Origin of the sequence: Marivita sp. (genome assembly GCF_051251565.1) — a bacterium.
Taxonomy (GTDB): domain Bacteria; phylum Pseudomonadota; class Alphaproteobacteria; order Rhodobacterales; family Rhodobacteraceae; genus Marivita.
The window spans coordinates 283,768-341,438 of record NZ_JBPOFB010000003.1 but is presented as its reverse complement, the minus strand read 5'-3'; the positions used below and the strand labels follow the sequence as shown (position 1 = coordinate 341,438).

Sequence of the window (57,671 nt, the reverse complement as noted above, 5' to 3'; positions counted from 1 at the left end):
ATCGCACTAGATCCGTCCAAGCCAACGCCGCTCCCACAATTTGGTTACTTCATGCTGCTCTTTTCCAAAATAAATTACCTGAATTTATAAGTTAACTTGCCTTATCTATCGATAATGTATTCTCTGAAAGTTCGACGTGGATCAGGATGCCGAAGGACAGCGGATTAGAAAACTTGGGGGAACCCTCTCACACTCAAAAATCCAGTCACACTGAGTGATAATTGATGGACACGCGGGTCCGTGGGTTTACGGCACTCTGCGCGTTGAGCGGTTGGATGTTCATCAAGTCGCGTATCGGCTTTACGGATTATGGACTGTGTAATTACGTTACGGTTTGTGATGAAGCTGGTCGGTTTTGTCAGGCGTGTTCCAAAGAGAATGGGGGCACCGAAGCGCCCCCATCGTTTTTACCATCGTCGCTGGGTTTATGCCGCGAAGATGAAGCTGTGCGCAACATCCGTGGCATCGACACCGAGCAACAGGATTTCTCCGTCGAACAATTCGCTGGTGATAAAGGTGCCGACGTCGTCGGTAGTAATAGCAAGAGTATCGTCATCACCGAGCAGATCGTCGTTATAGAAGATGACCAGATCATCAGCGGTCAGATCTTCGAACGCCGAGAAATCAAGGCGATCGCCATATTGACCGGTGTTGGTGTCAAAGTCACTGATCCAAACAGTACCGATGTCGTCACCCAGGAACTGGAACGTTTCCCGTGCATCGCTCATCTGGGTGATCAGGTCTTGTTCGTCCAACGAGTCCTCGCCAAGGTCCACTGAGCTGATGTCCGTTAAGTTGCCACTGACGTACAAATCAGCTGTACCAAGGTTCAACTGACCATCGGGACCGGCAGAGCCCCCATCGGCGTCAGTATGGGTGTCTGCAAAGCCATAATACAGGTTACCTTCGCCGACCTTAACGGTCAGTTCCTGTGTGATCGGAGCTTCGAACCCAACGATAACCGAACCATCCGTCGCCGATACGTCGATTGTCTCAAGGCTTTCTTCTTCTTTACCGAAGAACAAAGTTGCGCCCGACGCGTTGTCGCCAGTGATGGTCACCGTGGTCAACGCATTTGCACTACCTGCGATCGGTCCAGCAAAGCCGCTTCCTTCACCCAAATTGATGGTCAGGGTTTCAAGCTTGTCAGCTTCCAACGAATTCACGTTAGCGGTAAAGCCGTCATCAATCGTGATGGTCGCAGTCACCAGGTCTTCAGCAACCATGTTGATGCCATCTATAGCGGGGTTAAATGGCGAAACGTCGTCCTCACCGCCAAAGTCGGCGTTGATATCGATCTCGACCGTTTCAAAACCCTCAAGAATGATCGCTCCATCCTCGCTATTGTTTGAGTCGACAACAGTACCATTCAATTCAAACTTGGCGAAATCAGCCGAACCTTTGATCGTGAGATCGTTGCTGTTAACCATGTCGATCCCAAAGTCCATGACCAACGTCGTGAAGTCGGTATCGCTCAGGTCAATAATCTCTGCAGAACGATTGATTATCAGTGCATCCGAGTTGATCGATGGATCCAAATCCAACACCAGAGTTTCGAAATTGCTGACATTGGTGAAATCGAAACCGGGGCCATCTGGAACCAAGCTGAAATCGTAGCTAACACCTATAAACGCTTCCAGCGTGTCGTCCCCGTCACCACCATCAAGAATTACGTCGTTGTCGGTGAATGGTTCGTTATTCAGATTGCCGTTGAAAGGCTGTGAGGGGTACGGGTTAAGATCGCTGTTCAATGAGTTGATTGCACTCGCATGAACACGCAAATAGTCATCACCGCTGCCCAGTTTAGCCGACGTGAGCGAGTCGCTGCTATCACTAGCATCTTCCAGATCGATAGAAAGATCACCCGTATATGCAGTTGCATCGAGTGTTTCGAGGTCGCCAACGTCACTAAAGCCGTTATCCTCACCGTCGATTTCGGTGATATTCAAAATACCGCCTTCGTCACCAGTGATGGTGATATCTGTAAGCTTCCCAGCGTTACCGTTCAGGTCGATGTCGATGTAGTTTTCGCCTGTCGCTGTGATATTCAGCTCGTCTACTTGAGCGCTGCTGTCCCTGACAGTGAGCACAAAATCAACATCTTCGAATTCGTCACCAACGCCATCGAGAACGAGCGCCTGAGCAAAGTTGTCACCCTCCGGGTGCGCGGTGGGATCGTACTCAACGTTGAACGTTGTGCCCTCTTTCACATCCCGCATGCCGAATGTCACCAGGTTCTGCACATCACCCACGCGAAGGTCTTCTGTGGAACGGTGGCTCCAAACCTGCTCTACGCCCTCTGCATTTTCCAACGACAGGGCTGCCGTGTCCTGAACCGAACGCAGGAAGATGTTTTCAATGCTGGTCAGGGTGGGCTCGGGTTCGTCTTCACCACCAAACTGACCATCATAGTCAAAACGCATGTCAGCATAAAGGCTGTCAATGCCACCGCCGCCGTCCAGGACGTCCGGATGACCCAATGTCTGGATCGAACGTTCACCGTAGATACCAAGGAAAACGGTTCCTTCGGCAGCGACAAACGGTGCAACAAACGTGTCTGCCGCAGGTCCACCAGAAATGATGTCTTCTGTTGTCGTCAAGAAATACGTGTTGGAGCTGTTTTCGAACACAGCAAGTTCTGCATCCGCCACTTCTGCACGCGCTATTGCAACAGCTTCTTCGGCATCCGCAACAGCCTGAGCCGCCGCATCCTGCAACAACTGTGCAGCTGCGTTGTCGTTTGATCCGTCAGAGGCTGCTGATGCTTCCGCTGCTTCATTTGCAGCAACAAACGCAGCTTCGGCCTGATCAAGTGCCGCCTCTGCTGCATCTTTCGCAACAATTGCCTGAGCAAGGTACGCTTGTGCTTCGTCCAGTTCATCTACGTTGATGTCCGGCGTCAGCCCAGCTTCAAGAACGTCAGCCGCTGTCTTTTCGTCACCAGCAACACCCAAGAGGGTTGCAGCATCGTTCAGGGCAGCTTGTGCATCAGCAATCGCCTCAGCTGCTGCAACCGCGTTGGTCGCATTCGCAACTTCACCGTTTGCCAAACCGGCATAAGCAGACGCGCCAAGCAAGGACGCGGAGGCAAGCGCCAGAGCAGCGTTTGCAGAACCGTCATCAGACGATCCAGGTGCTGCCTGAGCTGCTGCGAGAGCCGCGTCTGCATCCGCCACAGCAGATGTCGCAGCGTCAAAGGCGGCTTGTGCCGCGATCTGTGCTGCTTCTGCCGCATCTGCATAGTCCGCAGCAGACACTACATCTTCTGCATCGTCAGCCGCTTCGACTGCAATCTTAGCCGCTGCAATCGCAGTGTTTGCGTCTGCAACTGCTTCCATCGCTGCGTTCAGCGCATCGACAGCCGCTTGCGAAAGATCAGCCAAGTTGGTTGCAATAGTCAGCTTCTGTTCTGCCAAGGCAAGATGCTGCGTCGCCGCGATCTTGGCCGTGTTCGCATTGTTTACTGCTGCATCAGCCGCCACATCATCTGCGGCACTTGCCGTTGCGGCTGCTGCGGTGGCAAAGTCAGCCGCCGCTTCTTCTGCAACTACTGCCGCCGCAAGCGCGTCGTCAGCATCGCTCTTTGCTGCTGCGGCCGCATCGCGGAAGGCAACAGCGCTGGCAAGGTCTTGTGCCGACGCTTCGGTCCCTGCAGAATTGAACGCCGTCAAAGCAACTTCCAGCGCCGAACGGGCATCTGCGAGGGTTGTCAGTGCGTCTGCTTGTTGTGCGGGCGACTCGCCTGCAACAGCGGCATTTGCGCTTTCAACTTCCGCGGTGGCCTTCGTCACTGCCGCTTGTGCTGCGGCAAGAAGCTCTGCAGCTCGCGCTGCTGCTCCAGCGGCAATATCGCCATCGTCGGGGTTGGGTGTCGCGGCCGCAAAGCCAGCAAAGACACCAGCAGCACTTGCCGCTGCCTGTGCGTCTGCAAGAGCGATATCGGCAGCAGATTTTGCTGCGTTTGCGGCAGTTTTGTAAGCCACAGCCGTATCGAGGTTTTCGACAGCAAGCTCAAGTGTGTCAGCGGCTGCCTGCGTGCCATTGGCCTCTGCAAGCGATGCTGCTGCTTTGTCGCCTGCATTTTCTGCAAGGATTTGTGCTTCAGACTCGTTTGTCGGGACTGTCGGCAGAACCGGGGTGGCCGGTGTCAACGCGATGACAGCTTCGGCGGCAGTTGCCGCATTCGCAGTGGCTTCAGTCTGTATGGCACGCATTGCTTCGAGCGCAAGAGCGGCTGCAGCAACGGCTGCCGAAGCTTCTTCGCCGTCAGCTACGCTGTCAGTGGATTGTGCCGCAGCAGCGAATTCGTTCGCTGCTGTTGCTGCTGCCTGAGCGTCAACAACGGCTTTGTCTGCGGCAGCTTTAGCCACATCTGCTGCGGCTTTGTATGCCTGTGCGCTTGCGAGATTGATGACCGAGCTTTCCAGAATCTCTGCAGTTTGCTGCGCGGTTTCCGCGGCGGCTGCGGAGATGGCTGCGGCTGCGGCGGTTGCAGCTGCAAGCTCACCGGACGCGGCATCAAACAAGTTTTGTGTTGCTGCCTGAGCGGCGATCACAGACGAGAAGTCGCTTGTCACTTGGTTCAGGATCGACTTGGCGCTTGCCTGCAAGGCACTGCTGTCCATGTAGTCGTTCTCGCCGGTCAAGCCAGCTTCTTCAGCTGCGTTGGTCCAGGCCGTTGCAACGTCGATCTTGTTCATGATCGTCGTCTGATCCTGGGTTCCACCCGGAACATTCTGCGCACCAAGCAGGATCTCGATTACGATCTGACCGACGGAAATGTCATTCTCACCAGCGATAGAGCCCTGAAGAACGCCGCTCCAGAAAGTGAGGCCAGCAGCGTCTGGCGTACGGTTGAAGAGGTTAAGATAAAGATCAACGATGAAGTCGTTTGCCAGAGCCGGTTGCGGGTCCAAGAAGAACGGATACTCGGCCAGCGTCTCGCGCTGGGTTGCGAACAGCGTAGCGATGTTTTCGAGCGAAACATTCGGGTTTGCGACTGCTTCTTCCCAGAACGTTGATCCAACGGGATCGGCTGCACGATCATAATATGCGATGTAGATTGCTGTAGCCAATTGTTGATTGGTCAGCAGGCTTGGATTGATAGCCATTATATTCCCTCATTTGTGGCAATGAATGATTGCCAACTACGTCTTATAGATTCGCCCATTCGTGGCGTAATCCACTGTACTATTAACTCCATAATTTAAGCCATACATGGAATATGTTGATGAACATATTTGAGTTAAATCAATATAAATCATTGTATTTAAACAGTAAAAATAAGTTTTTTAGCGTGACTTTTAAATCAAGATTGGGAAGGGTATCTTATTTCAAGTGTGTGAAGGTGGTTGAGTTTTCGCTTAAGTTAAAAATATAACTTTAGAGAACGCTGCTGCTTTTGGAAATCTCAATTAATCTCGAAAATCAAAATGGTTTCCATTTCATCGGAATACTACTTTGGAGAATTGATTAGATACGAAAGAGACTTTAATTCCAAAAGTTGTAAAGACGTGGATTTACATATTCTTGAAACGTAGAGGTCACAACAGCAGCCGCTGGGGAGCTGTTAAATCGCGCGCCCCTCGTTTGACTGTCGGACTTTTGAGTAGGCGCAAGCCGTACAACCAGAACCAGCTATGCGTCGACGGTTACGATGATGGTCCGTGCAGGGCTACACGCCTTAGACGCGGACTGGATGCGCTTGCCACAAAGCAGCGGGCTGCGAAGGTACATTCAACCTGACACTCCAATTTTCAGGGCGCACCGCTTACTGTCGATTGCACAGTGATCGCTTTGTTCGAGCTGAATAGGGACTGTAGCACAAGGTCGGAAGGGGCAATCTGGAGCAATTCAAACGCGCAGAAAACGGCGCCGTTATATCGATTTATGGGGGCGTAACTTTTGTCTAAGCGCGTGTTACCGCAGTTTAGTTCAACCGGGTTGGCAGGGGTTGCGGGCCGTCGTCAATCAGGGCACCAGACGCACCATCGGACAACCGATCCGAAATCTTGACGATCGTCATCTCTGCCGCTTCGATATGAGTGTCCGCTAAATCCAGCAGATACTGTATGTCCGGGGGATTCTCGTGCATCAAATGCTTTTGAGCCAGCTTCATGATCAAGCCGAGGCGTAGAAACCCGATCATGGAGGCTGAAGCCACGGCCTGGTGCACGGCCTCAATGCGTTTGGACAGGTCCGCATCGGCATCCCGAAGCGCAGACATAGCTCGATAGGCGTCTCTCATCCCTTCGGACAAGAGAGCTTCTGCAGTGCTTTGACCCAGCATTGCACGCAGGTCATCGAAGTCAAAATCATCCTGCACGTCTTCCAGAGACTCTAGGACCGTTTCAACTGGCTTGGGCAATTTTTCGCGGTCAAACGCCTCTAGTGCAGCGGTCAATCCCGCAACTCCCAAAGGTTTCGACAAGATTGCATCGGCCCACATCTCATCGAATTCTTGTTCGGGGATCAGCTCTGGCACAGCTGTCACGCATAGGATAACTGCATTGTCAGAAACCGTCTCTTGCCTGATGTGTCGTGCAGCTTCGAGGCCATTCATACCGGCCATCAGGTAATCAACCACGATCAGATCAAAAGATTTAGTGGATGCACGGTGCACAGCCTCCTGCCCCGACATGGCGACCTCAACACGAAATCCGCCGCGTTCAACCATTTGGCGCATCAGCATCACGTTGACCATATTGTCATCAACGACCAATGCATCCCCCCCCCAAATGACACGGCCAGTGTGCTGGTCCGAGCCCGGCAGGGCTTCGTCAACCGAAACAGCCGTGAGGTCGAGCGAGAAAAAGAAACGGCTTCCCACTCCGGGGCTGCTGTCCAACTCGATGGTCCCTCCCATCATGCGCGTCAACGCATGCGCGACAGTCAATCCCAACCCGGCACCAACCGACGTGGCAAGCTCTGGTTTGTTCCCTTTTTCGAATGGCCCAAAGACACGCCTTTTGTCTTCAGCCGAGATACCGGCACCGTTGTCGATAACCTCCACGGTGAGGCGCACGTCGTGATCCCCTGGTGTCTCGTCAAACCCAAGCGCCACCGTGACACGTCCCCTTTGGCTCGCATTAACGCCATTCACGACCAATTTTTCCAGTATCCGAGAAAAAGTACGGGCGCTCCCCCGATAGAGCTTTGGACTGTCTTCCCCGGTGATATCGAGGTCGAGCGCATTGTGCTGCTGCGCGGCACGGTCTTCGAGTTCCAATAACACGCGGCTCGCAATCCGAGACGGGCAGAAGACGTCATCTGACCCGGAAATGTCAGTATCGTCGGCCCGGACAATGTCCAGCATGTCTTCGACCCGCGCCAACAGATTTTGTGCCGATGAATGGGCGATGGAATAAATCTCAACGGAGTCCGGACCTTCGCAGTCCTTTTCCAACAGGTCCAACGCACCAAGCAGCCCGTGCAAAGGCGTGCGCATTTCATGGCTGACACTGGCAAAAAAACGATCTTTGGCGGCCGCATGAGCTTCTGCGGCATCGCGAGCCCGGCGCAACTCCATTTCGGCCAGCGCTTCTAAGGTCATGTCTTGGAAAAAGAAGGCGAACGAGAGGCCGGACCTGTTGTTTGACAGAGCCACGATCGAAATCATAACCGGGGTCAATGAGCCATCCGGCGCAAAAACGTGACTGCGGTAGGGTTCTTTGCCAATCTGCGCGCTGAACGGATCGGTCAGATATTGGCGTATCTCAATCTCGGGCAATGTGTCGGTGTCTTTGTCGGGATTGATGAACCGCTCAAGCTTTGACCCCAACAAGTTGACAGCCGCCGCATTGCCCCGACGCAATCGTCCATGTTTGTCCGTTACGACGACCGCGTAGCTGGCAGCATCCCAAATCTGTTCAAGTGTTTCAGCAGATTTCTGGATTGTACGGACATGGCCACGCAAGACGTGCCCAACCCGAAAAGACAACACAGCGGCAACGATCATGAGAACAGCGAGTGACGTCAAGGTTGCCACATAGATGAACAGAATCCGCGCATTGCCTGCCCGTTCCGCCTCAGCCACGCGCGTAAAACGCATATGAGCCAAGATTGAGGCATCCCGGATCACATAACGACTGTCTTGAAGAACGTGATCCAGTTCGATCAGTCGTCCCAGATCAGGGGCATCAATACCGTCTACAAGACTGGTCAACTCTTCCCGCAACGCCAAAAGCGCGCTTAGATCGAGTGGCGTTTCCGCTTCGACAAGCCGAGTTGAAATCAACGTAGAGAATACGCTTACTCGGCTATAAAAAATGTCAAAAGCCAATCGAATGCGCGCCATGTCGACCGGTTTGGCAAGCTGCAATGCCTTAACCCCCTCCTTTGTAGAGACATGCAGGTTGGCGTAATCCGCCTCAAGCTGAGACATCGACCAGGCGCGGTTGTACAAATTTGACTGCTTTTTTTCTTGCCAGCCGGAAAACAAGGTTGCCGAATTTACAATTAGCGCCGCTGCGGTGATCATGACGATTACAATCAACAGACATGCCGCGCGCAAACCAGTTGCAAAACCATCTTGCCCTTTACGGGACCGGTGTTCCCGCTGCCTCAACGGTCAGCCACAACGTGAATTACCATGAGCTTCGAGACGGGCAGCGTAAGTACCTCTCCAGTTCGGTATTGATGGTCTGAATCGTATGGACACACCAACCAAAGCGGACCTTTATCCCTGACGCCGAAACGTTTTTCGTTCTGCCGCACGGCAACGGTCGGCGCGTCGTTTTGAATAATCCGGCTTGGAGACGTGATCGCGTGTCCATCCAAAGCAGGTTTGCGAACTACAGCGGCTGAGACACCAGACGCTTCCAATACGGTCAAAAGGCTTGGGCCTGAAAGTGTTTCAAACTCCACGGTCCGAGGGGATATATCCGTGATACTTGCCGAAAAACGGGGACCCAGAATGTCCGCCAATGCACCTTGGCAAGGCATCATGTAGAAAGTTGCACACCACAATATCAATGTGAATTTGTTAAAAGAGCCGAGTGTTATCACAGTCACCCCTGATCACTTTTTAGATAATGCCAGCCAAAGTAAGCCACGCCGATTAATGTATGAAATCAAACGATAATGAATCAACCCGTCTATCTATGTGCTTTGTGATATCTAAGGTGTCATCAAGCAGATCTTTCGATACACTACCCATACGTATGCCCTATTCTTTCGAGCTGACTTGACACCTATCAAAAGATAGGGGCGTATCTTCGGTCAAGCGATCACAGACGATTTCCCCCAAAGTAATGCTTCTGCCGAACATTGAAATCGTAAGGAAATACAGGCGGTTATAAATCATGATAACAAAAAATTCGTCATTCGACAGTGATGACAAAAGGTTCGACGAGACTGCAAAAGTCCGAATCCTTATCGCTGACGACCACAAAATGATCACTGAGGCTGTCGCGCGGCTGCTTGAACGTACTGGTGACTTCGATGTTCACAGTGTCAGCACGATGAGCGAAGCTGTTCGCGCCATGACCGAAGAACAGTCCTACGAACTCCTGCTTCTTGACGTACGAATGCCAGGTGTGAACGGGCTGGAAAGCATACGTCGCGCGATGGATCGCGCTGGCGACACCAAAATCGTGCTGTTTTCTGGAGAAGCTGACCGCCGATTTGTGGCAGGCGCGGTAAAATTGGGTGTTCGCGGATTAATTCCGAAAACAATGCATCTTAAGTCGCTTGTCAGCGCGCTCCAGCTTGTCCTCTCTGGCGAAATCTTTCTTCCATCCGAGTTGAAGATACCAGTCACAGACACAGCAAAACCGCTGTTGACCGAGATCGAAACAACGATCCTGCGCATGGCGGCCGATGGTTTTATCAATAAAGAAATAGCACTCCAAATCGACAACAGCGAAGTCTCGATCAAAATGCATATGCGTGCTGTCTGCAGAAAACTAAACGCTAAAAATCGAACACATGCTGCGATGATCGGACGGGACCTAAATATCATTTAAATGAAATATGACGCGACGATTTTTCAGGTCACTGTTAATTATGGCGACAGAAAGCAGTCTGATTTTCAAAAATAGATCGATTACTGTTTTCGTTCAATTGGATGTCTGTACAGCTGGGTCATTCAGCCCTTTTTAATTTTCTTGGTTTAGGTGATGCGGGATTGGTCACACCAGCCCCGCATCACGATGGCTTATTCCCGGCGCTACGTCACATCAGCATCAGCTTGTCTTTGACCGCGTTCCATCCGCCCGGCTCATTGATGATTTTTGCGGTTTCGTATTGTCCCAGAAAACGGGTCAAACCACGTCTGCGAAACAATTCAAACAAAACAGAGCTGGCTGGGCCATTTGGCTTGCCGGTTCCACCCGAAGACGACCTGCCACCAAGGCCGGAAAGCGACATCTCGACTCTGGCCCGCCAATGCAACTCCATCGCACAACGGCAGATCACCGTTTCGTACTTCAACCGAATCCCCGCTCGGCCCAACGCAGACGCAAGTGACGTGCTTATACCAACCGCCCCGATAGGAATCGCAGCACCTGCAAGATCAGTTGCTCGGATAGCAAGTTTTGCTGACTTTGCCACCATGCAGGTATTGACCCAGGCTTGAATGGTTGTGCTGCGGGGATAGCGCATCGCAATCTCTCGAAGCATTTTCATGTGCGCAATCGTAGAAGCTGACGCATTTCCATGTTGTAAAATACCAACCGCATCCACCTGCGTGACCTGTGATCCCACTGACCCAGTGAACGCAAGAGCGGACCCCGCCATACCTTTGCGCGCACGGCCTCGCAGATACTTGATCGTCACAGGTGACCTACCTGAGAACCCATTTTCAAGGAAACGGCCATTTGCCGGAGCTGCCGCTTCGATTTCATCTCCTTGCGCGCCATGAAGCTCTCTCAAAAGTTGCAGGTAGCTGACAAGCGCACCCGCGTTTGTCGCGTCAGCCGCTGCGGCGGCAAGCGTCCATGCGGCTTTCTCGGCGACCTCTTTTCCAGCTTCGCTGATCGAATACTTGTCTGAACCTGTTGGCATGAGTGATCCTTGCTTCACGTGATAGATTGAAAAATCAAATGCGGAGACCCGCAGCACTCGGAAGAAAACACACAGTTTGCTGTATCTTGGGCTGCTACTCGGTGACCTCTGCAATCGACGTGAACAACCGCTCCGGGATAGGAACATCAGAGAAGAAACCCGGTGCAAACGGGTTGAAGCGCACGGCCGCATCAAATTGCAGATTTACTGCTCCGGGCCCGGCCGCAAACGATGCCTCGGCAAGTCCCAAAGACGGGTTCAGTGACACAGATCCGTCCTGAACAAGCCGGAACCAAGACCACGGACCGACGTACTTTTCATTGAAGACTGCCCGCGAACGGGCGAAAAACCGCAGCGTCAGATCATTGTCCTGAAGGCCGACCACTGGCCAGGTTTGGCGATCCCAGAAAACTGGTCCATGTCGGAATTGGTGCAAGGTTGTCCCGGACGCAATCGTCAACTGACTTAGCGTATTAGACATGAAACCGGTTCGGACTGAGAACTCCAAAAACGGCTTGTCCTCGGTAAACATCGCTTCGGTGATCTGGCCGATCCGACGCAACGCGGATTTCGCGTCTTGCGTAAGATCGGCATTTCCTGTCAGCAGGAACGTTGATTGCGGCAGGAACACGCCATCATCAGTTTTGAAGCGCGACAGATACGTCGTTTCAAAAGTTGCCAGTTTCCCTTCAGGCGCGAACAAGTCTGCAAATTCAGTCAGCGGGAAATCTACATCGCTGAACGCATCAAACGGAAACGTCAGCGTAAGTGAGGCCCCGTGCGGCGACATGATTTGGCGCTGCCATTGGCCGTCGATGAACTCATAGACGAACTGCATCGCGCTATCGTCAAGTGTGTCTGCAATACTTCGGCCAAAATTACGGATGATCTCCAGTTCGGAGCGGATCACGAACGCGTTGAGAACGGCCAACGGATTAGCGCTTTCGGCGTTTTGGAAGCGTTCAAAAAGGAATTGCCCGGCCCCATTGGCCGCAGTGGCCGCCTCATCCAGCCATAGGGTCACATCACGAGCATAGGTCAGGAAAAGATCGAACTGGCTTTTCTGATCCCCGTCGCTGCGCAAGGCGTCAAGATAGGGTCGGAATGCGCTACGGATATTGAAAGCGGTTGCGGCTTCGACACTGGCTGACGCGGGCGCAAGATTGGGGGGGGCATCAGTGGCTTCGGAAGTGGGTGTTTCGCTTTTGGGGACCTGCAAAAAGACCTTGAGGTCAGTATTGTCAGAAAGCGCATTCGCAAGTCGGTCCATCGGGTTCTCGGACGGATTCGTCAAAGCCTGCATGAGAACCTGTGCGTCCCCCCAGCTTTCCGCGTCCCGCAACTTGAGCGCAGACATAAATGCGTTCCAACTGGCGATATAGTCTGCCGTATAGCTTTGAGCGACACGACGAAGGATTGCGTTTTCCGTGGCATTATCCAGCGCGCCAATCACCTGTTCATAGCTGTTCAACATCTCCGAAAGCTCTGGCATGTTGCCGTCTTCAAAAAGTGCATCAAACCCAGCGCGTGTGTAGCCACGGGGCACCAGATAGATTTGCGGATCGTCAATCGGAACAAACACTTCGAAAAAGCGCGGTCCGATCAACTGCCGTAGATCGATCCGTTCGGCATAGGCACTGCGCCGCATCAGCGAGGCATACAACAAGTCGGCGGTATCAAGCCCTGCTAGCGTCTTGGCGACCACTGTCCGAAGGCTCTCGTTGCGCTGCTCAGGAGGTCGGTTGATCTCAAAGAGGTCTTCCAGTGTTGCACGCAACTGATCCTGAAAAACGCCCGATACTTCGCCCTGCTCGGCAAGGCCGCTGGCATAGTAGGAAAGAAGCTCGTCTTTGTAGCGCACTTGATCGGTATGAAGCTGCGCTTCTACAGACGCCAACCGGATAAGTTGAACCCCGTCAGCAAGAGCGTTGAACGCAAAAGTTTCCTTCTCGACAAAATCGACCAACGTAGCTTGCAGCCCTTGCGTGAGCTCTTCTTTATAAAGCTCCTCGTAAAGATCCTGCATCGACCATTTCGGCAAAAACGGGCGATAATGCTGTACGTTCAATGCGTCGTAGTCATCCAGACTGGAACGGATGGGTTGCAACATTAACACCCGCTCCACCAGGAAGTCACCGTCCGTCGTGATGCTGCCGACATTCGAATAAAACGCGTCAAAAGCTTGATTAAGCCGCGCGTTAACAACCTCGTAAGCTCTGTAGTTTTCCCAGACAGCCAGGCTGAAACCCCCGACGATCCCAACAAGCGCAAGTGACCAAAGCGTACCGCTCACCCTCGATTGGACTGCATAGCGTCTGTTCGGCTCCGCAAGGAAACTCTCTTTGTGATAGGCGGTTGCCAAAAGGCCCGCGTTCTCAGTGGTTACGCTATCGGGGCTCGCATCTAGCTTGATCACCATCGGAGCTGCACTGAAAAACCGTTGCCCGGCAACCTGACTGAGCGGATCCACTGCGGACATTCCTGCACGCGCGCCAACAAACACAATGCTCTGAAGATTGAGCGGTGTGCGCCTTGGAGGTAGTGGTTGTGCAAGGCCCGTCATGCGGTCGATCAACTGTGTTTTCAAGAGAGTCAGCTGCAATGGTGCATTCAGCAGCGATGCACAGAAATCCGGCGCAAGCTGTTTTTGCAACGCGCTGAACTGCGCGGCGTTCAGACTTTTGGTCAGCTCTTGGAACAGCCGGTCGACCCGCGCCGCCAGAGTCGGCTCTTCAGGCGACAGGAATCCGCCAAAGATCACACCAGAGCCAAGGTGATCCGTCAGAATGGCAGCACGGGCAAGATCTGGAAGATGCTCCAGACCAACAAGTGCAACATGCACAGGGACATCGATGCCAAACTGATAGCTTGCGACATTCAACAGCCGGTTGATATTGGACGCATTGCCGGTTTCGGTGGCAGCCGTCCGCATCAGTCCCGCCAGCTCGTACTCGACGAATGCGCCGTTAATGGCTAGGCTGGGACGGTTCTTCATCAGGTGCCGAAGCACCATGTTCAGCACGTCAAAAGACAGATCAGTGTCAGGCGCAACCTCGATACGGTAGGCAAGCGCGGTGGGTGAGGTCCAGGTGGTAAAGGTCAATCCCTTGTGGACCAGCGGATCACCAAAAGCCACATATCCCAACTCGGCCATTACCGTTGATCGAGTTTCCTTTTCCATTGCAAGGAAAAGATACCATGGCACGCGCATCGGATTGCGGTCGATGATGCGGGCACGGGTGCGGGCCTGGCGAAACTGTTTCGCCGCTGCCTGCCGCAAGGCCCGCAATTCAACCGCTGCGGGCTCATGTACCCAGATACGCTTGCGGAAAATGAAGGTGACAATGCCAACGATCACAACCAGCAACAAAACTGTCCCCAGCCAAATCAGGTAGGGCCAGCTGAACAAGGCACCACTTTGCATACGCAAGGCCAAATAGGCCAATTGCATCACCGTCACACCTGCAAAAATGCCAAGCGCGGCTTTGAGCGCCGTCGCGGACTTCATTGTCGTGGCCGGGAGATGACAGTCCCGCTTTCACTGGTGTAGACGAAATCAACCGCGCTGCCTGTCACGGCCAGCACACGTCGTTCTTGGAAATCGGTGTAAATCGCGTGTTTGGCAGGAAGGCGCACAGCCCAAAACCCAAGACTTATGACTGTAATGGTCACGAAAGCCGCTACAAGCTTTTGCGAGGTCGGGATCTGGCGCATCGGTGGCCGTGTCTCGCGAACGCTCCGACCAGCGGGCTTGACCTCTTGTGACTTAGGCAAGAGATTGAGCGCCGTCTCGATCCGGTTGATTAAGCGGTCGCGTTCATTTTCGGTCCCACGATTGTATTTCCCGCGATAGCCAAGCTTGAGAAAAACATAAAGAATTTCAAGAAACTCTCGCAGCGCTTTGGGCTGCATCAGCGCCCGGTCCGCAATGTTGTAGAAACGATCACCACCATCCCGGAACCCGAAAAGATCAGCAACCAATGTGCGGTTTTCCCAGCCTCTTTCATTACTCCACGGGCTGAGCATCACAAACTCATCAAGCGCGATCGCAAACAGCAGGCACAGATTCTCTGCAACCGACGGCGGGTAGTCAAGATTAACGATACGATACTTCAAATCAATGATCGCCCGCGACAGCTCCATCCGCGTTGTGTTCAACTCGGCACCCGGCGTCAGACGGCTGATCACACCACACATGGCCAGCAAATCGGCTGACGCATTGATAAGTCGGTTGTCCGAACCAGAATAATGACGCAGCGCCCGATCCAGATTCTGCAAATCATTGGCCGAAACCGGCGAAAGGCGGCTCGTATCAGCTTGTTCAAGCTGCCCGTTGCCGCAATTAGGCGGAACACTGGTCTGGGATGTGTCCGTGGGATGCGCTGTCATGTCTAGCCCAGCATGTACAGGGTCGCGTCGACGGTGGAGATCCGATCATCCACATGCAGCGCGAGCGCCTCACGTGTATTGAGGAACTTTTCCCAGTGGACGCTGCTGGTGTTGATGGCAAAGAACGCAGCATCACTGCGCGACCGCAGCTCTGGCGGTGCTGCCGACAGCGGCTTGAGTTCTACGCCTTGCAAACCCCGCGACACCAATTCAGGCATGGCCGAAAGACCGGCCAGTTTGCAGGCAAGCGGGCCCAATTGGGCAAGCTCGGTCGCGCCATTCGGCCCAGACAGGGCCAGAATGGGACGTCGTTCTTCAGCCAGAACACGCGTGGGAATGATCAACCGTAGCAATCGGCGGGTTTCAAACAGCTCGGTGTTCCAGGACAGCGCAAGGACGCTTGCAGGTTTTTCAAGCGTAAGCTTACGGCGCAGGCTTCCCAAAACATCTTCGAACGAGTCCGCCATTTTTTGTGGATCATAAAGAAGGTTTTCCGGCGTGGCAGTACCCAGAATAGCATCCAGTTCCACTGACAAAGTTGCAAGATCGGTGAAAAGCTGGCGCGGTGAAATACGCCCAAGATTCTTAGCGTTCTGCAACACAAGAAGCCAACGATTGAGCACCTGCAATTCAAGCCGCTCTGTCATCAGACTAGCTTCGCTACGAACCCCCGTATCTGTTGCGACACGGCCGGCCGCATTGGCAGCACGCACGCGTGCCAAAGAGATCGTCTCTTCCAGACGTTCAGCCAGAATCCGCGACGCAGGTAGGTCAATCGCATGCGGCATGAAAGAGCGATCAAGGATCACCCTGCCCTCGGCGGTTTTTTCAAGGATGCGCGCTATGGCAATCGTCGCAAATCCAGACAGATCCACACTGCCCAATTTCAGGCTTGCCCCAACATCCGCCAATTCGGTTTCCACCGGTTCGTTGTCGGGATCGTTCAAATCCCGCAACTCGCGGCGGGTCTTGATCATGCGGGCTGTTTCGCCAGCATCCCCAAAATGCGCCGTCCCCATGATCGCAAGGGGAACCGCGATATGAACGATTTCGTCCACCAACCCATCGGGGATGTCGATGACCAGTTCCTTGACCAGCCGAAAAAACAGCCGGTCAGGCAAAACTCCAGCTGCCGTGCGCACCGCGAATTTGCCAATGGCCAAAGCGTCCCCATTCAGTTCCAGCTCGCTCACGCCATAATCGCCAGACCGCAGGTCAAGCTGCGCTACCTCGTTGACGTATCTCTGCAACGAGATATCGAAATGCTGAAAATGCTGCGGAGCAATGAACATGCCCTCGGACCAGACGATGCTGCTATACATCACTCGCCTCCCCCGAAGAGCCCGGACAGTAAGCCAGCAAATAGACCAGGTTTCTTTGCCCTGGTCTCACCTTCCTCGGACGTGTCGACGGGATTGCGGAATTGGATCGAAATCCCCGATGACGTGACCGAAACTGTTACTCCGCTATCAAGTCGCGCTGCGTCTATCGGCACAGCTGCACGAAACTGCTGGGTGCCAAAATCCGCAAATTCCGCGAAGGCCCCAAGATAGAACACGTCAGGTTCAAGGTCGAACGCCACCAGCCGCGTCTCACCCGGATAAAGCGGTGACAAGCTGCGTTTATCCAGGATAACCCCTGCCAGCGCAGGTGCGTTGTCATTGAAGATGTCCCAAAAATCCGCCGCCTCGAATTCAGTCCGCGAACTGAGTTGATAGAGGCGCAAAACGATTGGGTTGGCGGCGTTGTTGTACTGATTGACGTTGGGCCCAACCTGAACGCTCAGCGTCTTGTTGATCGGCATCGGAACCTCGGGTTCCTCGGCACAGGCAGACAGCATTAGGGCTGCTGCGACGAATATGAAATAACGGGAAGCGGTCATAATTTGCGCATCTCCTCTGCGAAAAGCGCCATGAAGGTTCGCCGGAATTCCCCTCCTGCTTTCTTCTTGGCAAATTGCCGAGAATGGATCTGCCAATACCGTTTCTGACGGTTGGCAAGGCGCGGGATATAATCATCATAGTCGTCTTGAAGTGTGGCCGGGTCCAGCTCTTGCAGGAAACGGTCAAGCGCATGCTCCATCGCTTTGGACACTTGCTCGCGGTAATGGCTGGCGCGCAGATGTGCGTCCTGAAACGCCGCTGGCGCCTGATACTGGGCCAAGTCCATGATTTCGACAGGGTCGTTAAAGGAAGTCTTGGCAGCAGCAGGATTGGCTCGCTGTTTGGGTTTCGGCGGCTCGCGCATCACGGGGCCGTCAGCAAAGGGATCGAACATCAGATCGGGGTCCAGATCCATTTCGGCGGCTGAAAACCCCCTGTCAGGGTCTTGTGCGACCTCTTCGATGGCTTCGTCTGGCAACAGCGGCGCGTTTGCCGACATGTCTGTTTCAACGACAAACTTCTGTTTAGGAAAATACTGCACAGGTTCTTCTTCGAGAACCGCTTCTACGATACCGAACAAGAGCTTGTAGCCGGCCAGCCCGACTATATCGCCGTCCTTAAGCGACTGCGGCTCTTTTGGTGGTAAAAGTCTACCATTCATAGTGGCGCCAGACGCGCTCGTATCGTTCACCGAGTAGCTTCCTGTCGCCATTTTTCGAACAACCAGATGCGTCTGCGATATGGTCTTGGACAGATCCGGCAAACAGATATCCGACGCGAAATCGCGGCCAATCGTGAAGGATGTACCATTCAGATAGAACTCGCGTTTCATCACCGTTTCGGTGTGCGGAATCTGAAGAAGCTGAACACTCAGTGTCATTGGGTCTCCAAAACGCAGCGTTGCATATGATCGTTGAAACGGTTCAGAAACAACGGGTTAGCATCCGTGTATTGTTTCGAAAAATGCACACTCATGTCCTGACGCCGAAACGGGATTTTTCGAAACTGGTCTTCGGTCAGGCCGCGTTCTGCCATGAAATGCGCAAAGATCATCTCGTATTCGAGGGCAACGTCGATGTCGCCTACGATCAGCATGTTCAAAAGGGATTCCGCATCGCGCGGGCGCATCACGACGTTGTATCCGTTACGGTGCAAAATCTGCCACTTCGACGTGGCAAATTTTGCACTGTAGCGCGCCGAAAGCGCGTCGCTTGCGTCGTTCGGATCAATGTCCGAGCTGAGCGGCAAATACCATGCAAGGTCCTCTGAAACGACCGGCGCGGACGGTACTGCATAACTCGCGCGCGCGCTTGTGGCGGAACCGACGAAAAAGCCATCGAACTGACCTGTCTGCGTTCCCAACTGAGCCTCTGCCCAGACGGTCATGTGAAGCTCGTAGGGCACATTCATCGCGCCAAGAGCACACCGCACGCGATCCACTGCAACGCCAGTCATCTCGTCGCCTTCGATCATCTGGTAGGGCGGCAACGCCTGAGTGGCGAGCCGTAAAACAGATGTGCTTTGTGCCTGCGCCTTTTGCGGCATTGGCGCAAAGCCAGCAAACACAGCAATAGCAAAGGCCACAAGCACGGAAGGGATGCATCGTTTCATGAGAGTCATTCCATGTTCAGCACAACGTCAGACCCGTCATGGGCAACAGTGATCGAACTCATCGGCGTATTCTCGATCACGCGGGCGATGCATTCTTCGGCCAGACGCGGAAGGAATTTCTTGTTGATGATCGCCTCAAGCGCTCGGCCACCCGAAAGCGGGTCGGAGTTCACACTGACCACGTAGTCCACAAAGCTTTGGTCCCAGCTGAACGCTGCCCCGTATTGTGCCAAAATCCGTTTCTTGATCCGATTGAGGTGAATCTCGGTCAGTTTGCTGCCGGTTTCCGGTGTAAGAGGGCGATAGGCGATCAGCTCGGTGCGACCGATGAAGGCCGGGCTGAACCAGTCCAACAACAATGGACGCAGATGATCTGCCAATTCCTGAGATGTTGGCTCATGGTCAGAGGCGGCGATATGATCCCGGATCTCTTCACCACCAGCATTTGAGGTCATGATGATAATGGTATTGCGGAAATCTACATCGTTGCCTTCGCTATCGGAAATATGACCCTTGTCGAAAATCTGGAAAAACACGTCTTGGATTTCGCGGTGCGCTTTTTCCATTTCATCAAGCAAAAGCACGCAATAGGGTCTGCGACGCACCGCCTCGGTCAAAACCCCACCTTTGCCATATCCAACATACCCCGCGGCGGCACCCAGCAGCAAGGAAATTTTATGCGCCTCTTTGAACTCAGTCATGTTGATCGTGGTTACGGCATCTTCCCCACCAAAGAACTGATCAGCAATGGCCAGCGCCGTTTCGGTTTTGCCCACGCCCGACGGTCCACACATCATGAAGACACCGATGGGTTTGCGCGTATCCGTCAAGCCTGCGCGTGAAATCTTGAGAGACCGCGCAATAGCGGCGATGGCATCATCCTGCCCGATCACACGCTCCTTAAGCGTGTCTTCCAGCGTCAAAAGACGCTCCGCTTCGCTTGCTCCGAGGCTGGCAATAGGCACGCCGGTCCAATCTGATACGACTTCGGCAATCGTGGCCTGCGTCACCCAGGGATGGACAAGGATGTCTTCGTCTCCTGCACCAATGTCCGACGCCGGGGCATGCTCGCCGCTGTCCTGTATCGACGCGCGCGCCGCCTCTAGCCGATGCTTGACCTTTTCCTTCTGGTCTTCCCACATTGAAATCCGGTCCACGACCGTGGCCTGCAACTCCTCAATCGTCGCATTCAAATCGCTTGGATCAAATGTGGCATCGCCAAACATGCGGGAGTCAGAGTCTGATTTTGCCAACTCGGCCTCGACAAACCGCAGCTCCTCTTCAAGAGACTCGATTTGCACCGGCCGCGCATGCTGCGACAAGGCGACCCGCGCACAGGCCGTATCCATCAGGCTGATCGCTTTGTCCGGAAGGCGTCGTGACGGCATGAACCGGATCGAAAGGTCGACCGCCGCCTTGATCGCCTCTTCGCGCACAAACACATCGTGGTGCTTGCTCAGGCCTTCGGACACGGCGCGCATGATGTTGACCGATGCATCCCGCGAAGGTTCTTCAATGGTGATAGGCTGAAAACGGCGCGACAATGCCGGATCTTTTTCGAAATACTTTTTATACTCGGCGAAAGTCGTCGCCGCCACGGTGCGGAATTCACCTCGGGCCAGAGCAGGCTTCAAAAGGTTCGCAGCATCGTTCTGTCCTTCGGTCCCACCAGCCCCGATCATCGTGTGAGCCTCATCGATAAAGACAATGATCGGCGTCTCCGAGGCCTGAACCTCTTTGATGACGTTCTTGAGCCGTTCTTCAAATTCGCCTTTGACGCTGGCTCCGGCTTGAAGAAGCCCCATGTCGAGGCTGACAAGATCGGCACCCTGAAGCTGTTCGGGCACTTCGCCAGACGCGATCTTTTGGGCCAGACCTTCGACAACTGCGGTCTTGCCGACCCCCGGCGCACCCAGAAGGATCGGGTTGTTCTGACGTTTGCGCAGCAACACATCAATGGCTTTTGCGACCTCGTTGGTGCGGCCCAGAACCGTATCCAGCGCCCCGTCACGCGCCAACTGAGTGAGGTTCACCGTGTATTTTTGTAGCGCAGTTCCATCTGTGCTCCCGCCAGCGGCTCCACGCCCGCCTTCGGCTTGCAATCCGACGATGCTCTGTCCTTGCTCGGCGGCAAACGCCCCCAAAGCATCGGTCGACATCGGTTTGAGGCTGGACAATGCAACAGCCTTTGCGCCCAGCGAGTTGGGCAGTTGCGTCGCCAATAGAAACACTTCCGGTGTAACTTGGCCGAGGTTCATTTCGACCGATGCATGCACCCAGGCTTGTTCGATCAGCTTGCTCAGCGACCCCGAGATTGTCGGCTGCTGATGCCCGCTGCCCGAGCCGATGGGCATCTCCCGTTCCAGTTCGGACTGAAGGTCAGACAGGTTGACGCCTTGACCCTCAAGAAACCCCTGCAATTGGGAACCACCACCAAACACGATGTGATAAAGCCAATGCGCAGTCTCTACAGTGGCGGCCTTGCGTTTGATTGCTTCACCGACAGCGTTCTCAAGATCGGTCTTCAACGACGGTGACAAACGGGCGACAAGTTTTGTGAGATTGGCCAATGGACGATACCTCATGCGGAAATTTCGGTGAGTTTGATACTGGCAAGCGCGTCGGGGCGATGCTCAGGTCTAAGAATGTTGTATGCTCCAAGGCAGTCAGCCCGTTCTCGGCGCGCAGACAGGCATGGAGGCTTCAGACAGCGGCGTTTGATTGTGGCGTAAAAGCTCACAGGAACCGGATCACGCAAGTATTGCGCGGTGACAGAGCACAGCTCAGCCAAGCCGTTAGAATCCCGGATCAACGCATCAAGATCGGCACGGCTAATACAGGAAATCCTGACCGAGATATGTCCCATCGGCGTGCGGCCAAATCGACCTAAGAGCGCTCCCTGCCCCAAAGCACCAGTGCTCCGCTTGCGATGGGTCAACGTGCTCAGGCTGTCGTTGTCAATCGGACGCAGCGTGTCAAAATTCGCTGACACCGTCACCGCTGATCCAGTCCACCACCCAAGCATTTCGCGCAACCCTTCAAGGCTCCGGGTGCGGGACAAGAGCGGCAGCAACAGCTTGAGATACTGGGTGTCATCCGGATTCCGTTTCACGATGCGCAAAAGCCGGGACAATATCGATGCGGCCGCTTTGCCGCGATCATCTTGGGTTGCAACCAATATCGCAGCACGGCGCGCGCGCACTTCAAGCGCAATCAGCCGACGATCAAAGATTGCCAGAAAATCCCGCAACCCCGTGTCGTCATCGTGCAACGCCGTCAGCATCGCAAATTGGATGTGATCGGGAAGAGAGCTGTCAAAACTGGTTAACGGCGCGCCGGCAATCTGCGTCGTGGGAATCCCGCTGTTCTGGGCAAGCGTGCCGTCCGATTGCGTACCATCCGGGAACGGATCGAACGCGCCTTGCTGCAAGGCATGTGTATAGTGTGAAAGGGCCAACCGTTCTGCCTGAACCAATGGCAGGTCAATCAAAACACGGGCAGATTCATCATTTATCCGCATACCTGGCCTCCATGCTGGCGGTCAAATATCTTGAACGCATGGGTGCGACCGCGCTCGCGCAGGCTTAGTTTGAAGAACCGATCATAGCTGATAAGCGACGCAAAATAGAGATGCAGCGCGATCGCAAAGACATGCTTGGCAAAAGGAAGCGCTTCGACATCAAGAACCACTTCGATATGACTGCCCGAAGACAAAAGAACCTTGCGACCGATCTTCACCGGGGCAATGGACTGCGTTACCTTCACGTCCCAAATCGCATTGGCCACGTCGGCATAGCCAGACGGCGCACACAGGTGCAGCGCCTCTTTCAAGGCATCCACCGGGTCTTTGGCATCGAAAACCGTAGTGAAGTTGCTGTTGATCAGCGAAAGGAAATCCCAAAGCCGTTCGGCGCGCATGTCTGGCAAGATGGGTACACTTGGTTCGGCAAGCAGACGAAACGGCGTTTCGGCAACACGGTCATCGTTGAAATACACCTTTGTGCCCGGACGTAGCGCAAAGGCTGATTTCCCGTTCGAGCAATACAGTTCCGCCACGAAATCCAGCGCCTCTGGATCAGGACCAAGACCGGCCTCGACCGAAAAGCTCACTTCCCGACGGGCAGTGTCAAACTCGCCCACAGTCATGCGTTCCTGCCAAACAGGCAATGACCCAGCATCGCGTCGTTTCGGTGACGTGATCCGCGGCAAGAGGACTTCACCATCAGCGGTCAGTTTGCGAACATCCCGGATTTGAAGGCAAGCTACGCGCATGTCTGACGCAGTTGTCGGTTTGACCGGCACTTGCGCGCGCGCATAATCGTACCGCACCGGCAAGGATTGATCCTGGTAAAGGTTCACGACCGGAACAACGTTTGTCACCAGATCGCCTTTTTCGAGAGATGTAAGCTGTTGCGCGCCGTTGCTGGACAGGAACAGGCGTAGTTCAACTGACCCTTTGGGCACTTCTGCGAACCCGCCATCCGTTGTGTGCAACGTGAAAAAGGACGCCTTGTCCGGGTAGGCCAGAAAATCACGCAGCCGGGAAAGCGCCGGGGATTGTGCCGCTTCCCATGGCAGGAAGGTCCGGTTTTCCGCACCCATCGTCAGGCCAAACTGGTCAATCGGCAGCATAGTCGTCAGACGTGCGTCCTGTGCGCCGATTTGGGCCCGTGCGTATCCGATGCCAATAACATCGCCGCTCAGCACATCAATCAGGCGGTGTTTCCGCCCCCCGGACGCTGCAACATAAAGCTCGATCTGATCCAGCCCGATATCCATAAACCCTTGGCTGGCATCCAGCGGGGCAAGTGTGATGCAGATCGCCGCTTCGCAACCACGCAGGTTGTCAGGCACATCGAACCGCAACGGCGCGCGCTGCAACGTCACACCTGTGACATGACATGGCTTTAGTCCAACGTCCCGCGCGGCCGTAAACAGACAGTCAAGGTTCTTGTCGCCCAACGTGACTGGCATGCGCGTTCCAGCGGGCAGGACTGTGGCATCGCCAAACTGTTCAGCATCCGCGTCGAGCTTGACCGCCCCATAACTCGGCGCACCAAGCAAGAACGACGGTGCCAACATCCGAACAAGGTCAAGCGCGGTTTCGGGAAGCGTGTCATCCAACCTTTTGGATAATCGCGCTGCGTGCAGCGCCACGGAATCCGCAAGCCGCTGCACATCTGGATCCGAACAGCGCCCGGCACTTACACCAAGAGCCTTGGCCTTTTGGGGATGTGTTGCTTCGAACGCGTCAAAGGCGCGGCGGATATAGTCCAGCTCGGTCTCGTAATACTGTAGGATCTGATCCATGGCGTTACGGGGTCCCTTCTGGATACTGATCCATCCGCGACAGTTTTTTCACGATCTCAACTTTGTCGGTCTTACCTGCGACGCGCACTGCACCTGCGATGTAGAAGGTCACTGCATTTTCAGTTGGGTCCTCTTGCAAGGAGATTTCCGACATCAACGCCAGCCGCGGCTCGAACTTCTCCAACCTGTCGCGCAACATGCTGCGGACCTGCATGTTGCGCTGCCCTTCGCCCAATGCCCAATCCATCGGCACGCCAAAACATAGGTTGGACAGCCGCACGTGGCGCAACTCTGGCCCAACAACCTGCTCCGGCGCGACAGATTGCAAAAGCGTTTCCACATGCAGACCGACCTGCTCCTCGATGGTCTGGTCTTCGGGCATGTTCAAAAAGGCAGAGGCAAAACTCATTTACGCAGCCTTCCCCAGCTTTCCAGCACCGAAATCTGTGCGCAGCGTGATATCGCCCAGCACATTGTCGATCTGGTATTGCGGGCGCACGATGACTTCGCACCGAAACCGCGCGTGATCCGTGGCCGATTCCGACACGCGCACACGCGCCCCTTGCAGCGGGAACCGGGCCTGTAATTCGTTCGAACTGCTGGACCCGGAAACATATGGGTCAAACCAGTCGTTCAGAATTTGTTCGCATTCTGCCGACGTCTTCACCTGCCCAATCAAGGACCGGATCTGAACCTTGAGGTAATGCACAATGCGACAGGCGATCATCACCGATTGCAGCTGGGTTACGATCTCGGCAGACGCGGAACCTCTGGTCTCCGCGACCGAGCGGTTCCCGACGAAATACAGCAGATTGGTCTTTGGGCTTTCGGCAAGCGGGATGAATCCATTTTCGGAATACATATGCGCAAGATTTCTGGTCATGCGTACCTGCGCGCGTGCGCCTCGGGTACAGCCTTTCGGTATCGGATGCTCTGTCGGGGCCAAAACGGCCCCCTCGCCCGGTGTCGATCCCACAAGCTTTAGAAATCCAAACCAGGCGCATCGGATGAATTCCGCAATCGCCGTACGCAGAAAATCATACGCTGCGGACCCCCAAAGCCCTTTGCTCTCGGACGGCCACTGATGAAACCGAAACCCGATATCAAGGTCTTCGTAACGCCCACGCAGCTGCGTCATGGGCATGACCAGCGACAAGAACCGCGCATTGGGCAATGCGCGCAGCGTTTGCCAGCTTTTGTATTCTTCACCGCTCAGGATGTTTGAGATCCGGCGCGTGTCGGTCAACCAGGCAGCATCGTTGTCCCCAAAGAAATCTTCGGCAACCCCCATGACAATCGGACACATCACGGATTCCGAAAGTTCGCAGATCAATTGCGCTGTGTAGAGGTCGTCAAATTCGGTCTCAAGGCTCATGGAAAGTGGATGATCTATCATCGCAATCCCGAAAGGTTCTCCGCCTAGAGTATCCAGCTCGCGTTGTCCCATGAACATGAAAAGCAGGGATTTGCGCAGCTCACTTGTATAGTGAAGGTCCCGCGACAGGTCTTCCCAGCTTAGATCCAAGATCTTGACTTTCACCGACGCGGCGCCGCGTTTGGCCCAGACAACGCTTGCTAACCCGGCCCAACGGGCTTCCATTTGCTGAAAAGCGGGCGCTTCAAGAATGATCGTCATTTGCTCGGACAAAACATCTTCGATGTCCAAAACTGCTTTGCGCAGGAAGGACGTCAGCGCGCCGATATCCGTAAAACGAGCCAACAGATGTTCAAGACGCGGATCGGAAATAGGGTCTAACCCCGCTGCCTTTGGAGGCAACGGGATTGAACGTGTTGTTATGTCGGCCTTAATTGTCACAGAGGGTCCGTCAACCGCCCGGAATTTTCGTGACCATGCGGACCGACGTCGTCAGCTCTTCGAGCTGCAACCAAGGACGCAGATACGCGACCGCGGAATAAGCCCCCGGTTTGCCCGGCTGTTCGATGACTTCGATCGTGCTTTCAGCAAGCGGCGTTTTCGACCGCTCTGCATTTCCCATCGCACCAGCGTTTGTGTACTGGTCAATCCAAGATTGCAGATCAGACTTGATGTCCGATGCTTCAAGGTTCGAGCCAAGCATGTCACGACCCATAACCTTGAGGTAGTGAGCGATCCGGCTCGATGCCATGATATAGGGCAGTCGCGCCGAAATCGCGGCATTCGACGTGGCGTCCGGGTCGACATAGGTTTTCGGACGTTGCGCAGTCTGGCTGCCAATGAACACTGCATGGCTGGTATTCTTGTAGTGCACCAAGGGCAAGAACCCGAGATCCGACAGCTCTTTTTCGCGTTCGTCGGTCAGGTTCACCTCGGCCGGGCAAGCCTGCTGCACATCGCCAGCATCCGACTTGAAGGTCAGGTTGGGCAGTTGATCAACCTTGCCGCCATTCTCAAGACCACGGATTGCGGTACACCAGCCAAACGCCGTGAACGCCTCGTTCATCTTCAGCGTCATGTCATATGCCGCGTTCGACCAGACCAATTCACCATTGTTCTTGGGCCGCTGATTGCCATCGGCATCAGTGTCCAATTCATGGAAGTCAAAGGTCTTTGCCGAACCGCCATTGGCCCCGTAAGGCAAACGGGCAAGCGTAGCAGGAAGGGTCAAAGTGACATAACGAGACTCGTCACTGTCACGGAACCCATTCCACGCTGCATAGCTTGGAGAATCGAAACCGGCAGCCACGGGGCGGCCTTCGGCAAAGCTCTCAAAGCTCTTGTATTCGAACATCTCTGGCCCAGCAGCAGCCACGAACGGCGCATGACACGCAGCCGCAGTTTCGGCCAGGTAGGTCATCAGCGCGACGTCTTCATCTCCGTAACCGAAGAAATAGTCACCCATCAGCATGCCGTAAGGCTCACCGCCGGCTGTGCCGAATTCGTCCTGGTACAGCGCTTCGAAAAGCGGGCTGCGGTCAACCGCAGGCGCATCTTCGAACTGCTCCAAAAGCTCTTCCTTGTTATAGTCCACAAGCTTGATCTTTTGCTGTGGGCCAAGCTCGGAATTTCGGATGACCTTTTGAACACCACGCCATGAGCCTTCCAACGTCTGGAATTTCTCGTTCTGCATGATTGCCGACATCTGCTTGGACATCAGCCGGTCAATTTCAGCCACTGCCTTGCGGATCGTGACACCAACGTTCTGGTCCCAGACAATCGATCCTTCCATCGCCTGAGCTGTCAGAACCGAAAGAAGCTCTTTGGTTTGATCGACAGGTGTCTGAACCGTGGCCTCAAGCGCCCTGTCCAGAAGGCTGATCTTTTCGTTAGTTTCTGCGGCTGGTACAGCGCCGCCGCTTGCTTCAGTTTCGGCCACGCTTACTCTCCCGCTTTTTCTGAGCTGACACCGAGTTCTTCACCAAGCGCCTTAACCATTTCTGCGTCTTGCAGAATTTCTTTGAGCACCTTTTCCAGATCGCGCGAGCGATCGGCTTTGGCGACAAGTGTCATCAGTTTTTCCCGTGTCTTGGCGAGGTTGCGAAGAGGTTCGACCTTGTCGACAATCGCGTCGGGCTCAAAATCCTTCATGGATTTGAAGTCGAGCTCGACCTGGAATTCCGATCCATCATTCTGGACCTTATTCTCAACGGTGTAGCTCAGTGTTGGGCCAACGCGGGCCATCACATCGTTGAAATTGTCCTTGTCGACCGAATAGAACGTGCGGTCTTCAAGCGCCTCTTTGTCTTCTCGGTCGCCCGAATAGCCGCCGATCATGCCAACCACGAAGGGCAGCTCTTTCTGTTGGACAGAGCCCCCGTCTTCAACATCAAACGTGATGCTGACCCGGTTCTTGCTGACACGCTTTTGCTGTGCGTTTAGTGCCATGCTGAATTCTCCTTGGGTTTATTTCTTCGCTTCGGCATTGCCCGAAACGAGCTCGCCAGTTTTGAGGTCGAACTTGACAGTATCGCCCTTGGTCACGGCACCAGCTTCATCTTCAACGTAGTAAGTGATGGATACGGTCGTGAACGAAATGCTCATGTGGTTGGAACCGGGAGCCACGTCATAGCTGGCAAGACGGCCTTGCTCGACAGTAACGATCTTGACCGGAACCAAGCCTTTGCCATCGTTTTTTTGCTTGGTCTCAAGCAATTCGAATGTCTTGCCCTTGTCGCCCGGCGCAAAAAACAGCGTTGAAAGAACGGCAGAGGCGTTGTCGGCTCCACGCGATACAGACAGGTCAGAAATTGCGGGAACGCCGACTTCCGCATCGCCTGCGGAGCCAACGGCAACGTACACAGAGCGGGAAAAGCCCAGCGAATAACTATCGATCGGGAAGAAGCCTTTTTTTCCAGCGATTTCCTTGATCGTCGCCATTCCGGGAAAGGAATCGATCCCGTCAACGCGCATAAACAGTCCGGCCATATTAAGTACCTTCTTTCATTTCTTGATTGGAGTTGTGGGCAAGTTGGTGTGTCACCATTGGAAATCATCCACTGGCAGTTCTGGTTCGCTCTCGTCCGCCACCGAGGTGTCGGACACCGATCCAAGATCGCTCGCTACGATTTCGGGAACCGGTGTTTGCGCCTGCGGGAGAACCGGGCGGGGTGCGGCGGCGACAGGTGCTGCAACCGGTGCGCTTGGCACCGGCAACGCAGAGGCAAAGTCGGGCAACGTGGGGTGCACGACACCCCCCGCAGCCCCTGCCCCGCGTTTGCCGAACGTGTCCGAGAAACCCTGACTTTCAAGGCCCGTCATCAAAGCCATCTGCGCCATACCGACGCTCCCGTCCGTCAGTATCTCACGGTAAAGCTCACCTGCGCTCAGGTTGCCCCAGCGCACAGCACGATCCAGCAAAAGACAAATCGGGGAATGGGGTTCGGTCGTGCGAAAGTATGTCGCGAGCCGCGCAATCGCCAGGAGCGCATCTTTCCGGTTTGTTACATTGGCGGTTGGATCAAACCCAACTCCCGCCGCGGCACCCCGTGCTGCTTGGGGTGCCGCACGTTGTAGATCACCGTCTTGCTCTGTGATTGTCTCGATCTCTGCCTCGGCCTCTGCTTCGGCGTCATCAACACCGGGCCATGGAAAGCCAAACCCCTCAACAAGCCGTTTAACCGACGCCAACACATCCGTGGCAAGGCGTCGCCCATAGCCAATTAGGGGTGGTGTCTGTCCGTGCTGTCCTGCGTACTGCTTGAGCTTTGTTTCCAACCGTTCGAACTGACGTGTGATCTCTTGAAGAGACTCGATCTTCTGTGTCAACTCTTCGGATTCGGAGTCTAGAGCTGCGCTCGCTTCTGCGCGCAGCGCATCCAGGGTGCCGTTCTTTTCCGCCAGAATATAGGTGCCATATGTCACGTCACCGATCAGCCGCAGCGCATTCATAGGAGCCGCTAACAAACCGCTGCCTTCAACCTCGCCCACCAATTGCACGAATGGCCGCAAGCGAAGTTCCGCGATTTCAGCAGCGCGTGCGTCGTCGGTGTCACCCTTCAGCTTTTCCGGTGGCGGAACCGGCTGAAGATCTGTGATGTTCTCGTCAACCAGATCAGTGAGCAGCGTCAGGGCTTCAGCGCATTTTTGAAGGGGCCGGGCACCATGCAACTGTGCCGCCACAAACCATGTCAGGATTTCAAGGTCTTTGGACGTCTGGGTCAGGCAGGTTTCACATTGCTCGGACAGCGCAGCCCACGCAGCAGCATTGGCCGCACCCAGTTCTCGGTCAAGCAACGATTCCGGCGTTTCCGAAAAACTGCGCCAAGATGCCTGGGCCGCGTTGAACGCGTTGCGTAAACCCCGGTAGATGGGTTTTTCCCCCTTGAGGAAAATACCCCATGGCGCGTCTCCCGAAATGGGCGCTTTCAGCGTTTCCATATCTGGTCCCAAAGGCTCTTGGCCCAGAGCTTGCGCTGGGTCATCGCACAACCTCCGCAACACCGATAAGGGACAACGGCGGATACAGACCCAGTTGCTGGGCTGACGCCATGTTCAAGATCACGGAATACCGGTTAAGCGCCTTGATGGGCAAAGCCTGGGGGTCTTGTGCCTCCAGCAAAATATCCGCCGCTTGCCGGGCGGCCAAACGGCCTACATTGGCATAGCTCGTGCCAATCGCCATAAGCGCGCCGCCCTCTTGAACCATCTGGGTATAGGCCGTGAACACCGGCAAACCCAAAGCTGTCGCAGCGGCAACAAACGCGTCTTGATGTTCTAGGTTGTAAGAACTTGACCCGACATAAATCGCCTGCGCACCTTTGTTCTTGAGCGCCGACATCGCTACGGGAATCTGCTCCAGCGGCACATCCCCTTCGGCATCAGGCTGGTACAAATGTTCTACCAAAGTGAAGCCAAACTCCTCAGAGATACCCCGCAGTTTCTCGGTGTTGAGTGTGGAATTAAGCTCTCCCGGATGGTTCAGAACGCCCAACCGATCTGGCCGGAAGTATTCAAACATCAGCCGCAATTGCACGTCTTCGGGAACACGATTGCGCACACCCGACACATGCTCCCGGCCACTGGAGTCAAAGCTTTCCACAAGATCGGACCCAACAGGATCAGCAACAATCATGAACAGCGCCGGAATATCGCCCAAGGCAGACCCAGTGCCAAACGCATCGAGGGTTCCAAGGATCGCCCGAGACACCGTCGTACCCCATGTCACCACCAGATCTGGTTTCTCGGCAATCAGACTTGCCTGAACGTCTGGCAGCTTGTCCTTGTCGCGCGCCACATCCGTAACAACGACTGAGACTGGCAAATCTCGATCCTCAAAATAGCGGATGAACCCTCGACACGCCTCTTCGCACCCGCGCCAAACAACCATGTGAACACGGCTTGCCTCAACGGTCGCTTCCTGCGCACGTGCTGTGCTGCCAAGCGGCACCATTACGGCGCAAAGAGCCACCACTGCCAATTTGGCAAACATACGCTCACGCATGGCTGGCTCCCCTGTTTTGCTTGAGAGACAGCCCTGCCATAACCAACCCAAGAAAGGTGACTGTCAGACCGATAATCGCCGCAACTTCGCCAAAATCCAGCTTGACCAAGAGCGCCGCTACAACCACCGGCCCGATAACCGATCCAATGCGTTCACTGGTCCGCAACAGGCTAAGCGCGCCCGTTCGCGTGATGTCCGGGCTTTGTTCTGCGGCATCCATAGCCGCAACAATCAGCGGAGCTTTCAAAAAGGCATGAACGATCCCAAGTGCTGCAACCGCCATCAAAACAGCCGCTACTGAGGCGCTTTGGTACAGCCCCAAAAGCACGATCCCCGACAGCACCGTGGCTCCAATCACCATCCAAAGGTTTTTACCCAATCGGTCAGCAAAGCCAGACGCCAAAGGGCTGATCGGAATGATGATCAATGAATAAAGCATCATGATGCGTCCAATCTCGGACTGGGTCGCATCAAGGCTCGCAAGGTAGATTGGGACAAAAAGATACAGAAAGCCGGTCAAGATCACCTTAGCTGGGATCGCACAAAACAGCACGATCAAGACAAACTGCGTGTTGCGCATCAAAACCGCCAGAGGACTGCGGCTCGTGCCAGCAGGCACTTTTTTGACTTCGGGCGCAGGCAGGTCTGTGCTCAGCATCGACCAGCCCAAAAGCCCGGCCAGCAGCGAAAACACAGTGGCGACAAGGAACACAGGTTTGTAGCCCAGCCAGTCCGCCAAGATCGCGCCGACAGCAGTGCCACACATTGTCGCTGTCATTAAAACACCAACAAATATGGCCATTCCCCGCGCCCGGTTTTCCGCCACCACAACAGCGGCGATATAGCTTTGGCAGCTGATGGTGATAACGGCATACCCGATTGCCGTCATGGACCGTCCAATCAGAATGTCATTGGCGTTCGTGGCAAAAAAGCAGATCAGGTACCCGGCGATCGCGGGCAACAAGCCCGCCATGAACAAGGGCTTGTTACCAAACTGGTCCACAAGCCGACCGGCAAACGGCGTGAACACGGCAATCACGAACATGAAGGCTGAAATCGGAAGGCCCATCATGATGTCGCGCGCGAACAAATCGCTTTCGGTGTGAAACTCGGCCACGAAAAGCGGCAAAAAGGACTTTTGCAATTCTTCCGCAAACGAGAACACGAAAAGCGGGATGCGCGCGTCCATGATAGACGCCCCACTGCGCTTGTCCGTGAGGTATAGCCCGCGTTTTTCGCCGAAGGCCGCGGCAGAGGCCCGGCGTGCGCCATCGCCCAAATCTTGCAACGCGGCAGTCAGCGCATCGCGTAGGCGCGCGTTCTTTTGGTTCAGCGTTTGAATGAATTGGGCAATGCGGCGTGATCCACGCGCCACTTGATATTGGCTCAACATCCCTGCTGCACGTCGATTGATAGCCGATTCCGCAAGGCGGAAAGGTTCGGTCAGCTGCGAAGCAGACATGACCACCACGACTTCCAAAGCCACAAGAGACACGGCAATTAGAATAACCAACGTATCAAAAAACACCGAAGTCATTTTGCCGTTGAGATACGACTCGTCGATGGTCGCCTCAACGCGCGCCAACACTTCGCCATTTCGGGACACGTCCACTGATACGACACCCAGACCACCCGTGCGCCCCAAAAGTGTCGCTGTCACCTCACCGATCCCCTCGATCAGGGTCGCGGCGAATGTGCCATCCGTTGGGATGTCTTGCGCGTCGATCCGTGACGCCCCCAACGACCGCTCTGCATTGCCGGAAACAGCAACCATACGCATTGCCTTGATCTCGGGATGTGCAACGATCAGGTCGTTGATGTGATCGTCCAGACCCCGGATTTCGCCAAAAGGAATGCCGATTTCCATCGCATATTCGATGTCTTGCTGCACCGCGATGGCAACAGCCTCGGCCTTGTCTTCAAGAAATGGACGAAGGCCTGAATTGAACTCAGACACGGTAACGATCAGGCTCAACGTTGCGGCCAAAATCATTGCAAAAGACGTGCTTAGAAACAGTCGCCGCGAGAAGCCTTGGATCAATGAAACTGGTTGCAAGGCGCTCATGCGGAAGCGTCCTTCTGATCGGAAGTTTGTGTGCTCAGAAGCTCATCAAATTCGGCTACGGCAGCGGCATAGGTCACGTTCCCAGCAGCAATAGCGGCCCAAAGCGCTTCGGCATCAGGTGACTGATCATTCTGCGGGTCAACACCCCCAAGCGCGTCGGGTGCAAGCGCGGCATAGGCGTGACGGACAGACGCGAACTGAAAGATGATGAACGGAATGATCAGCGCCGAAATGGACGCAAAGATAACCAGATAGGCATTGGTCATTCGGCGAAACGTCACACGGGCCTGTTCGATGAATGACGCGGTTTGTGTGGTCAAAATGACCGCTCCCATCACCGCGTCGCTGCTGTCGTACAACAGACGCCCTGTGTAAAGCCGTTCTCCGACATCAAGCCGGGTGATCCGATCACCGCTACCAAGAACACGGCGTAGCACCTGTTCACGCTCTGATTGCGGCACCTCTTCGGCACCAGATGTCAGGATGGCCACGCCAATTGGTGAGACGATCAAAATCTGTGCAACCGACGGATCACGCGCGCGCTCACGGTCGATCAGATCTTGCAGACCCGACATCTCGTCTATCGAAAAGCCAAGCGAGTCCGCGCGAACTATGGCTGCCTCAATCGCACCAGCGGAAATCTGCAAGCGCGACGAAGTTGCCTCGGCGACGAGCGCACGAAGCTTCAGATGGTTCAACGAACTTTGAAGCAGCAGCATTGCGCCAATGACGCACAATATTGAAAAGATGATTTTCGCGTAGATTTCTTTGAAGACGACCCAGCCAGTAAGGGGCACCGTGTTGCTTTCAGTTTCCATTCGCATTTGCCGCCCGGCGAGACGTATCTCGCTCGATGCTTCGCACTCCAAAGATCACTGTGTTATCCCATCATGTGTCACGGGAGCCGCGCCTGCACACAACAACGCCTTGGAATATATAAGTAATTCTTTAGTTTATCATCCGTGTCTTTAGTGTAATGCAAAAAGTAATTGTGGCGTTTGTGAACGCGGTTCAAGTCAATCCAAACACCCAGAAAGCCATAAATTAACACGGAAAAACGTAATTTGTCAGATCACCAAAATCAAAACGACACACCAAAAATCTTAGCCTCACCCGCAAAGAACCGTTGGACAGCCCAGAACAATAGTGCCGCCATGGGCACATTGATCCCCCATTCGTGCGAGTGGGATTTTTGAAACGAGCACAGTTGCGCTTCCTTTCATCACCGTGTCAGGAGGGCCAACGCAGATGGCCAAACTCCCCAAACCCGCCGCTGGCAGTTTTCCAATCAGCACAGTCGGGGCAGCAGGCACGGAAATAATGCCACCCACATGCGGCACCAAAACGGTCAACATTGGGCAAACATGCATATCAGTTATACGGGACGCAGGGGGACCTGCCATGATCGTAGCTCCTAGGTCAGGACGCCTGGCCAGCCGCCTCGCGCCACGTCCATGCCCCGGTCATAAGCAACTTTAGTCGCCGCAGCATAGGTTTTCTCGGTATCTCCGGCCAATAAGGAAATCGCCCCCAAAAGCCCGCTGGCATATAATCCTGCAGGAGGCAAAACCACAGGTCCATCCACAGGTCCAATGCTGCCTGATCCATTCCAAGCCACTGCTTTGCACAACCAGCCAACAGGATCTTTGTTATCGCGCCCTTCGCCAGCCTGCATCAATAAGATCCGCGTGCTTTCTTGCGGATCACGGACCCAATCCGCAATTTTCCGATGCACTTCCTGATCCTCTGGAGGCATCTCGACCAATATATCTTCTTGTACTGCCAGCGCCCAACACACCCCCTCACGAGGAGGCATGCCGTGGGCAAGAAACAACACAAGATCAACGAAAAATCCCATCTTCACTAGCGTTGCAAGCACCTGCTCGGGCGTCATGTCCGCAGTCACCAACAGCGCAGCATCCTCTGTCAAAGCGAACCGCTCAAACACTGGGGCACTGGTTTCATAGGGAATTTTTCTAAGCATCAGTGGTCATCAATTTATCATGCAGATCCCGCCCTGCATCGTTAAGGTGCCAGTGCCCTTGACGTCACAAATCGGTCCTTGCGCGCTCAACATAGAGCTCGCTTTCAAATCCACAGTAAGGCCTTGAACGGCTGCCGTGGTCTTGGCCTTCACGTTCACATTCATGCCGTCGACCGTCGCCGTCCCGCTCGATTTCAGATCAGCTTTAGAACTGCCCTCAGCTTTGAAGGTCGATGTGGAAATCGTAATCGCCGACGGTGTCATCTCGATCGTTGACCCCCCAACCTTCAAAGTGAGTTTGCTGGACGCTTCCAGTGTGATGGTTTTTGCGGTCACCTTGTCATCGGTTTCAATCTCGGCGGTCCGGGTCTTGGCGGACGCCTCGATCGTGTTGACGACCGTGGTCACAAAATCCTTTTTTACATCAAGAGTGCAGGTCTCGCCAATCGTGGTGGTTTCGAATTTTTTGATGTCTCGCACCACGTCATTGTTAACAATCAGATTGTAATCCCGCGCGGCGCGCACCGCGATCAGCTCATGATCTTTTTTATCATCGAATTCCCATTCATTCGGCTCGCCCTCAAGCTGACTGCGAATGCCCGACCGAGTTGTGTTCTTTTCGATGAATGGCGGTTTATTTTTGGCATTGTAGATTTGTCCAGTGATGATCGGCGCATCTGGATCACCATGCAGGAACGACACCAAAACCTCGTGGCCGACACGCGGTATGAACTGCGCACCATACCCTTTGCCCGCATAGGGTTCGGACACCCGAAGCCACACGGTGTTATTACCTTCCTTATCCCAGAAAAAGCGCACATGCACACGGCCTTCGGCATCGCAGGACGGCATCCCCGCCTTATCCCCATCTCCACCGATCACAATGGCATTGTGTACGCCTGCGATCATCGGCTTCGGCAAACGCGCAGGCACTGCCTTGTGGCTTGTCGGAATGGCATCAAACGAACAGACAAGGGCATTGCCGCGCACCGGACGATACCGCATGCCAACGATTACATAGTCCCCCGCAATCTCATCATGGCCCGAGGACGCGACATTGATGGTCTGCCCAAGATACATGCCCGGATGCTCGCATGACCCCGAAAGGCCAAATTCATCGCGGCGCGCTGCGTCGGATGCAACACTCAGCTCTGTGCCCGTCACTGTGCCAGCCGGCACGGTCATTGGGCGAAACTCAAGGAGTTCGGGCGTTTCCGATAGTTTCACGTCAAGCTGAACTGTGCCTGATGCGACGGCTTTGTCAGCCTTGTCCGGATCATAGGTCAGCAATTCGACCTTACTGGGCCGCGCGCGGTGGCGCAGCGTCAGGATATGCGCTTCCATACGCTCGACATCCGACAACTCAGCATCGGTAAGAAGAATGTCTTTTACGTCACTTGGGAAAGGCTTTTGGGTATCATGTAAAACAAGTTTGTCCGCAGAAGATCCGTCATTGAAGTAAAAAGTCAGGCCCTCTTCAGCGAGGATACGGCGCACGAAATCCAGATCATTCTCATTGTACTGGATCACAAGATCACGTTTCACCGTTGGCTTGCTACCAGACACCGTCAGCTTTTTGAGGTTATTTCGCTCAAGCACAACCTGAAGAATATCAAGCGCTGTCTTCTTTTCGTAGACAGCATTGCTCACACTTAGCCCAAGCACAGCCATCGGCGGGCGAATAACAAGGTCAAGGACCGGTGATCCGTTTTCGGACACAGTGCGTTCAACCGACATGACCAGCCCGGCAAAGGCCCGAGGCTTGGCATCTGCATAAACCTCCTTGGTCAGGGCGATGGTACACGGCTTGCCAAGAAGTGCCGTCATCTTCGACGCCTGATCTAGGATCGTCACCTTGTAGGTTGGGACATCGGACAAGACCTCTTCAAAGTCATAGCTTTGAACATCATAGTCAGTGTTTCCGTCAACGGTCAGCGTGACGAGTATCGAATTCTGATCAGGCATCTGCATCCTCGTTGCACGCCAATTGGCGTGGGTAACCTTGGGACGTTACTGTCTCAAAACACCGCATAGGAGAGAGTAAGTTCCATTTTGCGTCCAAGAAATAGTCCTGAACCGGCGCATAGGTCACTCAATCAGAACGAGCTTCCACAAATCTGCCGATCCTTTGCCCAAAAGCCCATTTCGCTCGGCATGCAGAATCTTCTGACGCGAATGCAGTGGAAGCTGAAAGCGCCGGACTTCCAGTTTCTGATCAGTCTGCATTTTACTCGAAGACCAGGATTCACTCCCAAGCTTCACCTTGCTGGATTTTGCACTCTCGCTGAACTTCATAATTCCGTCCCAATGATCCGAAAGTGCCAGATCACTTTGGCCAAAAACGACAAGGCTTATCTTTGGGAAGATCTTGCAAAGGATGTCAGCGATATCAGTCGCCGTAACGGGGTTCAAAAACTCCTCACCGATGACGATCACCGGATCGGAACCGCCCTCACCGATTTTGAGCGAACGCAGAAACGACGTCATTTCCCCGTGCACCTTGCGCGTGATGGGCAAGTGCTTCAGCTCAAAAATTTCCGACACCGATCCAAATCTCTGAAAAGCACTTTTGAACTTCTTACGCCAAAGTCCAATCTCGGTGATCGGCACTTCCGACCCAAGGCTTTTTGCCAAATACGCCGTTGCCGCAATCGCTGTGTCCACCTTTGCATCAAGAAGGATCACCAATGTCAGGTCAAATTCACGCTCCACCGCCGCACATGGCGCTTTCGTTTGTTGATTCGAACTGTCCCAATCTACATGGTTCAGTTCACGATTTGACAAAACGTTTCTGTCAGGCTCGCCTTTTTCCCACGTCTCCAGCTTTTGATCCATCTGGGTGATTTTCGAGGTCGCACTTATAGGTTGGCGCGTCAGTATCGGTACATTAAGCGCAGCAGAGCTCTGCGTATGGGATACATCAGCCGAAATATTCTGCGGCTCAGCTATCTGGTGGCGCGGATGAACACGACGTTTTACTGCGTTTCGGTTTTTTGCGGAAATTTCGGCACGGTCGGGCCCAGTAAACCGGGGCAACCCAACTACAAAACTGACGTCGATATCGTCAACAAGCTGATTGTTGTCCCAATATTCCCGGTAATTGCAGTGTACCGAATACCGAAATCCCAATCCCGGCAATGCAAAAAACAACCGACCAATGGTCAAATCAGCACGTCGCAACGCCGCGATGACTGTATCGAGAATGTCGTATTTGATGTCGACGGTAACGATCTCCTTACTGAACAAGTCGCGTATCTTGATCTGAGTGGTGTCCTTGGCTTTGAAAACAGTCCATCCTGAAATCACTCGTTTTTCAGTATCGGAACACTCGGCACGATCAATTGGGAAATCAAAAATGACATCCACCATTTGATACGCGGGCAATCTATCCGACACCGCATCCAAAGCTTCTGTTAAACTGTCGGGATTGCAACGCACCGTCAGGTTGTTCTGGAACACTTCAGTGCGGACACGATCACATGTTGAGACAAAATCCTGCCCCACCTTAATCGCCACATCGCCGATGCGGATGTCTTGATGAAGGATCTTCGTCATTCGAGTACGGTCCACGCTTCCTAGATGCCGGAGTCCAGATATTCCGCAAAAATCAGCCCGCAACTGGACTGGATCACAGCTGAACGCTCATCAAACAGTGACGAACAACAGCCCCATAGCATCCGACTCTCACACCTAAAAAACTGACGCTTCTTTCAGTCGCTTCTGGACAGACGTGAACCAGTTTTGCAAATCCGTGATCCCAGACAAGACGCTCCAGAAGTCGACAGTCAACGCATGAGGAACGTCGCCCTCATCCATATCCATCACCTCTTTGATCGACCGGTAGCTCTGCTCCATCGGAACCCAAAGCTCCGATGTACACCGCGGAAGCTCGATGAATTCAAGCTCAACGCCCTTGGCCGCACTTGCCAAACGGGTGCGAATATCCAACCCGTCAAACGCACCACCCTGCTCGTTAAGGATGACGAATATCTTGTTTACTGGCAGGCTGGTTTGCGCACTAAATCGGTTGACCAGATCACCCATGTCATCAATCGAACGTTGCTCGGATTTGCAAACAAGAAAAATATCAATCGGCGGTGCAGCCCGTGATCCAAGAAGTTTTGGCGCCTGTCGAATTTCGCCCCAGTTCAAGACCTGGTCGATAACATTGGCACCCATATCGATGATATGCCCGCCATTCAAAAGCAGCGGCCCAAGGGAATCCCAATACCGGATATTCGCGCTTAGGTCATTCGCGTCTTTGGCCAAAGCCACGGTAGGCCCTGTACCCAACTCCCGGACAGTTCCGGGAAAAAGACGGCCAAGCTTGGACGAACCTGTATCATCGATGAAATCTGCTGCTGCCAGACTTACATTCTCGTCGCGTGCACGCAAAGCAGCGTAGACGGTCTGAGCAGCGGTCGTTTTCCCCTGGCCACCCGCATGGGAGCAAAAAATCCGGGTCCTCATTATGCGATCCTCACGTAAAATATTATATCGGCACTAGGAACCCTGCGAACGACCCAACTGAACGCGCGCAAGGCTTTCTTACGATTTATCAGACCGGAGATGATGAACACTGGATACTTATCGCAAATGAAGTATCCTTAGATATGCACCGCAGCTGCGTCCAACCGCTAACGAAAGATAGCATTTAACCAATAATGCACCGCCCTGTTGGCATCGGGAAAATTCATTTCTGTCATACATTTGCAAAAAATAAGGCAGATATCTGTGAAACCAATCCTTCCCAAAGCCAGTGTCACGATTGAGGCAAAATCCTTGCCCAAGACAATTTCGCTAAATACCCCACTGACATTGCAGCTTGAAGAATACGGGCCTGTCTCGGTTCATATGAAAAAGACATCGCGGTTTCGGATCTTCCGGAACAACAACGCGTCCATCCGTCTTGGCATCTTGGACATCTCAGAAAAACATCCGTTAAAGATCGCTTTGGCGAGACACGTAAAACTTCGCGTGCGCGTGGTCGAACTTGTCCCCAAACATCTCAGTGCGCATGGCAAAGATCATCTGTTCGTTTCGGTCTGGGCCGATCCAGACGATATGGCAGACACTCAACCAGCACCTGTGATTTTCTCAAAAAGCCGGATCAACGATCCCGTTTAGGCACGAGTCCAAAAACCGGAATACAGCCCGACCAAATTTCTTGTCATCATAAATGAAAAGGGGCGCCAAAGCGCCCCCGATCTTTTCTTTCAAAGATGTCTTTAGAAGACAAAGTTGAAGTCAGCGTCCGACAGATTAGCACCTAGAATAAGGATCTCGCCAGAGAACCCTGTTGACGTGATGTAGGTATCACCCTCATCGAATGCGATGGTGAGGTCTTCCAATCCGGACACGGCATCAAAGTTGCTGAAGTCCAGACGGTCGCCATTCCCACCGTTGCTGACGGTGAAGCCACCAATTTCTACACTTATGCCATCTACAGTAATTGCACCGATATCATCTCCAACGAAGGAGAAGATCTCACGTACGTCTACTTGTTCATACTCATCACCGTTGTAGGCAAAAGAACCATCGCCGATGAGGACTTGCAAGCTGGATTCAAGGTGATTGTCATCATAAAGATCGAAATCTACGAAACCTGACATCTGACTCAGATCAAGCGTTGTGAGACCTGTAGTGCTTTCATCGACCTGGTAGTAGAACTCGGTGGCTGTGTCGCCAGACACATTAATTGTTTCAAGGCTTTCTACACTACCACCTTGGGGACCATCGAAAACTTGAAGCTTATCGCCAGCAATATTGACTGTCAGGGTTTCAAGTGCGTCGGCGAACAGGTCACCAAGATAGACAGACTCGCCATCCTCAACGGTGAAAGTCAGGTCCACAAGCTCCTCTGCATCAATGTTGATACCCTCATCGAAACTCCCCATGTCTTCGCCAGACACGGTGAGATCGAGGGTCTCAAAGCCATCCAGAACGATAAGACCATATGTTGCCCCGCTCTCATCACCATCAAAAACACCGCCAGAGAACGTGATCGAATCGAAATCGGCGTCGCCGGTGATCTCCACACCAAACCATGGGCCTTCAATCGAGTCGTTACCGGTCAGATCGACAGTGAAATCCAGTTCGAGGGCGGTGAAGTCGGTTCCGCTCAGATCGAAGTCGGCACCGACGTTTTCGATATAGCCACCAGCCACAACAAGTGTTTCAAAGTTGCTGACATTAGTGAGATCAAAGCTGAGATCATCGTCTTCGAATTCATAATCATCAATGGTCACCACCAATACGTCATCACCGTCGCCACCGTCGAGAATGGTATCGTTTGACGCGATCAAGTTGCCATTGTTTGGGTTCTTGTCACTGTTAGCATTGGTCAGCGTTCTTTCGTCCACGCCGATTACATCATCGCCAGAGCCGCTTACAACGCTTGTCACGCCAGTCGTCTCAGGATTTCCTCCGTTACCACTGATATTAAGTGTCAAATCGCCCGCAAAGCCGCTCGCGTCGACGGTCATGACTTCATCAAAAGTGTTGTCGCCGTCAACGAGAAACAATTCACCCGAACCACTAATCGTGATGTTTTCTACATTGGGCCCACTTCCATTATAAAGAAGTTCGAGGTTGTTCACGCCGGTTGCTGTAATCGAGAGGTCCTTGATGAATTCCTCCCCACCGGCGATATCAAGCAGGGCTGATGCAGTTTTGGTGCCAACACCTTCAAGGACAAGAGCCTGAGTGTGGTCGTCCTCAAACGCACCATCGGCATAACCGACGTAGAACGCCGTGCCTTTATCGACATTCTTCATACCGATGGTGACGCCGTTTTGTACTTCCGATACGTCAAGGTCGGAAGACGACCCATTGTTCCAGAGCTGCTGAACACTGTCCGCGTTGTTCAGGTCGATGGACGCTTCAATGGAACCAGTTGTTTGATTGATGCCACCGTCACGCGCTTCGAGGAACAGATTTTCAACACTTGTCAGGACCGGCGCTTCGCTATCGAGCTCAAGCGCCGCATACAGCGAGTCAATTCCAGAACCTCCGTCGATCACGTCATACTGTTCCAAAGTCTGTACAAAAGAATCAGTGGTTACATTATAGCTGAGCGGTGCGGTGAACACATCCACCCCAGTTGTTCCGTCAAGTTCATCAACGCCGATCGTCAGGGCAAAGTCGTCGCCCGGAACCGCTGCGATCACAGCTGCGGCTGCGGCTTCGACGCCGGCTTCGGCAACGACCAACGCGGCCTCTGCTTCGGCCACTGCCGCAATAGCGGCTGCAAACGCTGCGGCTGCATCGGCATCGTCTTCGGTCTCGTCGGTTTCGGCTGCCGCCAAACGTGCGTCACGTGCGGCTTCAGTTGCTGCAAACGCGGCTGCAACAGCGGCTTCTGCCGCCGATTTCACGACTGCTGCTGCTTCCACAAACTCTGCTGCACCGGCTTGGGTCGTTGCCTTGGCTTCGGCTGCATCCGCCTTGTCCTGGAACAACGCCGCATCCGCCAGCTTTTCGGCTGCTGTATCTGCCAGCATCGATGCTTTGATCAGGGCGATGGTCGACGACACCAAATCCATGCTGTCTGCGGAATCGTCAACAACGTTGATCGCCGCGCGCGCGCTTGCCTGTGCAGCCGCATCGTTCTCATACGATGTCGCTTCGGTCAGGCCAGCCGCTTCAAGCGCGTTTGTCCATGTCACAGCCGCATTGATCTTGTTCTGGATCGTGGTCAGGTCGTTGCCAGCCGCAGTGTTCTGCGCGCCACCGATGATCTGGAGGATGATTTCGCCAACCGTGATGTCGTTGATCCCGTTGATCGAATCCTGAAGAACTTCGCTCCAGAATTCCAGACCATCAGCATCGGGTGCGCGGTTGAACAGATTCTGGTACACGTCCGTGATGAACGCTTCGGCACCGCCGGGTGTCGGCGTGACAAAGAACGGATGGTTCTCTTGGGTTTCATCCTGATCCGCGAAGAATGTTGCAATGTCCGAAAGGTCAAGCGCCGGGTTCGCAAACGCGTCTTCCCAGAATGCGTTGCCAAACGGATCAGCCGCGCGCTCGTAGTAGCCAATGTAGATTGCTGCGATTGCCTGCTGCGGCGTCAGCGTGTTTAGATCAAAAGCCATTTTTCTTCCTTTTTTGGATATAGCGCCCGCATGTGCGAAGCTATTGAAGTCATGATCCGAGTTCAGACAAGCGGACCGTTGGCCGACGTAGATATCGTTTAACGTCAATCAATTCGATCCTGCCCGACTGTTTGCGGTCTATTTGGCCAAAGGACTTTCATCAACAGAAATTGTACAGTGAATTAAATACCTGTTGTAAAAAATCTAAACAATTGTTTTGAAACGATTATTTATTATAATTGGGTGATCATAATTCACGTAATTCACGATCTTTATTGTTTTGTGTTTCGCTTTTGTTTTTATAGCTTATCTTTAGTTTTGCAATGTCCAAAAGAGATGCGCTGAGAAAGCGACTCAACAAACCGAAATACGATTCAAGGAACCAAGAATGCGCGCGTGAAGACCCAATATCTCCAATTGCGATCTTTCAGACATCCGAAGCTTGCTTCGATACCCTGAGATGCGTGCCCTCCGAAAAGCTCTTGTCGTGCCTGCACGCACCAAGAAGCCAGCCAAAGATCGCACCGCGCTAGCGGACAACGACCAATCGCGCGCCAACAGGGGCGCGCCTAAGGCCGCAAAATTATCCTGAGGTTGATAAAGAAACGCCGTCAGGGGGCAGCATGGGTCGCGCCCAGTGCCCCCTACCTTGCGTTCAGAACTGTAGACGCATCTGGGCCGTGATGCCCCAGCTGTCCACGCTTTCACCCGTCCGCGCATCCAATCGCACAGCGGCGTTGAACTGACGGGCATTGCCCACCTGCCCCGGATTGAGAATGCGCACATAGTTGATGCCCGCACTCAGTTCGCCATACGAACCAAGGTTAGACAGATCGAACGGGTTGCGGCTTTCACCATTGACCAGCGTCGCTTGCTGCGAGTCAGAGAAGTCGTTGTAATAAGTCGCCGTGCCGAAATAGCTCAGCAATCCCATATTGTCCGGGCGAATGGTCGTCTTGGCCAAGGTGCCGCTGACAAACCCAAGCTTGGAGGTCTTCTCCTCAAGCTCAAGCGTACCGTCCTCGCCAAGGTCAATATCATCCGTATCGGACTGCGACACCTGGAACCCGGCCAGCGAGATAAAGCTGAAATCGCCAACCTCGTTCAACGGCCAGGAATACCCAACCGATCCCGACAAAGTCTGGCTGTGGTTCTGGTACTTTTCGTCTGTCAGGTTGATGCCAAACGATTCCCTGCCCGCAGCGGCAGTGTTCGTGGATTCAAAATCGGTGACCTCATAGCGCAGCTGAACATCGCCAAACAACCGGCCCCGCGCCGCCGTCAGATACGCGCCCGCGTATTTCTGGCTGATATCCGTGTCCGTGACCGAGTTCAGGGTATCCGTCGCATTGCCGGTGGCATCAATCGCAAAGACGTTGTTCGTGCTCTCGCCCTTGTTGTAACCAACGATCCCGCCAAACGCGAGATCCCAGCCATTATAAACACCGCCAAAGCAGGCAAGGTCGCCACCAAACTGCACACCCGCATAGCTAAGCTCAACCGGTGCGGTCGATGTCAGATCCGAAACGGTATCGGTGAATTCGCCTTCGGCATCCGCGCGTCCTCCCGTCGCCCGCGCCCAAGACCCGACACCGCATTTGTTATCACCCGGATCAACCGCAAGGTCCGCCACATAGGGGCTTGTCGGACGGTTGATGATCGTGCCCACCACGTTCTCCGTCAGACCAACCGTCGCCGCAAGGCTCGCGATACCCGTATTCACACGGCTCTGAAGCAGGATTGAATCGACGCCATTATCCGCGAGGAAATAATCAATCTCGCGGATATCCTCAAACCCTTGCAGATTGCCCAAAGACAGGCCCGCATTCGTCTCGTAGCTCAGGACTTCGACACCCGAAAGACGCCGCGCGTCCCCCTGAACATCGAATTGGAACGTCGGCGTGCCGGAAACCTCACCGTCGACAATGATCCGGTCCGTGGTCGCAGTTTGCGCCTCCAGATCTGCATCAAAATCAAGCTGGTAGTTCAACGTCCCGTTCAGAACCGCATCGCCCCCGATCCGCAGTGTTGTATCTGTCGCACGGGTGGGCCCATCAGCAAGGTTGATCGTGCCACCAGCCAGATCAAGCGTCCCGCCAATCTCGGCCGACGCGCCACGCACATTTATCCTGCCACCGGTGACATCGCCACCAAAGCTACCTGCCAAAAGGTTCAGCGTCCCGGCGCTGTTGTTTAGCCCATTTGCCGCCGAAAGGGCCGATCCGCTCTGGAGCGTCAGCGTCCCGGCGTTGATCATTGCAGCCGGTCCGGTCAGTTGGGCCGCCTCGCCCGTCACTGTAACCACACCCCCCGCGCGGTTGGTCACCAGCCCCGACACAGAGCCATTCAGCGCTACATTGCCGCCACTTTCATTTGTCAGCGCCGCAGCAAGCGTGCTGTCTTCGGCAATTCCAAAGGTGGCCGCGTTCTGGTTCACAACCTCCAGCGCCGTCAGCGTGCCTGTCATGACATCGAAGGTACCAAAGTTGTTGACCGTCTGCGCAACGGTCGTGTCACCCGTGACCACGGCTTCCCCAAGCGCGGTATTCGCCAGACGTCCAATCTGGCCACCCTCGATGATCAAAGCGCCGTTGTTGGTGATCCGTTCGACATCGCTTGTGCCAACCAGCGTCATCTCGGCATCGATCCGGTTGGCCACAAAGCCCGAAACCGTGCCCGCAATGGCCACCTGACCACCCGTCGCATTCTCAAGCGTGACCACATTGATATCTGCACCGGTCGTGGCAAGCTCTGCACCCGCCGCAATATTCAGCGCGCCACCGGCTTGGTTCAGGAAACTTGCATAGGTGAACGTCCCCGCCGTGGCATTGAACGTACCTGCGTTCGTCACGGTGGTGTCCACCGCGCCACCCGCTGTCACATCAACAATGCCTGTCGCCGTGTTGATCAGTCGGTCCAAAGACCCCCCCTGAAAATCAACCTGCGCTGCGTTCGATACGGCCCCCGCATCAACAAGCGCCGCATTCACCACAAGAACCGACGCGCCTTCATTGCTTAGCAATTCGTAATTAAGCACACCCCCACCGACGTTTTCGGGATCGAACGTGGTGTCGAGAAGCGTCAGAATGTTAAACGCCGCCGTACCCCCGGCGGCAATCGTGAAATTGCCCCCATTGACCAGGCGCAGATCACCGCCATTTTCGATCGTGGCAGTTCCGCTAAGGCTGTAGACGCCGCCATTCACCTCGATCGTGTTGCCGCCAGCATCAAGCGCGCCTGTCTGGTTTATGGTCGCATTGGTGACCAGCGTGCCAGACAGAGTCAGATCTCCGGTCAGGTCGATATCCGCGTTGTTCGTGATATCGCCGTCCAGAACAATCGACCCGTCCAGATCATTGCTGCCATTGAACGCGCTGGCTGAATTGATCACGATGTTGCCGGCAGTGACGGTCAGGGTGTTTGTCGTATCGCCCGCCGCGTCGGTTGCAAGGTTGCTGCCCGTGTTGATTTCGAATGCACCGTCAACAGTCAGCGTCTCGGCCCCCGCCGCCGTCGCATTGACAACGCCGTTGTTTGAAAAGTCGCCTCCAACCGCCTGCGCGCCTGTGATCACGGCAGTGGCATTGTTCGTCACATCATTGAGCGTCCCGCCACCCAATTCCAATGTACCATCATTGACCGTGTCGCCAGACACGGTACCGCCGGTGATCCGGAATGTCCCGCTGGTGTTTGCCACCGAAGCAACGGTCCCGCCGTTCACCTCAACCGTGCCGCCATCATTGGCAACCACGCCAACAGCGCCGGTATCAACCGTCAGGCTGCCCGCGGACAGCGACGTTGTGTCTGTCAACGTACCGCCGCTGACAACAACATCCCCGCCAGCAATGGTGGTCGTGCCAGTAACAACGCCATTTGCGCCGACATCACTTGTGCCAGTCGTTGCGGTCAACGAATCCACCGTGCTCAGGATTGACACCGTCCCGGTGCCCTCCATCGTTACCGCGCCATCGACACCGCCTGAAAGGGTCAGGTCCCCTGCCCCGTCCACAGTTGCGTCGGTGCCAATCTGAACCGCAATCTCGGCGGCATCGCCCGCGGTGGTGACCGCAATATCGCGGCCGACATTCAGCTGCCCCGCGCCTTCGATTGTGACCCCATCTGTGTCAAACGTGATGTCGCGCACGTTCACTTCGGTATCCACGGTGACAGCATAAGGCGAGGTATCCGCACTCGGACCGAACACCGCATCATCGCCCGCTACAAATCTCTGGTTGTCCAGGGCACCGCGTTGCCACAGGTTAGAAATTCCGCTTTCAACCCAGATGCCATCTCCCCCCAAAGGCGCGTTCGGGGCCCCATTCCCGGCATCCCAATCGCGGGTCGACTGGGCCGCAAGGGGCGTAGCCAACAAAGAGACAAGGATTGTGGTGCTAAGCGCATGCGAGCGGAGGCGCGTGCAACGGGTTTTTTGAAAACGGTTCACTCGGGCAAACATCTGAATCTTCCTAAAATATGAAAGCTTTGTTGCCATACCTAATCATGGGGCAAGCAGGCTGGTAAACCAAACACTGGAAAAACTGCCTGAATTCCCCCTTTGGTGTGACACACGCGGCACTCAAAAGAGTTCATAATATCTCTTTATTGAATATTTTATGCCAGCACCCACAAGATGCGCGTCCACCAGACGAATCAGTTCTGATTCTGGATACACTGCGTCTCAGCGCTCGGAAGTGGGCAAAACTGGGACTGTTGCGCTAGCTTGTCTATGCTTCACAATTGTAGGTGCGGCGCATTGAGTCATGTGGCTTCGAAACGCTGTCTGATAAACTGGATCTCGCCACGGACGCCTGGATTTCTGTTATAGATGTGGCCGCGTTTGATTGTTCTGATCGGTTCAAGCCCGCTCAGGATTGCTTTGGCCGCTTTGGCATCCCGCCGCGCAGGCACCACGCCATGAACCCGCGCATGTCCAGTGATGGCACACCTATCGCCGGGCTGATCTGGTCGCCTGCGCGCTGGATCATCGACTGGTAGAGAAGCGGCATCTATTCCGCCGCCTTTGTGTCCGGGTCAATGAAACCGCCGGATTGACGTGCCCAGAATCCGGCATATAGCCCGCCTTGTGCCAAAAGCGCGTCATGGCTGCCATGTTCGACAATCTTGCCAGCATCCATGACCAGTATGCGGTCCATATGGGCAATGGTGGACAGACGGTGCGCAATGGCAATCACGGTCTTGCCCTCCATCATCCCGTAAAGCGTGTCTTGGATGGCGGCTTCAACCTCGGAATCAAGTGCGCTTGTTGCTTCGTCCAGCAGAAGGATCGGCGCATTCTTGAGGATCACGCGCGCAAGCGTCACGCGCTGGCGTTGTCCGCCCGACAGCTTGACCCCACGTTCGCCGACCTGCGCGTCATAGCCGGTGCGCCCCTGCGGATCTTGCAGGTTCAGGATAAAGTCATGCGCCTGCGCCTGTTTTGCGGCCTCGATCATATCAGCCTCGGTTGCGGCAGGGCGTCCATAAAGCAGGTTGTCCCGCACCGACCGATGCAGCAGTGAACTGTCCTGCTGGACCATGCCGATGGCCAAACGCAGGCTGTCCTGGGTCACCTTGGTGATGTCCTGACCATCGATCAACATACGACCGCTTTCAGGATCGTAGAACCGCAACAGCAGCTTGACCAAGGTCGATTTGCCTGCGCCAGAGCGCCCGATCAAACCTACTTTCTCGCCCGGAGCGATGGTCAGGTCGATGGCATCAAGTCCACCCGAATCGCGCCCATAATGGTGTGTTAGAGACTGAATTTCGATCTTGCCCGTCCCGACCTTCAGCGGCTTGGCGTGTGGAACATCGACCAAGGCAATCGGCTGAGCGATGGTTTCCATCCCTTCGGCCACCACGCCCAACTGGCGGAAGAACGATGTCAGCGCCCACATGATCCAGCCGGTCATCGCGTTCAGACGGAGCGTTAACGCGGTGGCCGCTGCAACCACACCCACGCTCGCCTGCCCCTGCATCCAAAGCCAGAACGCCCAGCCCACCACGGCCACGATCAAAAGTCCGTTCAGGGTGACAAGAACCACGTCCATGATGGTGAAAAGCCGCATTTCCCGTTGGAAGGTGCGGCGTGTGTTTTCGATGGCGTCCTTGGCGTAGTCGAGTTCGGTGGTGCTATGGGCGAACATCTTGACCGAATGAATGTTGCTGTAGCTGTCCACGACGCGGCCCGTCACCTCGGACCGCGCATCTGACGCCGCCTGCGATGCCGGGCCAACCCGTTTCACCGTCCAAACGACCAGCGCACCATACAGAAACAGCCAACCGATCATCGGGATGGCGAGGCGCGGATCCGCCTGCCCCAAAAGGATCAACGCCCCGACAACATAGGCAAGCGAAAAGGTGATCGCGTCGAACACCTGAAACACCGCTTCGCCCGCAGCGGGCGGCGTCTGCATGATGCGGTTGGCAATCCGTCCAGCAAAGTCGTTTTCGAACCATCCGACGGATTGGCGCAGCACATGCTTGTGCGCGCGCCAGCGTATCAATGTTCCAAAATTCGGCAGGATGGTGTTGTTGAGGAGCAGAACATCCAACGCTTGCAACGCAGGTCGGATGACAAGGATGAACACCGCCAGTGCAATAAGCCAAGTGCCATGCGCCGCCCACACTTCGGTCGGATCACCCGCAAGGATATCGACCACCCAGCCCATCGCATAGATCAGACCGATCTCGATGCTGGCCACCACGACAGACATGATCGCCGCATACGCAAAGACCGTTTTGAACGGCTTTGAATAGTCCAGCATGAAGGGCAGCAACCGCTTGGGCGGCGTGTCCTTTTCATCATATGGGCCGTAAGGGTCCACCAGGTTTTCGAAAAAGCGGAACACCGAACGGTCTCCTTGATGAATAACGATAAAGACATCGCCTAGCGTTTCCGCAGGCGGCCGATTGTGTCAGATAAAGCAATGTTCGGTATTGTCCGTATGACAATCCAAGCTTAGCGCGGGATCTCTAAAGAGGAAACCCGGTCAATCAAGAAGATCAGATCGGGTCAGCGTGAAGCCTGACGCGATCCACCGTGCCTCAATCTCGCGCAGTTTAGCGCCCAGCGCGGCACCGGAACAGACAGGCATCAGGTCGCTTGCGGTTACCGGGCAGGTGGCGGCCGCGGCGATTTTGGCTGCTTCAAGATCTGCGAGATTCAGCGGCACCTCAAGCATCGCTGCCCGCAAGAGAAGAACATCTTGTGCCATCGATGCGCCATGGCGGTAGCCAAGCTCGGACGCAGGTTCGGCAGAAGAAATCAGGCTCTGATACAGCGCAAGTCGGCGCTGGTCCTTCTTGGAAAGGCGCAATGCGGTTGCGTCAAACGCGCCAAGACTGGCAAGGCGACGTAGCGCATCAGGCACCAGCGAAACCATTTGTTCCAGATGTACCAAGGGCGCCAAGGCGCGCACGGAACTGCCCGGCAGAACGGTTTGCAACACGCCGGTCTGCATCATCGACCCGATCGAAGGCGCGGGGTCCGGGGCTGACAACAGCTTGATCATCTCGGCGGTGACACGCTCCCGCGACAAGCCGGTCAGCCCATCCAGCGCACCTGCTATGGCGGCCAACGCGTCGGGATCAAAGCCAAGATCCGGGTCGCCATACCACGCGGCAAACCGAAAGAACCGCAGAATACGCAGGTAATCTTCTGCGATCCGATCATGGGCTTTGCCGATAAACCGGACGCGACGCGCCTGCAAATCGGGCACGCCACCCAGCGGGTCAATCACCGTCCCCGCCGCATCGGCATAAAGCGCGTTGATCGTGAAATCACGGCGCGCGGCGTCTTCTGCCATATCCGTGGAAAACTGCACAACGGCATGACGGCCATCAGTCTCGGTATCGGCCCGAAAGGTTGTTACCTCGTAACCGATGCCGTTCGACACCAAAGTGACGGTCCCGTGGTCAATCCCGGTGGGCACCGATTTCAGACCAGCCGCCTTGGCCAGCGCCACAACCGTTTGCGGCGTTGCGTTGGTCGCAATATCCAAATCCGTAACAGGCACATTCATCAACGCATTGCGCACACAGCCACCAACGGCCAAGGCAACATGCCCTTCGGCCTGCAACGCAGCAAAAACCGCCTGAGTGCCGGTCGATGTCAGCCAAGGGCCCGTGATCTTCATACCGCCTCTATGCGTTTTCTAAGCGTTGGGCCAAACCGCGCAGGATTCGTGCAGTTGCCCCCCAGATATAATAGGGGCCAAAGGGAACGGTATAGTAATGCCTGCGCGTCCCGCGCCAACGTCGGGATTGCACGGAAAACAAAGGCGCGTTGGCCACATGCGCAAGCGGCACGCGGAACACTTCGGCCACTTCGCCAGGTTCGGGCACCACCTCGAACGGACTATCAATCCAACCGACAACTGGGGTCATCAAAAACCCGGTCACCGTTTCATGCGTCGGCAGCGTGCCAAGAATATCGACCTGCCCACGCGGCAGGCCAACCTCTTCTTCGGCTTCGCGCAAGGCGGCGGCAATGACATCTGCATCGCTATCGTCCTGCTTGCCACCGGGAAAGGCGATCTGGCCGGGATGATGTTTGAGCCGCGAGGATCGTTTGGTCAAAAGCACCTCGGGCCCTGTCGGCGCGGCCAGAACAGGCACCAACACACCCGCAGGGCGCAGTTTGCGCCCCGCAGGCAGCACAACATCAGGATTCAGATCGAAATCCGACGACACCGCACTGGTTTGCAGCAGCGCCGCTTGGAGCCGATCTCGGTCAATCACCCGACACATCTTTGGCCTCGAACCCAACCGTCGCGGGATCAAGATCGTAATGCGCCCCACAGAACTGACAATCTGCCGTCACGCGCCCCTCATCAGTGGTCATTGTTCCGATGTCCTTGGCCGAATAAATCGACAGGCTTTGGCGCACGCGCTCTTCTGAACAGGTACAGCCAAACCGCACCGGCATCGCATCGAACACCCGCGGACTTTCTTCGTGGAACAACCGGTACAACAGATCGGTTGCCGGCAGCGACGGGCCAATCAGCTCCATGTCCTCGACCGTGGCAAGGTGCATATTCACACGGTTCCAGTTCTCGCCATCATCTTCGTTCAGCAGATCATCCGCCAACAAAAGGCCGCCCTCGCCAGACCCGCCGCCCGTGGCAAATGGAGACGCTTTTGGCATATGCTGGATCATGATGCCCCCGGCGCGCCAATGCTGGGCCACACCCGGTTCGGTGGACTGCCCAAAGCTGAGCGCGAATTTTGTCGGCAATTGTTCGGATTGCGCGAAATAGGCTTCTGCACAGCGGGCAAGCGAATCGCCGGACAGAGGCGTGATGCCCTGATACGGCTGCATGCCTTCGCCCTGATCCATCAGGACTGCAAAATAGCCTTCGCCGATCTGGTCCATCGCCGGTCCATTTTTGACCTTTTCGGGATCGTAGCTGGCATAGGCGCGAATGCGTGCAGGCTCGCCTTCGACTTCGGGGGCGTAATAGTCGGTTGCAATCATACGCACCGCCCCTTTGGATTGCACCTGCAAAGACAGTTTCCAGCGCAGCTTGATCGTTTGCCCAATCAACGCGGTCAGCAAAGCCATCTCGGCCACCAGCGCTTCGACAGCGACGGGATAGTCGTGCTGCTTCAGGATGCCGCTCAATACCCCGTCAAGCCGGGCCACCCGGCCACGTATGTTTGACTGGTCAAGTTGGAATGGCAGGACTGCGTCGTCCCAGGCGAGTTTCGATCCGAGTGTCATGGAATTTCCTTGCTTGCCGCCCTCCGGCATGATCGGGACTATATAAGGGACGTTCGAGCAGGTCCAAGGGGCAGAAGGGGATTGGCATGATGCGCAGATTTGGTGACGCACCGGAACCCGGGCGGCAATATACGCTCCGCACAGGGGCTTATGCGATTTTGCCGATGTCCGAAGGCCTGCTTCTTACGCATCAGGATGCCCCAGAGCCCGAGATCCAACTGCCCGGCGGTGGCGTTGATCCGGGCGAATCACCAGTGCAGGCCCTGACCCGCGAGGTGTTTGAAGAAACCGGTTGGCGCATTACACGCCCCGTACGCCTTGGGGCGTATCGGCGGTTCACCTTTATGCCGGAATACGACATTTGGGCAGAAAAGCTGTGCCTGATCTACATGGCCCTGCCCGTCATGCAATATGGCGATCCAACGGAACCCGGACACACGGCGTTGTGGATGAGCGTCGACGATGCGGTTGCCGAACTGGCCAATTCTGGCGATCGGGATTTCGTGATGCGATTTGCGTCACAGACCCCCGTATTCCAAAAGCGCGGCTGAGATATCATCGTCAAAATCCACAGCGTTGCCAGCTTTCAACTTGAGGCTGTCGTGAAGCGCATCCAGAAAGTCCGGGCCTGAAAGGTCACGTGGCAGGTTCTGAACGAGATCAAGCAGCCCGTCTTCGTCAAGCATCGCACCATCCGCAAGCATCGCTTCGGTTAAACCATCAGTATACAGCAACACGCGATCCCCCGGCGACAGATCAAAACTGTGATCTACGTAAGGTGCATGTTCAATCAGGCCGATGGGCAACCCGCCATCACCAATAAACACAGCCTCACCATTTTGGCGCAACAGCAAAGGTGGCGGATGCCCCGCTTGCACCAACCGTGCATGGCCGCTGCTTGCACAGACCTGCATATATGCCAGAGTGAGGTATTCGGTGACGCCCTGCTGCGCGACAACCCGATCATTCAGACGCTCGGCAACGCGGCTCGGCGGCAGAAATGCGAACCCATGATCAGTGCGGCAAAGCGCAAGATTTTCGTCAGGATGGTCCGAACTCAAATGCCCTGCGACGCGCGCGGTCATCATGGCGGAAGTGATGCCGTGGCCAGATACATCGAGACTAAACAAGCCAAAATCGCCATTTTCCAGACCAAACATACCCGCGATATCGCCCCCAACATGACCGCAGGATTGCAATAAAACGCTGACCCGGCTTTTTCCGAATGTCGCGGAACGCGCTGGCATAAGAGATTGCTGCAAGATGCGTGCCTGCTGCAAATCTTTGTCGATCAGCGCGTGTACGCTTTGAAGCTCGGCCAGTGTGTCGGCGATCACGGCAGTCTTTGCCTTCAGTTCCTGCTCCATCGACAGGATGCGCGCGCCCGCGATCAGACGCGCGCGAAGTTCATCACCGTTAACCGGCTTTGTCAGGAAATCATCGGCCCCAGATTCGAGCCCCGACGCCACGGCAGCTTTTTCGGATTTCGATGTCAGAAGGATGAAATACCCGTAAGACGCACGTGGCGTGGCCCGGAACGCGGCGCAGAATTCAACACCGCTCATTCCCGGCATCATCCAATCCGAGATGATGAAATCGGGCTGAAACCTATCGCACAGGATCAGTCCGGTTTCGGCATCTTCCGCTTCGGCAACATCATAGCCCCAGCGTTTCAGCATAAGGGTGAGGATCCGACGCTGCACAAGGCTGTCATCAACAACGAGAACGCGTCGAATGACAGCATCCCGTGCATCGGGGAACGCAAAAGCCGCGTTCTGTAACATACAATTCACCAACCCATGCGCCGGCCCCCATGCATCGTTTAGGCTTGCTTTGTTAACAGCGGATGAAAGTTAGAATTCTTTGTAATCCGGCATGCGGTGTTGCCGTTTCTTCATCTTTGTCTGCTACCCACGATCCATCGAAGGAGGGTGAAATGATTGAATGGGCACGCGTGGCTGAACTTCGGGACGAAATCGGGCCCGAAGATTTTGATGAGGTTGCGGAACTCTTCCTGATGGAGGTTGAAGATACGTTGTCCCGCCTGAATGGCGCGGCAGACGATGCACCGCAGATGCAAGAATTGATGCATTTTCTCAAAGGTTCCACGTTGAACCTTGGCTTTTGCGATATGTCGGCGATGTGCGATCAGGCCGAGGCAGACGCGGCGCAGGGTAAGGTCACAGTTGATATTCATCGGCTCAAGGATCTTTACGTCAAATCACGGGCATTTTTCGAAACTGAATATGCCCAGCGCTTTGCAGCCTAGATGAACCGATGAATAGATGCCGGATCTGATCCGTCTGTTTGCTCTGTCACCCGCGCACGCAAACGCTGCATACCCGCAATCCAACGGTCGGAATCTGCTGCGCGGTGTTTGAAATAAGTCTGCGCTTCGGGGTGCGGGTAGATCATGAAACGGGCCTCTTCAATCCCGCGCAACGTCGCCTCTGCCACCTCTGTTGGATCAATCACGCGATCCGGGCGATCACCTTCGGTGCCTTTGTAGCCAAGAAGTGGCGTCGCCACATAAAGCGGGCACACGACGGACACTTGGATTCCTTCTGCGCTATGCTCAATAGCCAGCGATTGCGCCAGACTGACCGCCGCATGTTTCGTGGCGGAATAGGCCGCATCCCCGATTTGTGACAGCACTCCAGCAGCGGACGCCACGTTGACCAACACACCAAAACCGCGCGCACGCATATCCGGCAAAAGCAACCGCGACGCCCGCAAATGCGCCATGACGTGCAGATCCCAGCTTGTCTGCCAATGCACATCGGATTGCGATGTTGGTCCATCAGGTTCGCCCAGCGCAAACCCGGCGTTTGAGACCAGCATGTCAATCGACCCAAACTGCGCCCGTGCTGTGCCGACAAGGCTTTCAATTACCGCGGGATCGCACAAATCGCCATGAAACGGCACGCCTCCAACCTCGTCAGCCATACGCTTTGCCAGGTCTTCCGACAGATCGCAGACCAGAACACGCGCACCCCGCGCTGCTAAAGCCCGCGCCAAAGCAGCACCAATCCCCTGACCCGCCCCGGTGACAATGGCTGTTGCGCCTTCGAACTGCATCAGATCACGAATTGCGACAGCAGATCGTCGTTGGTGATGTCCTGATAGGTGAACCCTGCCCCATCCAGCTGTGCAAACAAGCGGCCAAAGCTATCGGCATTGCGCGTCTCGATCCCGATCAGGACAGACCCGTAATTGCGCGCTGATTTCTTGAGGTATTCAAACCGGGCTATATCGTCCTCGGGGCCAAGAAAGCCAAGGAAATCCTTAAGCGCACCCGGACGTTGCGGCAGGCGCAGGATAAAGTATTTCTTGAGTCCAAGGTATTTCTGAGCGCGTTCCTTCACCTCTGGCAAACGTTCGAAATCAAAATTCCCACCCGTGGTGACACAAACAACCGTACGTCCTTTGATCGCTTGGCCAAGATCCTGCAACGCATCAACCGACAAGGCCCCAGCAGGTTCAAGCACGATGCCTTCGACATTGAGCATCTCAAGGATGGTGGTGCACAGACGGTCTTCGCGGATGGTCAGCGTGTTGGCCAAACCAATCCCGTTCAGTCGCGCAAAGGTCTTGTACCCGATCTGACCCACGGCTGCGCCATCGGCGAATGTATTGACATGATCAAGCCGCACAGGTTTGCCCGCCTCAAGCGCCGCACGCAATGATGCCCCGCCCGCGGGTTCGACAAAGGTGTATTGGCATCCCGTTCCAAGATAGCTGAGCATGCCCGCCGACAATCCGCCCCCGCCCACCGGAAGAACAAGATGATCCGGCATTTGACCAAGCTGTTCGATCATTTCCACCGCAACGCTGGCCTGCCCTTCGATCACGTCCTCATCATCGAACGGTGACAGAAAATGCCCACCCGCTTCGGTGCAGAACGCCTGAGCCGACGCAAGTGTGTCATCGAAATAATCGCCCGTCAGGCGAATCTCGATCGCGTCACCGCCAAACATCTGGGTTTTCTGGATCTTCTGCTGTGGCGTTGTAACCGGCATAAAAATCACGCCTGTCTTGCCGAAATGCCGGCACATGAACGCAACGCCCTGCGCGTGGTTTCCGGCGCTGGCACAAACGAACAGATCAACGTCAGACCGCTTGCGCATCGCATTGAAGGCACCACGCAATTTGTAGCTTCGGACCGGCGACAGGTCTTCGCGCTTCAGAAAGATGTCCGCATCGTAGAGATCTGATAGATGGGCGTTGCGCAATAGCGGCGTCGGCGGGAACACATCGCGCATCGCTTCGGTCGCGTCACGCGCCGCTTTTGCAAACTCAGTCATGTGCCCCCCCTTCGGGATTGTAACGCCCACCGCGACCGATCAGGCGATGGGACGCTTTTCGACAAAATGCCCATAAAGCGTGGTCAGAACCGAAATCCCGATGATCGTGGCAAACCAGTTCACCACCAAGGAATAGACCACATTGACCACCGAATTTGGATCATCGTTGAACCATGATGGCAATTGAATCACGATGCTCGCGCCAACCACAATCAACGCCAAGGTCAGGATCGTCGCGCTTTGACCGCGCGTTGCATCCCAGGCATCACCCAAGGTGAGCTTTTCACCCAGCGCAGCAGCGGGCAGCATGATGCCCAGCCTGAAGAACAGATAAGCCGCCATTCCTATCAGGATAAACGGCATGATGCCCGCCAAGGCAGGCAATCCAAGTGAGATGATACCAACCGGAATCGACACGACGAC

The 57,671-nt window shown here is 54.8% G+C and carries 42 protein-coding genes (1 of these 42 running past the window's edge); 4 read left to right on the top strand and 38 right to left on the bottom strand.

Annotated elements, in window-relative coordinates:
• Window positions 1–425: 425 nt before the first annotated feature.
• The 3 genes from ACSHXH_RS06270 to ACSHXH_RS06260 all read right to left on the bottom strand — a co-directional run bounded on the left by ACSHXH_RS06270 (window position 426) and on the right by ACSHXH_RS06260 (window position 8,865).
• Window positions 426–5,111 (bottom strand): DUF4214 domain-containing protein, encoded by a 4,686-nt coding sequence (locus tag ACSHXH_RS06270; protein WP_435670916.1) that lies wholly within the window; start codon window positions 5,109–5,111, stop codon window positions 426–428.
• A gap of 818 nt (window positions 5,112–5,929) precedes the next feature.
• Window positions 5,930–8,383, bottom strand: a complete 2,454-nt coding sequence (locus ACSHXH_RS06265) for an ATP-binding protein (RefSeq protein ID WP_435670915.1) — start codon at window positions 8,381–8,383, stop codon at window positions 5,930–5,932.
• Window positions 8,384–8,562: 179 nt separating this feature from the next.
• Window positions 8,563–8,865: a hypothetical protein gene (locus ACSHXH_RS06260; protein WP_435670914.1), complete on the bottom strand. Its 303-nt coding sequence runs from the start codon at window positions 8,863–8,865 to the stop codon at window positions 8,563–8,565.
• Window positions 8,866–9,302: 437 nt separating this feature from the next.
• On the opposite strand from ACSHXH_RS06260, the gene ACSHXH_RS06255 reads away from it, so the two are divergent.
• The gene (locus ACSHXH_RS06255; protein WP_435670913.1) at window positions 9,303–9,965 is read left to right on the top strand and encodes a response regulator; all 663 of its coding nucleotides are present in this window, start codon (window positions 9,303–9,305) and stop codon (window positions 9,963–9,965) included.
• Between the two features lie 208 nt (window positions 9,966–10,173).
• Here the strand turns inward: ACSHXH_RS06255 and ACSHXH_RS06250 are convergent, their stop codons facing one another.
• The 24 genes from ACSHXH_RS06250 to ACSHXH_RS06135 all read right to left on the bottom strand — a co-directional run bounded on the left by ACSHXH_RS06250 (window position 10,174) and on the right by ACSHXH_RS06135 (window position 39,594).
• Window positions 10,174–11,061, bottom strand: a complete 888-nt coding sequence (locus ACSHXH_RS06250; RefSeq protein ID WP_435670912.1) for a hypothetical protein — start codon at window positions 11,059–11,061, stop codon at window positions 10,174–10,176.
• 37 nt (window positions 11,062–11,098) lie between these two features.
• Window positions 11,099–14,512 carry an ImcF-related family protein gene (locus ACSHXH_RS06245; protein WP_435670911.1) on the bottom strand — a complete coding sequence of 1,138 codons (3,414 nt, stop codon included), beginning with the start codon at window positions 14,510–14,512 and terminating at the stop codon, window positions 11,099–11,101.
• Entirely contained in the window at window positions 14,509–15,393 is an 885-nt protein-coding gene (gene icmH / locus ACSHXH_RS06240; protein WP_435670910.1) for a type IVB secretion system protein IcmH/DotU, read from the bottom strand. The genes ACSHXH_RS06245 and icmH overlap by 4 nt, the downstream gene beginning before the upstream one ends.
• 2 nt (window positions 15,394–15,395) lie before the next feature.
• Complete coding sequence (gene tssK / locus ACSHXH_RS06235; protein WP_435670909.1) at window positions 15,396–16,715, bottom strand: type VI secretion system baseplate subunit TssK; 1,320 nt, start codon at window positions 16,713–16,715, stop codon at window positions 15,396–15,398.
• Entirely contained in the window at window positions 16,715–17,275 is a 561-nt protein-coding gene (gene tssJ / locus ACSHXH_RS06230) for a type VI secretion system lipoprotein TssJ (protein ID WP_435670908.1), read from the bottom strand. Before tssJ ends, tssK begins: the two co-directional genes overlap by 1 nt.
• Window positions 17,272–18,108, bottom strand: a complete 837-nt coding sequence (locus ACSHXH_RS06225) for an FHA domain-containing protein (RefSeq protein ID WP_435671005.1) — start codon at window positions 18,106–18,108, stop codon at window positions 17,272–17,274. The genes tssJ and ACSHXH_RS06225 overlap by 4 nt, the downstream gene beginning before the upstream one ends.
• Window positions 18,109–18,152: 44 nt before the next feature.
• The gene (locus ACSHXH_RS06220) at window positions 18,153–18,887 is read right to left on the bottom strand and encodes a substrate-binding periplasmic protein (protein ID WP_435670907.1); all 735 of its coding nucleotides are present in this window, start codon (window positions 18,885–18,887) and stop codon (window positions 18,153–18,155) included.
• 5 nt (window positions 18,888–18,892) lie between these two features.
• The gene (gene tssH / locus ACSHXH_RS06215) at window positions 18,893–21,472 is read right to left on the bottom strand and encodes a type VI secretion system ATPase TssH (protein ID WP_435670906.1); all 2,580 of its coding nucleotides are present in this window, start codon (window positions 21,470–21,472) and stop codon (window positions 18,893–18,895) included.
• Window positions 21,469–22,407, bottom strand: a complete 939-nt coding sequence (locus ACSHXH_RS06210) for a type VI secretion system baseplate subunit TssG (protein WP_435670905.1) — start codon at window positions 22,405–22,407, stop codon at window positions 21,469–21,471. The genes tssH and ACSHXH_RS06210 overlap by 4 nt, the downstream gene beginning before the upstream one ends.
• Window positions 22,398–24,197 carry a type VI secretion system baseplate subunit TssF gene (gene tssF, locus ACSHXH_RS06205; protein WP_435670904.1) on the bottom strand — a complete coding sequence of 600 codons (1,800 nt, stop codon included), beginning with the start codon at window positions 24,195–24,197 and terminating at the stop codon, window positions 22,398–22,400. Before tssF ends, ACSHXH_RS06210 begins: the two co-directional genes overlap by 10 nt.
• Before the next feature lie 4 nt (window positions 24,198–24,201).
• Window positions 24,202–24,606, bottom strand: a complete 405-nt coding sequence (locus ACSHXH_RS06200; RefSeq protein ID WP_435670903.1) for a hypothetical protein — start codon at window positions 24,604–24,606, stop codon at window positions 24,202–24,204.
• A complete protein-coding gene (locus ACSHXH_RS06195; RefSeq protein WP_435670902.1) occupies window positions 24,607–25,917 on the bottom strand; it encodes a type VI secretion system contractile sheath domain-containing protein in 1,311 nt (436 codons plus the stop codon).
• A 106-nt stretch (window positions 25,918–26,023) separates the two neighbouring features.
• The gene (gene tssC / locus ACSHXH_RS06190) at window positions 26,024–27,511 is read right to left on the bottom strand and encodes a type VI secretion system contractile sheath large subunit (RefSeq protein WP_435670901.1); all 1,488 of its coding nucleotides are present in this window, start codon (window positions 27,509–27,511) and stop codon (window positions 26,024–26,026) included.
• Between the two features lie 2 nt (window positions 27,512–27,513).
• The gene (gene tssB / locus ACSHXH_RS06185) at window positions 27,514–28,020 is read right to left on the bottom strand and encodes a type VI secretion system contractile sheath small subunit (protein ID WP_435670900.1); all 507 of its coding nucleotides are present in this window, start codon (window positions 28,018–28,020) and stop codon (window positions 27,514–27,516) included.
• A gap of 18 nt (window positions 28,021–28,038) precedes the next feature.
• A complete protein-coding gene (locus ACSHXH_RS06180; RefSeq protein ID WP_435670899.1) occupies window positions 28,039–28,560 on the bottom strand; it encodes a type VI secretion system tube protein Hcp in 522 nt (173 codons plus the stop codon).
• 51 nt (window positions 28,561–28,611) lie between these two features.
• Window positions 28,612–30,012 carry an ImpA family type VI secretion system protein gene (locus tag ACSHXH_RS06175; RefSeq protein WP_435670898.1) on the bottom strand — a complete coding sequence of 467 codons (1,401 nt, stop codon included), beginning with the start codon at window positions 30,010–30,012 and terminating at the stop codon, window positions 28,612–28,614.
• Window positions 30,013–30,052: 40 nt separating this feature from the next.
• On the bottom strand, window positions 30,053–31,075 hold the full coding sequence (locus ACSHXH_RS06170; RefSeq protein WP_435670897.1) for an ABC transporter substrate-binding protein: 1,023 nt from the start codon (window positions 31,073–31,075) through the stop codon (window positions 30,053–30,055).
• The gene (locus ACSHXH_RS06165; RefSeq protein WP_435670896.1) at window positions 31,068–33,140 is read right to left on the bottom strand and encodes an MFS transporter; all 2,073 of its coding nucleotides are present in this window, start codon (window positions 33,138–33,140) and stop codon (window positions 31,068–31,070) included. The genes ACSHXH_RS06170 and ACSHXH_RS06165 overlap by 8 nt, the downstream gene beginning before the upstream one ends.
• Complete coding sequence (locus ACSHXH_RS06160) at window positions 33,137–33,859, bottom strand: hypothetical protein (protein ID WP_435670895.1); 723 nt, start codon at window positions 33,857–33,859, stop codon at window positions 33,137–33,139. The genes ACSHXH_RS06165 and ACSHXH_RS06160 overlap by 4 nt, the downstream gene beginning before the upstream one ends.
• A gap of 390 nt (window positions 33,860–34,249) precedes the next feature.
• Window positions 34,250–34,495: a PAAR domain-containing protein gene (locus tag ACSHXH_RS06155; RefSeq protein WP_435670894.1), complete on the bottom strand. Its 246-nt coding sequence runs from the start codon at window positions 34,493–34,495 to the stop codon at window positions 34,250–34,252.
• A gap of 59 nt (window positions 34,496–34,554) precedes the next feature.
• Window positions 34,555–35,124 carry a DUF6931 family protein gene (locus ACSHXH_RS06150; RefSeq protein WP_435670893.1) on the bottom strand — a complete coding sequence of 190 codons (570 nt, stop codon included), beginning with the start codon at window positions 35,122–35,124 and terminating at the stop codon, window positions 34,555–34,557.
• Between the two features lie 9 nt (window positions 35,125–35,133).
• Window positions 35,134–37,089: a type VI secretion system Vgr family protein gene (locus ACSHXH_RS06145; protein WP_435670892.1), complete on the bottom strand. Its 1,956-nt coding sequence runs from the start codon at window positions 37,087–37,089 to the stop codon at window positions 35,134–35,136.
• 123 nt (window positions 37,090–37,212) lie between these two features.
• Window positions 37,213–38,679, bottom strand: coding sequence for a hypothetical protein (locus ACSHXH_RS06140; RefSeq protein ID WP_435670891.1), 1,467 nt, complete (start codon window positions 38,677–38,679; stop codon window positions 37,213–37,215).
• Window positions 38,680–38,814: 135 nt separating this feature from the next.
• Window positions 38,815–39,594: a hypothetical protein gene (locus tag ACSHXH_RS06135; protein ID WP_435670890.1), complete on the bottom strand. Its 780-nt coding sequence runs from the start codon at window positions 39,592–39,594 to the stop codon at window positions 38,815–38,817.
• Window positions 39,595–39,942: 348 nt separating this feature from the next.
• Here ACSHXH_RS06135 and ACSHXH_RS06130 point away from each other — a divergent pair, with 348 nt between their 5' ends.
• A complete protein-coding gene (locus ACSHXH_RS06130) occupies window positions 39,943–40,251 on the top strand; it encodes a hypothetical protein (RefSeq protein ID WP_435670889.1) in 309 nt (102 codons plus the stop codon).
• A 101-nt stretch (window positions 40,252–40,352) separates the two neighbouring features.
• Here ACSHXH_RS06130 and ACSHXH_RS06125 read toward each other — a convergent pair whose 3' ends face one another.
• The 7 genes from ACSHXH_RS06125 to ACSHXH_RS06095 all read right to left on the bottom strand — a co-directional run bounded on the left by ACSHXH_RS06125 (window position 40,353) and on the right by ACSHXH_RS06095 (window position 52,944).
• On the bottom strand, window positions 40,353–43,220 hold the full coding sequence (locus ACSHXH_RS06125; protein ID WP_435670888.1) for a DUF4214 domain-containing protein: 2,868 nt from the start codon (window positions 43,218–43,220) through the stop codon (window positions 40,353–40,355).
• A 655-nt stretch (window positions 43,221–43,875) separates the two neighbouring features.
• Window positions 43,876–47,589: a beta strand repeat-containing protein gene (locus ACSHXH_RS06120; protein WP_435670887.1), complete on the bottom strand. Its 3,714-nt coding sequence runs from the start codon at window positions 47,587–47,589 to the stop codon at window positions 43,876–43,878.
• 496 nt (window positions 47,590–48,085) lie between these two features.
• Window positions 48,086–48,226: a hypothetical protein gene (locus ACSHXH_RS06115; protein ID WP_435670886.1), complete on the bottom strand. Its 141-nt coding sequence runs from the start codon at window positions 48,224–48,226 to the stop codon at window positions 48,086–48,088.
• Window positions 48,227–50,071 (bottom strand): ABC transporter ATP-binding protein, encoded by a 1,845-nt coding sequence (locus tag ACSHXH_RS06110; protein ID WP_435670885.1) that lies wholly within the window; start codon window positions 50,069–50,071, stop codon window positions 48,227–48,229. It lies immediately after the preceding gene.
• Window positions 50,072–50,212: 141 nt separating this feature from the next.
• Window positions 50,213–51,358: a CCA tRNA nucleotidyltransferase gene (locus ACSHXH_RS06105; protein ID WP_435670884.1), complete on the bottom strand. Its 1,146-nt coding sequence runs from the start codon at window positions 51,356–51,358 to the stop codon at window positions 50,213–50,215.
• Between the two features lie 7 nt (window positions 51,359–51,365).
• Entirely contained in the window at window positions 51,366–51,959 is a 594-nt protein-coding gene (locus ACSHXH_RS06100; protein WP_435671004.1) for a CoA pyrophosphatase, read from the bottom strand.
• Window positions 51,955–52,944 carry an Hsp33 family molecular chaperone HslO gene (locus ACSHXH_RS06095; protein ID WP_435670883.1) on the bottom strand — a complete coding sequence of 330 codons (990 nt, stop codon included), beginning with the start codon at window positions 52,942–52,944 and terminating at the stop codon, window positions 51,955–51,957. The genes ACSHXH_RS06100 and ACSHXH_RS06095 overlap by 5 nt, the downstream gene beginning before the upstream one ends.
• Window positions 52,945–53,030: 86 nt before the next feature.
• Here ACSHXH_RS06095 and ACSHXH_RS06090 point away from each other — a divergent pair, with 86 nt between their 5' ends.
• On the top strand, window positions 53,031–53,495 hold the full coding sequence (locus ACSHXH_RS06090) for an NUDIX domain-containing protein (protein WP_435670882.1): 465 nt from the start codon (window positions 53,031–53,033) through the stop codon (window positions 53,493–53,495).
• On the opposite strand, the gene ACSHXH_RS06085 is transcribed toward ACSHXH_RS06090, so the two are convergent.
• Entirely contained in the window at window positions 53,463–54,728 is a 1,266-nt protein-coding gene (locus tag ACSHXH_RS06085; RefSeq protein WP_435670881.1) for a PP2C family protein-serine/threonine phosphatase, read from the bottom strand. The genes ACSHXH_RS06090 and ACSHXH_RS06085 overlap by 33 nt on opposite strands.
• Before the next feature lie 152 nt (window positions 54,729–54,880).
• Here ACSHXH_RS06085 and ACSHXH_RS06080 point away from each other — a divergent pair, with 152 nt between their 5' ends.
• Window positions 54,881–55,213 carry an Hpt domain-containing protein gene (locus ACSHXH_RS06080; protein WP_435670880.1) on the top strand — a complete coding sequence of 111 codons (333 nt, stop codon included), beginning with the start codon at window positions 54,881–54,883 and terminating at the stop codon, window positions 55,211–55,213.
• On the opposite strand, the gene ACSHXH_RS06075 is transcribed toward ACSHXH_RS06080, so the two are convergent.
• The 3 genes in view from ACSHXH_RS06075 to ACSHXH_RS06065 are tightly spaced (at most 39 nt apart) and all read right to left on the bottom strand, a layout consistent with a single transcriptional unit that may run on beyond the window.
• The gene (locus tag ACSHXH_RS06075) at window positions 55,210–56,022 is read right to left on the bottom strand and encodes an SDR family NAD(P)-dependent oxidoreductase (protein WP_435670879.1); all 813 of its coding nucleotides are present in this window, start codon (window positions 56,020–56,022) and stop codon (window positions 55,210–55,212) included. The two genes, ACSHXH_RS06080 and ACSHXH_RS06075, sit on opposite strands and share 4 nt — an antisense overlap.
• Window positions 56,022–57,248, bottom strand: coding sequence for a threonine ammonia-lyase IlvA (gene ilvA / locus ACSHXH_RS06070; RefSeq protein ID WP_435670878.1), 1,227 nt, complete (start codon window positions 57,246–57,248; stop codon window positions 56,022–56,024). The genes ACSHXH_RS06075 and ilvA overlap by 1 nt, the downstream gene beginning before the upstream one ends.
• A 39-nt stretch (window positions 57,249–57,287) precedes the next feature.
• Window positions 57,288–57,671: the 3' portion of a hypothetical protein gene (locus tag ACSHXH_RS06065; protein ID WP_435670877.1), read on the bottom strand. 369 nt of this gene lie beyond the right edge of the window; the window shows 384 of its 753 coding nt (coding positions 370–753); its start codon lies off the right edge, out of view — the gene reads right to left on this strand; the stop codon is at window positions 57,288–57,290.

Coding starts and splice junctions, on each gene's coding strand:
- ACSHXH_RS06210 (WP_435670905.1), bottom strand. CDS start 22,407: ATGCGGATAAATGATGAATCTGCCCGTGTTTTGATTGACCTGCCATTG.
- tssK (WP_435670909.1), bottom strand. CDS start 16,715: ATGTATAGCAGCATCGTCTGGTCCGAGGGCATGTTCATTGCTCCGCAG.
- tssH (WP_435670906.1), bottom strand. CDS start 21,472: ATGAGGTATCGTCCATTGGCCAATCTCACAAAACTTGTCGCCCGTTTG.
- ACSHXH_RS06225 (WP_435671005.1), bottom strand. CDS start 18,108: ATGAAACGCGAGTTCTATCTGAATGGTACATCCTTCACGATTGGCCGC.
- ACSHXH_RS06165 (WP_435670896.1), bottom strand. CDS start 33,140: ATGAGCGCCTTGCAACCAGTTTCATTGATCCAAGGCTTCTCGCGGCGA.
- ACSHXH_RS06145 (WP_435670892.1), bottom strand. CDS start 37,089: ATGCCTGATCAGAATTCGATACTCGTCACGCTGACCGTTGACGGAAAC.
- ACSHXH_RS06115 (WP_435670886.1), bottom strand. CDS start 48,226: ATGCCGCTTCTCTACCAGTCGATGATCCAGCGCGCAGGCGACCAGATC.
- ilvA (WP_435670878.1), bottom strand. CDS start 57,248: ATGACTGAGTTTGCAAAAGCGGCGCGTGACGCGACCGAAGCGATGCGC.
- ACSHXH_RS06160 (WP_435670895.1), bottom strand. CDS start 33,859: ATGCTGCTGCTTCAAAGTTCGTTGAACCATCTGAAGCTTCGTGCGCTC.
- ACSHXH_RS06200 (WP_435670903.1), bottom strand. CDS start 24,606: ATGAGTTTTGCCTCTGCCTTTTTGAACATGCCCGAAGACCAGACCATC.
- ACSHXH_RS06245 (WP_435670911.1), bottom strand. CDS start 14,512: ATGAAGTCCGCGACGGCGCTCAAAGCCGCGCTTGGCATTTTTGCAGGT.
- ACSHXH_RS06155 (WP_435670894.1), bottom strand. CDS start 34,495: ATGTTGACCGTTTTGGTGCCGCATGTGGGTGGCATTATTTCCGTGCCT.
- ACSHXH_RS06180 (WP_435670899.1), bottom strand. CDS start 28,560: ATGGCCGGACTGTTTATGCGCGTTGACGGGATCGATTCCTTTCCCGGA.
- ACSHXH_RS06095 (WP_435670883.1), bottom strand. CDS start 52,944: ATGACACTCGGATCGAAACTCGCCTGGGACGACGCAGTCCTGCCATTC.
- ACSHXH_RS06255 (WP_435670913.1), top strand. CDS start 9,303: ATGATAACAAAAAATTCGTCATTCGACAGTGATGACAAAAGGTTCGAC.
- ACSHXH_RS06125 (WP_435670888.1), bottom strand. CDS start 43,220: ATGGCTTTTGATCTAAACACGCTGACGCCGCAGCAGGCAATCGCAGCA.
- ACSHXH_RS06170 (WP_435670897.1), bottom strand. CDS start 31,075: ATGCGTGAGCGTATGTTTGCCAAATTGGCAGTGGTGGCTCTTTGCGCC.
- ACSHXH_RS06175 (WP_435670898.1), bottom strand. CDS start 30,012: ATGGAAACGCTGAAAGCGCCCATTTCGGGAGACGCGCCATGGGGTATT.
- ACSHXH_RS06085 (WP_435670881.1), bottom strand. CDS start 54,728: ATGTTACAGAACGCGGCTTTTGCGTTCCCCGATGCACGGGATGCTGTC.
- icmH (WP_435670910.1), bottom strand. CDS start 15,393: ATGACAGCGCATCCCACGGACACATCCCAGACCAGTGTTCCGCCTAAT.
- ACSHXH_RS06105 (WP_435670884.1), bottom strand. CDS start 51,358: ATGAAGATCACGGGCCCTTGGCTGACATCGACCGGCACTCAGGCGGTT.
- ACSHXH_RS06220 (WP_435670907.1), bottom strand. CDS start 18,887: ATGAAACGATGCATCCCTTCCGTGCTTGTGGCCTTTGCTATTGCTGTG.
- ACSHXH_RS06075 (WP_435670879.1), bottom strand. CDS start 56,022: ATGCAGTTCGAAGGCGCAACAGCCATTGTCACCGGGGCGGGTCAGGGG.
- ACSHXH_RS06080 (WP_435670880.1), top strand. CDS start 54,881: ATGATTGAATGGGCACGCGTGGCTGAACTTCGGGACGAAATCGGGCCC.
- ACSHXH_RS06150 (WP_435670893.1), bottom strand. CDS start 35,124: ATGCTTAGAAAAATTCCCTATGAAACCAGTGCCCCAGTGTTTGAGCGG.
- ACSHXH_RS06090 (WP_435670882.1), top strand. CDS start 53,031: ATGATGCGCAGATTTGGTGACGCACCGGAACCCGGGCGGCAATATACG.
- tssJ (WP_435670908.1), bottom strand. CDS start 17,275: ATGACCGCTTCCCGTTATTTCATATTCGTCGCAGCAGCCCTAATGCTG.
- ACSHXH_RS06265 (WP_435670915.1), bottom strand. CDS start 8,383: ATGTCTCAGCTTGAGGCGGATTACGCCAACCTGCATGTCTCTACAAAG.
- ACSHXH_RS06135 (WP_435670890.1), bottom strand. CDS start 39,594: ATGAGGACCCGGATTTTTTGCTCCCATGCGGGTGGCCAGGGGAAAACG.
- ACSHXH_RS06140 (WP_435670891.1), bottom strand. CDS start 38,679: ATGACGAAGATCCTTCATCAAGACATCCGCATCGGCGATGTGGCGATT.
- tssB (WP_435670900.1), bottom strand. CDS start 28,020: ATGGCACTAAACGCACAGCAAAAGCGTGTCAGCAAGAACCGGGTCAGC.
- ACSHXH_RS06270 (WP_435670916.1), bottom strand. CDS start 5,111: ATGGCTATCAATCCAAGCCTGCTGACCAATCAACAATTGGCTACAGCA.
- tssF (WP_435670904.1), bottom strand. CDS start 24,197: ATGGATCAGATCCTACAGTATTACGAGACCGAGCTGGACTATATCCGC.